Here is a 57671-nt window from a genome sequence, read left to right as displayed (position 1 = left end):
GCGTGAGGTCATGCGTCCCCTTTACGGGGCGCACAAATGAAACACCCCGCAGCGCAGGGCATGCGGGGTGACGTGTCGAGCGCGACGCGGCTTAGTCGAAGCGGCCGGTACGCGCCATCTCCATCAGACGCGCGATGCGCTCCTCGGTCGCCGGGTGCGTGGAGAACAGATTCTGCAGACCACCGCCGTGAAGCGGGTTCATGATCATCATCTGCGCGGTGGCCGGATGCGCTTCGGCCGCCTGGAACGGGATGCCGGCCGCATAGCGATGGATCTTGTCGAGCGCGGTGGCGAGCGACTGCGGATCGCCGGAGATCTGCGCGCCGCCGCGGTCGGCCTCGAACTCCCGCGCGCGCGAGATCGCCATCTGGATCAGCGCACCGGCGATCGGTGCGAGCAATGCGACCGCGATCCCCGCGATCGGGTTGGCCGGACGGCCGTTTTCGTCGCGACCGCCGAAGAACATCGCGAAGTTGGCCAGCGCCGAAATCGCGCCTGCCATCGTCGCGGTGATCGTCGAAATCAGGATGTCGCGATGCTTCACGTGCGCGAGCTCATGCGCCATCACGCCGCGCATCTCGCGCTCGGACAGCACACGCAGGATGCCCGTCGTCGCGGCGACCGCCGCGTGCTCGGGGTTGCGGCCCGTGGCGAACGCGTTCGGCGCGTCCTCGTTGATCAGGTAGACGCGCGGCATCGGCAGGTTCGCGCGCGTGGCGAGTTCGCGCACCATCCGGTAGAACTGCGGCGCCGTGTTCTCGTCGACTTCCTGCGCGTTGTACATGCGCAGCACCATCTTGTCGGAGAACCAGTACGAGAAGAAATTCATGCCGACCGCGAACAGCAGCGCGATCGTCATGCCGCGCGAGCCGCCGATCATGCCGCCGATCACGATGAACAGGGCCGTGATCGCGGCCATCAGCATCGCCGTTTTGACCCAATTGAACATACCCACTCCTTATCCGTCAGGGGACCCCGCCGCACATCACGATGCACGGCGGAAAATTGTAAGTGATTTGTTAGATAAGGTCTTGCCGGAAAAATTCAATTTCAGCGTTGCGTCGCCGCGAGCCGCAGCCCGAGGCCGACGAAGGCGCTGCCCACCGTGCGGTCAAGCCACTTCCTGACGCCCGGCTTGCCGGAAAAGCGCTGCGTGACGCTGCCCGCGACCCACGCGACGATGCAGGTCCAGACCGTGCTCATCGCGACGAACACCGAACCGAGCGCCAGGAACGCCAGCGCCTTGTGCGGGCTGTCGGCCGACACGAACTGCGGGAAGAACGACACGAAGAACAGCACGACCTTCGGGTTCAGCACGTTGGTCCAGAAACCCTGCATGAACAGCTGTCGCAGCGGCCGCGCCGCCGTGGCCCGCGCCGCCTCGGCGCCTGCCGGCGCGGCGGCCTGCTTCGCGAGGATCATGCGCACGCCGAGGTAAATCAGGTAAGCGGCACCGACCAGCTTGATCACCGTGAACGCGGCGGCCGACGCCGCGAGCAGCGCGGTCAGACCGAACGCACACGCAAGCGCATGCACGCAGCAGCCGGCGGAGATGCCGAGCGCGGACATCAGCCCCGCGCCACGGCCCTGCGCGACGCTGCGGCCGACGATGTACGCCGTATCGGGGCCGGGCGTGACGTTCAACAGAAAAACCGCGAACACGAAAAAGCCGAAATGGGTGATGCCAAGCATGAGAACCTCGAAACCGGAAAGCGCAGGGAAATTCTACGCGCGCCTGCCGCGCCGCGCGACTCGGCCATTCGGCCGATTGCGCATGATCGGCATGTCGGGTCGAATGACGCTCAGAGCCCGTCGGGCAACGCGAAGCGCTGGCCCGCGGCGAGCGGCGAGCCGGCCAGGAATTCGCGCGCGGGCAGCCGCTTGCCGCCCGGCTTCTGCAGTTGCGTGACGCGCAGCGCGCCGCCATCGCCGCATGCGACGACGACGCCTTCCGGCGCAGCCTCGACGATCGTGCCGGGCGCCGTGTCGACAAGCGCGCCGCGCGCCGCCACCGGCTCGGCCGCCCACAGCTTGATTGCCGCGCCGTCGAGCATCGCGACGCCGCCCGGGAACGGGTCGAACGCGCGCACCTGGCGCGCGAGCACGTCGGCCGGCTTGCGCCAGTCGAGCGCCGCTTCGTGCTTGCCGATCTTTTCCGCGTAGGTCACGCCGTCGGCCGGCTGCGGAGTGGCGGGCAGCGCGCCGTCGCGCTCGAGCCGCACCAGCGCGTCGACGATCAGGCGCGCACCGTCGGCGGCCAGCCGGTCGTGAAGCGTCGCGGTCGTATCGTCGGGCGCGATCGCGAGGCGCGCTTCCTCGATCATCGCGCCGGTGTCGAGGCCGACGTCCATCTGCATCAGCGTGACGCCCGTCTCGGCGTCACCGGCTTCGATCGCGCGATGGATCGGCGCGGCGCCGCGCCAGCGCGGCAGCAGCGACGCGTGGATGTTGATGCAGCCGGCGCGCGGAATGTCGAGCACTTCCTGCGGCAGCAGCAGGCCGTATGCGGCGACCACCATCACGTCGTGCGGTGTCGCGCGCAGCAGCTCGATCGCGTCGGCCGCTTCCTCCGGGTATTTGCCCGCGCGGCGCAGCGACGTCGGCTGCGCGACGGGCATCCCGTGCTCGACGGCATAGCGCTTCACGGCGCTCGCCTGCAGTTTCATCCCGCGCCCGGCGGGGCGGTCGGGCTGGGTGAGCACGAGCGGCACGGGGAAACCGGCCTCGTGGATCGCGGCGAGTGCGGCCGCGGCGAATTCCGGCGTGCCGGCAAAAATCACGCGCAACGTATGGGTCATGACAGCGTTCGGGATCGGGCTGGGCAAACGCGCGTCACATCGCGCGTTCGAGTTTCTTCATCTTCGTCTTGATACGGGTCTGCTTCAGCGGCGACAGGTATTCGACGAACACGCGACCCATCAGGTGATCCATCTCGTGCTGCACGCACACGGCGAGAAGGCCCTCGCAGTCGAGCTCGAAGATTTCGCCCTGCTCGTTGAGCGCACGCACACGCACGTGGTCGGGACGCTCGACTTCGTCGTAGATCCCGGGCACCGACAGGCAGCCCTCCTCGTAGATCTGTTTCACGTCGCTCGACCAGATGATCTCGGGGTTGATGAACGCGCGCAGCTCGTTCTTCTCCTCGGAGACGTCGATCACGATCACGCGCTCGTGCACGTCGACCTGCGTCGCCGCGAGGCCGATGCCCGGCGCGGCGTACATGGTTTCGGCCATGTCGGCGACGAGCTTGCGGATCCGGTCGTCGACCTTGTCGACGGGCTTGGCGACCTTGTGCAGCCGCTTGTCGGGGTAATGAAGAATGTTCAGCAAAGCCATGGTGTTCGGTATTCGGTGGAGCGGCGCGCCGCATCGGCCATCCGGCCGGCTGGCGCCGCCGCCGGGATGCAATGAAGATGAGGCGGACGCGCGGCATGTCAATGCCGCGGGTCTGCCTCCTGCAATTGGCCGGACGCTCGTGCGCGCGGCCCTGTCGAGTATTTCGGATGATGAAAATTTTATCATGGCGCCACGCTGTTCGCTGGCCGTCGCATTCGAGGGGAACCTCATGTCGCCGCAAGCGCTGACGACCTCCGCGTTGCGTGCGTGGCTGCAGCTCGCGCATGCACCGGGACTCCCGCCCGCCGTGCTGCGTGCGCTGCTCGATGCATTCGGCTCGCCGACGGCGCTGCTGCGCGCATCCGACCAGGCCATCGGTGCGGCGAGCAGCGCCGCCGCCGCGCGGGCGGTGCGCACCAGCCAGCGGAACGACCTCGACGCCCGCACCGACGCCGCACTGGCATGGCTCGACGCACCGGGCAACGCGCTCGTCACGCTCAACGATCCCGTCTATCCGCCGCGGCTGCGCGACCTGCACGATCCGCCACCGCTGCTATATGTAAAGGGCAGGCTCGACTTGCTGCATGCGCGCGGGCTCGCCGTGGTCGGCAGCCGACATGCGACGCCGCAGGGGCTCGCGGACGCCACACGCTTCTCGCATGCGCTGTCCGATGCGGGCCTCGTGATCGTCTCCGGTCTCGCGCTCGGCATCGACGGCGCCGCACATCGCGGCGGGCTCGACGGCCGCGCCGGCACGGTCGCGGTGATCGCGACGGGCGCCGATCTCGTCTATCCGGCTCGGCACCGCCCCCTTGCGCACGAAATTGCCGCACGCGGCGCGATCGTTTCCGAATGGCCGCTCGGCACACCCGCGCGGGCGGCGCATTTCCCGCAGCGCAACCGGCTGATCGCTGCGCTCGCGCTCGGCGCGCTCGTCGTCGAAGCCGCGCCGCGCTCCGGCTCGCTGATCACCGCGCGGCTCGCGAACGAGCTGGGCCGCGACGTGTTCGCGATGCCGGGCTCGATCCACGCGCCGCTCGCGCAGGGCTGCCACGCGCTGATCCGCGACGGCGCGAAGCTCACCACGACGCCGCTCGACGTGCTCGAGGAATACGGGTTGGGCGAACCGGCTGTTCACGCCGGCCGCGCGGAGAATTCGCGTTCGCGCCGCGATAACAGTGGAACAACTGACACTGCCGCGCGGTGCGCGGGCGAGCACGTCGAGAAAGCCGGTTCCGCCATTCCGGTCGCCACGCCCGCCGCGAACGACGGCACGCCAACCGACAACCCGGCCGAACAGTCCGTGCTCGCCGCACTGGGATACGGCCCCGTTACTTACGAGTGGCTTGCCGAGCACACCGGTCTGTCCGACGACGCGCTGCACCGCGCGCTACTCGGGCTCGAACTGGCCGGCCGCGTGGCGAGCATGCCCGGCGGACGCTTCGCGCGGCTTGACGCAACGCCCACCCCGCCCGCGTCCGGCGTGCTACAGTCCCCCGCATAGAGGCGGCCGTGCCGCCGACGCAACCCCGAGGAATTCCATGCCCGCGCTGAATCTCGACACCGATGCCGATCGGATCGCCGAGCGCCTCGCCGATCCCGACACGCTGCTGGTCGCCTGCCTGTGCGCCGAATGGTGCGGCACCTGCCGTGACTACCGAACGGCCTTCGACCAGCTCGCCGACGCCCATCCCGACGCCTGCTTCGCGTGGATCGACGTCGAAACCCATGCCGACCGGCTCGACGATCTCGACGTCGAGAATTTTCCGACGATCCTGATCGAGGACGCGAACACCGCGCGCTTTTTCGGCACGGTGCTGCCGCACGCGGCGATCGTCGAACGGATGCTGTCCGACCTGAGCGCCGTGCCCGGCGCGCCGCACGCACCGAAATTGCGCAACATCCTGAATGTCGAGGCGTAAGCCGCGCACTGGCCCGGCAGCTTTTCGCGCCGTTGCGCGTGCCGCCGCGCCGGGCGCTTGCCGCCGTTGCGGCCCCCCACTATGATGAGCCGCTTTTTGCACGCCGCGCCGCCGTCGCCGCGGCGTGTGCTATAAAGCCGTCGTAAAAGGGACCCACGCCGGCGAACCCGGTCTACCAACACACATCTGTCATGTCCAAAGCACTGATCATTGCGGAAAAGCCTTCTGTCGCGAACGACATCGCGCGCGCTTTGGGCGGCTTTACCAAGCATGACGAATACTTCGAGAGCGACGAATTCGTCCTGTCGTCCGCGGTCGGCCACCTGCTGGAAATCGCCGCCCCGGAAGAGTACGAGGTCAAGCGCGGGAAATGGAGCTTCGCTCATCTGCCCGTCATCCCCCCGCATTTCGACCTGAACCCGATCGCAAAAAGCGAGTCGCGCCTGAAAGTCCTGACCAAGCTCATGAAGCGCAAGGACGTCGACCGCCTGATCAACGCATGTGACGCGGGGCGCGAGGGCGAGCTGATTTTCCGCCTGATCGTGCAGCACGCGAAGGCGAAACAGCCGGTCCAGCGCCTCTGGCTGCAGTCGATGACGCCGCAGGCGATCCGCGACGGTTTCGCGCATCTGCGCAGCGACACGGACATGCAGCCGCTCGCCGACGCCGCACGCTGCCGCTCGGAAGCCGACTGGCTCGTCGGGATCAACGGCACGCGGGCGATGACCGCGTTCAACAGCAAGGGCGGCGGCTTCTTCCTGACGACCGTCGGCCGCGTTCAGACGCCAACGTTGTCGATCGTCGTCGAACGTGAAGAGAAAATCCGCCGTTTCATCCCGCGCGACTACTGGGAAGTGAAGGCCGAGTTCGCGTGCGCGGGCGGATTCTACGAAGGCAAGTGGTTCGACCCGAAATTCAAGCGCGACGAATTCGATCCTGAAAAGCGCGACTCCCGCCTGTGGAGCCTGCCGGCCGCCGAAACGATCGTCGCCGCGTGCCGCGACCAGGTCGGCACGGTGTCCGAGGAATCGAAGCCGTCGACCCAGCTGTCGCCGCTGCTGTTCGACCTGACGAGCCTGCAGCGCGAAGCGAACAGCCGCTTCGGCTTCTCCGCGAAGAACACGCTCGGTCTCGCGCAGGCGCTGTATGAAAAGCACAAGGTGCTGACCTACCCGCGTACCGACGCGCGCGCGCTGCCGGAAGACTACCTCTCGACGGTGCAGTCCACGCTCGAGATGCTCAAGGAGAGCCACAACTACCTGCCGCACGCGAAGCAGGTGCTCGACAAGGGCTGGGTGAAGCCGAACAAGCGGATCTTCGACAACTCGAAGATCAGCGACCACTTTGCAATCATCCCGACGCTGCAGGCGCCGAAGTCGCTGTCCGAGCCGGAGCAGAAGCTGTACGACATGGTCGTGAAGCGCTTCCTCGCGGTGTTCTTCCCGGCGGCCGAATTCCGCGTCACGACGCGGATCACCGAAGTCGCCGGTCATCACTTCAAGACCGAAGGCAAGGTGCTCGTCGAGCCGGGCTGGCTGCAGGTGTACGGCCGCGACGCCGAAGGCGCGGACGCGAACCTCGTGCCGGTGCAGAAGGACGAGAAGGTGAAGACGGACGAGATCGCCGCGGTCGCGCTCGTGACGAAGCCGCCCGCACGCTACTCGGAAGCGACGCTGCTGTCGGCGATGGAAGGCGCGGGCAAGCTCGTCGAGGACGACGAGCTGCGCGAGGCGATGGCCGCGAAGGGCCTCGGCACGCCGGCGACGCGCGCGGCGATCATCGAAGGCCTGCTCGGCGAGAAATATCTCGTGCGCGAAGGCCGCGAACTGATCCCGACCGCGAAGGCATTCCAGCTGATGACGCTGCTGCGCGGGCTCGGCGTGAAGGAGCTGACCGCGCCCGAGCTCACCGGCGAATGGGAATACAAGCTGTCGCAGATGGAGCGCGGCAACCTCGGGCGCGACGCGTTCATGCAGGAAATCGCCCGCATGACGCAGCAGATCGTCAAGCGCGCGAAGGAATACGATTCCGACACGATCCCCGGCGATTACGCGACGCTCGAGACGCCATGCCCGAACTGCGGCGGCCAGGTGAAGGAAAACTACCGCCGCTTCGCGTGCACGAAGTGCGAGTTCTCGATCTCGAAGATTCCGGGTAGCCGGCAGTTCGAGATCGCGGAAGTCGAGGAGCTGCTGCAGCAGAAGACGATCGGTCCGCTGTCCGGCTTCCGCAGCAAGATGGGCCGTCCGTTCTCGGCGATCCTGAAGCTCTCGTTCGACGACGAGACGAAGAACTACAAGCTCGAGTTCGACTTCGGCCAGGACCAGGGCGGTGAGGAAGGCGAGGCGCCCGACTTCTCCGCGCAGGAACCGGTCGGCGCGTGCCCGAAGTGCAAGGGCCGCGTGTTCGAGCACGGGATGAGCTATGTGTGCGAGCACTCGGTCGCGAATCCGAAAACCTGCGACTTCCGTTCGGGCAAGGTGATCCTGCAGCAGGAAATCACGCGCGAGCAGATGGCGAAGCTGCTGGCCGACGGCCGCACGGATCTGCTACCGAACTTCAAGTCGTCGCGCACGGGGCGCAACTTCAAGGCCTTCCTCGTGAAGCAGCCGGACGGCAAGATCGGTTTCGAGTTCGAGAAGAAGGAGCCGAAGGCTGCCGCCGCGAAGAAGACGGCAAAATCGGCGACGAAGGACGCCGAAACCGTCACGGAAGGCGCCGACGAGAAGCCGGCACCGGCTCGCAAGACCGCCGCCCGCAAGACGACGGCGCGCAAGACCGGCTCGTAATGCTCCGGCTGCCGGGGGCTCCCCCGGCGCGTCGCACGTCGGACGCACGGCCATGCAAGCAGCGATAAAAAAACGCGGATCGATCGCTCGATCCGCGTTTTTTCTTGATGCTGGCCGTGTCGGTGCGCGACCGCCGCGACGTTACAGCGGCGACGGCACCGCGACCCGCGCGCGCGGCGAACGCGCGAGGCGCGGCTGCAGGTTCGGGCCGGTCGATTCGGGCGGCTCGGCACGCGTCTCGACGCCGATCGGCGCAGGCGCAGCACCCTGTGCGGCCCACTGTTCGCCCATCGTCGCGTCGGTCGAGTGGCTGAAATACTCGACGAGGTGGTCGATGAACGTGCGCACCTTCGCAGGCAGATGGCGCCGGCTCGGATATGCGATGTTGATCTCGACCTGCGGCAGCCGGAAATCCGGCAGCAGCCGCACCAGCGCACCGCGCGCGATGTCGCTGCCGATCAGGTAGCTCGGCAGGATCGCGACACCCATCCCGAGCAGCGCGAACTGGCGCAGCATCGCGGTGTTGTTCGCGACGATCACGTTGGTCGGGCGCACGCGCACTTCGCCGTCCGGCCCCGTGAACACGCGCTCGTCGCCCCAGTATTCGGTCGGCAAGCTCAGCGCCGGGTGTTCGGCGAGATGTTCCGGGTGGGTCGGCACGCCGTGCTTTTCCAGGTAGCTCGGCGTCGCGCACACGGTCATGCAGCCCGTGGTCAGCCGACGCGTGACGATGCTCGCGCTGCGCATCTGACGCGTGACGACGATGCCGACGTCGAAACCTTCCTCGACGAGATCGACCTGGCGATCGACCAGCGTCAGATCCGGCACCACTTTCGGGAAATTCTCGGTGTACGACTGCAGGACGGGCGCAAGGTTGTGCAGGCCGAACACGACCGGCGCGACGATGCGCAGCGTGCCGACCGGCTCGTGATTGCGCGCGACGACCATCTGTTCGACATCCTCGAGCTCATCGAGAATCTGGCGCGCCCGCTCCAGGTAGACCTGGCCCGACTCCGTCAGCGAAAGGCTGCGCGTGGTGCGGTTCAGCAGACGCGTGCCGAGCCGGCCTTCCAGATCGGCGACGTGACGCGTCGCGACCGCGTTGGAGATATCCATTGCACTCGCGGCCCGCGCGAAACTGCCGAGATCCGCAACCTTGACGAACACGCGCATCGACTGCAAATGATCCATAAACGACTCCTGCCGCTGTTACAACTTCAAAAAGTTGAAGCATATGCGTAATTCTCCTACGACAGCGGAAATGATGCAGAGTTGCTCAACAAGGCCTGCGTTGACGATAAAAATAGTCAAAAATCCTCACTCATCGCGAATGGATGATCCAATTATTCTGATTGAAGCAACAATTGGGTGAACCTCGTCCGGTAAGCGGCCGAATCAGGAAGGACGTGTCTGATGCGACACAACATCGCACCCCGCCGCAGCCGACGGGAGCGGCGCCGGGTCTGGCCGGCGCCGATTGCGGCGGAGCGTAACAACCTGTTAAAAAGACACCACGACGTCCGCCGACGTAGCATCATGTCGGCCCCGGCCGGGCGGGACGGGTGCGCGACGTGCGCCGCCGCCACTGCCGCTTTCAACGCGCGACTCCCGCTGATCATGAAAATTGCCATCCTCGACGACTACCAGGACGCCGTCCGCAAGCTGAACTGCTTCGAGATGCTCGCCGAGCACGACGTGAAGGTCTTCAACAACACGGTACGCGGCCTGGGGCAACTCGCGAGCCGCCTGGCGGAAGTCGAGGCGCTCGTGCTGATTCGCGAGCGCACGCCGATTTCGTCGCAATTGCTCGCCAAGCTGCCGAACCTGCGCATGATCAGCCAGACCGGCCGTATCTCGAGCCACATCGACCTCGAAGCGTGTACCGATCGCGGCATCGCGGTGCTCGAAGGCACGGGTTCGCCGGTCGCGCCCGCCGAACTGACCTGGGCGCTCGTGATGGCTGCCCAGCGCCGCATTCCGCAATACGTCGCGAACCTGAAACAGGGTGCCTGGCAACAGTCGGGCCTGAAGACGTCGGCGCTGCCGCCGAACTTCGGTCTCGGCCAGGTGCTGCGCGGCCAGACGCTCGGCATCTGGGGCTACGGCAAGATCGGCCGGCTGGTCGCCGGCTACGGCAAGGCGTTCGGGATGAACGTGCTGATCTGGGGCCGCGAGCATTCGCTCGAGGCCGCACGCGCCGACGGCTACACCGCCGCCGAGAGCCGCGAAGCGCTGTTCGAGCAGAGCGACGTGCTGTCGCTGCACCTGCGCATGCACGACGACACGCGCGGGATCGTGAAGCAGGAAGACCTGATGCGGATGAAGCCGACGTCGCTGCTCGTCAACACGAGCCGCGCGGAACTGCTCGAGGAAAACGCGCTCGTCAACGCGCTGTCGCACAACCGTCCGGGGATGGTCGCGATCGACGTGTTCGAGAGCGAGCCGATCCTGCAGGGCTACAGCCTGCTGCGGATGGAAAACGTGATCTGCACGCCGCACATCGGCTACGTCGAGCGAGAAAGCTACGAGCTCTACTTCAGCGCGGCGTTCCGGAACATCCTCGCGTTCGACCAGGGCGACCTGTCGAGCGTCGTCAATCCGGAAGCGCTGACGCCGCGCCGCGTGCGCTGACCGGCGCGAGCCGCGTTCGCCGCGCGGCTCCGTTTCTCCGTTCCCGCCTTCAGGCGGCCACGCGGCCGCCCGTCATCGCGTCGACGCGCGTGAGGAAATGCTCGCCGTCGCGCCGTCCGAGGTCGTATGCATGCCGCATCTGCGACGGACTCGTGTAATCCCAGCTCGAAATCGGCACCTTGCTCGACGGCTGCACATAGAGCCGCCGCTGGTCGCCATGCGCGACCGTGAACATCTGCGGGCGCGGATACAGCCGCGTGACGAGCACCAGCACGTCGCCCGGCGATGCGTCGAGCGCGTCGACCGGCACGTTGTCGACCATGCCGCCGTCGAGCACCGGCCGGCCGCCGCGGCGCAGCACCGGCGTGAACGGCGGCGTGCACGACGACTGCAGGATCAGGTCGGCGAGTTCTTCGACGCTCGCGCATGCCTGCGCGCGCACGAACTCGGGCCGGAAGCCGAGCGTGCGCCCGAGCGTCGGGTGCAGCGTCTTGCGCACGTACTTTTCGATGTTGTATGCAACGAGGCCGGCCGCGACCGCGCTGCGCGCGCCGAGCCAGCGCGGCACGTGCGACACGCCGATGCGGATCTCCGGCGCGTCGGCAAGTTGCGGGAACGGCTCGCCGTAGATGTCGAGCAGCGCCTGACGGTAGATACGGTAATGCGGAAACACCGGCTCGCGCCCGAACAGGTTTCCCAAGTACGCGTTCTTGCGGTTGTGGCGCAGCGCCTCCTCGTAATAGCGCATCACCCACGCGGCGTCGCGCGTATACAGCATGCAGGCGGTCGCCGCGCCGGCCGAGATGCCGGCGATCACGCGCGGACGCAAGCCGAGCGCCGGCTGGGCAACGTCCCAGAAGCCGGCCTGCCACCAGCAGCGATTGCCGCCGCCCGCGAAAACGATCTGGTCGAACATCGCGCCGCTCAGCCGACGAGCGCGTAGGTCGACGTTGCGTGAACGGCCATCTTGCCGTCCTCGTCGAACAGCTCGACTTCGCCGAACACCAGGTTGCGGCCCATCCGCAGCACGCGCGCGGTGACGAGCACGTCGCCCTTGCGCACCGGACGCATGAAATTCGTGTTCAGCGACACGGTGGTCATCGGCCGGAACTCGCCGAGCGCGACCGAGATCGCGACCACCATCGCGGTGTCGGCGGCGGCCGTGAACACCTGCCCGCAGATGATGCCGCCCGAATGACGGAATTCGCCGGAAAACGGCAGGCGCATCGTGACGCTGTCGTCGCCGATCGATACGGGGACCAGACCGAGCGAGCGGACCCACGGGGCCAGCAGGCGGTCCAACAATTCGCGGACTGCGTTTTCGTCCATCTTCGAATGTCCAGAAAACGTTGCGCGACCGCCGCGCAACAGGTGTGGACGTCATCATACCGGGAGCGCGCCAACTGCGATCGCTCGTGACCGCGCGGGGAGCCGCCGGGGCCGTGACGAAGTATTTTCAGGAAATTTGCAGAAAGCGCTTGCCAAGACCGAAATACCCGTGCATAATCTCTCTTCTGTTGGGGGCGTTAGCTCAGTTGGTAGAGCAGCGGACTCTTAATCCGTAGGTCGAGTGTTCGAGTCACTCACGCCCCACCAGGAATTCAAAAGGCCGGTCAGCGCAAGCTGACCGGCCTTTTTCCGTTCCGGCGACCGATTCAGGCGCCCGCCTGACTCCCTCGCATCACGGCATGCAATTACATACATGCCTCGCCCCGCGCACTTTCCGCTAGAATCGTCCGACAAAATATCACACGACCGGGACGGCGATCGCCATATCGCCGCCGGCACTGAGAGAGCATGGGACGTCAGACATGGAATCATGTGAGCGAGACGCGACCATTCAGAGGGCATGGTCACGCCGACAGCGGCGCGCGCGTCGAGTCGCGCCATCCCCCCGATCGCATCCAGCCCCGTCGCGCGACGCGCACCGCGAATCCGGCCATGCCACGTAAGGACGCGCTCGTCGCACTCGCGCTCGGCGTTGCACTGCTCGTGGTCGCAGCGATGCTGGCCGTCATCGCGAGCCATGCGGTGGGTGATCTGGTCCGCACGCCGGGCACGGTCGTGCGCATCGTGCAGGACAGCGACGCGATGCGCGGATACCGCCCGATCGTCGCCTATCTCGCGAACGACGGCCATCGCCGTGAAGTCGCCGGCAATACCGCATCGGTGGTCCCGGCGTACGACATCGGCGAAAGCGTGGACGTCCTGGTCGATCCGGCCCATCCGAACCGTCCCGCGCTGATCGACGATTTCACGCAACGCTGGTTTCCCGTCGCGGTGCCGACTCTGCTCGCGGTCGCGTCGCTTGCGATCGGCAGCCTGCTGTACAGGAGCGAGCGCCGCAGCCGGCACGCCGACGTGCTTGCCGCACCGGCCGCCGGCAAGTCGGCCCGGCGCCGCTGGAACATCGCGATCGTGCTGATGCCGATCGCGATCGGCACCGGCTTCCTGGCCGGCGCCGGCGCCGCCGGGCTGAGACAATGGCAGATCGCCCGCCATTACGCGCACTCGACCGGCCACGTCGTCGAGATCACCGAATCCGCCCAATCGTCCCGCACACGCACGTCGCTCTATTCGGCGACCATTGCGTTCACGACGGACAGCGGCCGCCCGGTCACGTTCGCGCAAGGCTCGGCTTCATCGCGCCCCGGCCTGTACGAAGGCGAGCTGGTCAACGTGCTGTACGACCCCGTCATACCCGAGCGCGCGGTCATCGACCGGTTCTGGGACCGGTGGGGACTCACGGCGATCCTGTTCGCGATCGGCGCGCCGTTCCTCGTCGCCGGATTGTTCGTCATCGGTGCGCTATGGCCCGACCATCGGCCGCACGAACTCACTGAATGACGAACGCGGAGCAGCCGGGCCGCCGACACCACGGCCCTCGCCTCACCGCTCCCTGAACGCCTCCACCTTCGCGCGATTCCCGCACGTGCGCATGTCGCACCAGCGTCGCCCGACGCCGCGGCCGCGATCGACGAAGAACCACGTACAGCGGCCGCACTGCCGCACGCGCGCGAAGTCGTCGCCGCGCAGCAGATGCTCGAACCCGAGCGCGGCCGCGTCGACCCAGCGCGACGCCGCACGCGCATCGGGCCGCCATGCGAAGCGGCCATCGACCGCGTCGAACGTGCTGCGCCCGATCGCATCGCGAATCGCCTCCGCGAGCCGATGCGCCGCCCGCGCGCCGGCGCTGCCGCCGCCACCGCTCGTCAGGTGCGCGAGCGCCACGTATGCATCCTCGCGAAAACCGTGCAGCGCGGCGAGTTCGTCCGCGCCGTCCTGCCGGGGATAACGCAGAAACCGTGTCAGGTCGGCCCGAGCCAGCAAGCCCGACTTCCCCGCCCATGCGCGCACGGCCGCCCAGTCGACGAGTTTGTCCTCGTCGCGCGTCTTGCCCGTGTCGGCCACCGTGTTCAGGAAATCCAGCGCCGGATGGCCGCCGACGAAATCGGCCGCGGTCCATGCGTGCGCCTGTCGCGCAGGCTCGTGTCGAGTAACCATTTATTTCCACCTATCGGTTTCATATCCGGATGAACAGGCGTAACCTGTTATCAACCCAAACAGGTTAGCACGGAGGCACCGATGCTCGATCTCGCCAATCGCTTCGTTTTCGACGGTCACCGGATCGCATGGGGCACGCTCGGTGAAGGTCCGCCGCTCGTGCTCGTGCACGGCACGCCGTTTTCATCCCAGGTGTGGCGCCGGATCGCGCCATGGCTCGCGCGACGCCATCGCGTGTTCTTCTACGACCTGCTCGGCTACGGCCAGTCGGACATGCCCGACGCGGACGTCTCGCTCGGCCGGCAGAACGTGCTGTTCGGCGCCCTGCTCGACGAATGGAAAATTTCGCGCCCGCGCGTGCTTGCGCACGATTACGGCGGCGCGACCGTGCTGCGCGCGCACTTCCTCGACGGCATCGCGTATTCGGACCTGACGCTCGTGAACCCGGTCGCGATCGCGCCGCAAGGCTCGCCGTTCGTGCGGCATGTCGCGCAGCACGAAGCCGCGTTCACCGGGCTGCCGGCATATGCGCACCATGCGCTCGTGTCGGCCTACATCGGCCATGCCGTCGCGCGACCGTTGAGCGACGACGTGCTGTCGATCTATCGCTCGCCATGGCTCACGCCGACCGGCCAGCCGGCGTTCTATCGACAGATCGCGCAAATGCGCCAGCGTTACATCGAGGAAGCCGAGGCACGCTATGCGCCGCCGGACTTTCCGGTGCGCATCGTGTGGGGTGAGGACGACGCGTGGATTCCGCTCGAACAGGGGCAGGCCCTCGCCGATCGCATCGCGGGCGGCAAGCTGATCCGCGTGCCGTGTGCGGGACACCTGGTCCAGGAGGATGCGCCCGAGGCGATCGTCGCCGCGGTGCTCGACGCACACGGACAGGAATGATCGCCCACGCAATCGCGTGGCACAGCAAATCAGAAGGCCGGCACGCCCTGCGCGAGCGTCGCGACGAACTTCGCGGTGCGCGGATCGCGCGGCCGCCCGAACAGTTCGCGCGATGCGCCGGCCTCGACCACCCGGCCATCCGCGAGAAACACCGCATCGTGCGCGACCGACGCCGCCAGGCGCAGGTCGTGCGTGGCCATCAGCATCGTCGTGCCTTCCCGCGCGAGCTGGCGCAGCACTTCGACGACTTCGACGGACAATTCAGGATCGAGCGCGGACGTCGGCTCGTCGCACAGCAGCACCTGCGGCGACGGTGCGAGCGCGCGCGCGATGGCCACGCGCTGCTGCTGGCCGCCCGACAGCGTCGCGGGCCATGCGTCGGCCTTGTCGGCGATACCGACCTTGTCCAGCAACGCGAGCGCCCGTTCGCGCGCCTGCTCGCGCGGCCAGCGCTGCACGGTCACGAGCCCTTCCATCACGTTCTGCACGACGCTCAGATGCGGAAACAACTGGAAGTTCTGGAACACCATGCCGGTCTGACGGCGCACCGCGAACACGTGATCGCGCGACGGGCGACGCCCCGCCGCGAAGTCGATGCGGGCATCGCCGACCGTGAGCACGCCCGCCTCCGGCACTTCGAGCAGGTTCACGCAGCGCAGCAGCGTGCTCTTGCCGCTGCCGGACGGCCCGATCAACGCGGTCACGCTGCCGGGCTGCAACGCGAGGTCGATGCCGGTCAGCACGCGCTGCGCGCCGAACGATTTGTCGATGCGTTCGAGACGGATCATCGCAACTCCGCGTGGAACAACGCATGACGCCCGAAGCGGAGCTCGAGCCGACGTTGCAGCGACGAGAGCACCGAGCTGAACAGCAGATAGATCAGCGCGGCTTCCGTATAGAGGATCAGCGGCTCGTAGGTGACGGCCGCGATGCGCTGCGCAGCCTGGAAGATCTCGGGCACGGTCAGCACGGCCGCGAGCGACGTGTCCTTCACCAGCGAGATGAACGAGTTCGACAGCGCGGGCAGCGCGACGCGCGCGGCCTGCGGCAGGATCGCGCGGCGCAGCGCCTGCGCGCGCGTCATCGCCATCGAGTACGCGGCTTCCCACTGCCCCTTCGGGATCGACTCGATCACGCCGCGGATCACCTCGGCGTTGTACGCGCCGACGTTCAGCGAGAAGCCGATCACGGCGGCGGTCAGCGGATCGAGCACGATGCCGACGTTCGGCAATCCGTAGAAGATCACGAACAGCTGCACGAGCAGCGGCGAGCCGCGAAACAACCAGATGTAGAAACGCACGCCGGCCTGCGCCCAGCGCGGCCCGAACAGGCGCGCGAGCGCCGCGCCGAACGCGAGCAGCAGGCCGATCGCGAACGACGCGAGCGTGAGCGGAACCGTGAACACGAGCCCCGCCACCAGCAGGGGCCGCAGCGATTCCGCCATCAGGTGCAACCAGGGCGGCATCGGTCAGCCTCGCGTCACGGCTGCGACACGTCGCGGCCGAAGTATTTCTGCGAGATCTTCGCGTAGGTGCCGTCGGCCTTGATGTCCGCGAGCGCCTTGTCGATCGCCGCCACCAGCGCGGGACTGCCCTTGCGCAGCAGCACGCCCGATGCATCGCCGGCGCCGCTCGTGTCGGTCGCCGCGACCTTCAGTTTCGCGTCGGGCTTGTGCTTGCGGAAATCGAGGTACGACAGCGAATCGTTGATCGTCGCGTCGACGCGCCCCGCGCTCAGCAGGTCGATCGATTCGTTGAAGCCCTGCACGGGCACCACGTCCGCGCCGTGCGCGGCCGCGAGCTTGCCGAAATTGCTGGTCAGCGTGTTCGCGGATTTCTTGCCCTTCAGGTCGTCGAACGAGCGGATCGACGTGTTGTCCGCGCGCACGATCAGCACCGCGTGGGACGTGATGTACGGCGTCGAGAAATCGTATTTCGCCTTGCGCGCATCGGTGATCGACACTTCGTTGACGACCGCGTCGTATCGGTTCACGTCGAGGCCCGCGATCAGCCCGTCCCACTTGCCTTCGACGAACTCCGCCTTCACGCCGAGCCGTTGCGCGATCGCGGCCGCGATGTCGACGTCGAAGCCGGTCAGCTTGCCCGACGCATCGTGATACGTGAATGGTGCATAGGTGCCTTCGGTGCCGACCCGGAACACGCCGGCCGACTTGATCTGCGCGAGACCGTCGGCCGCTAGCGCGCTCGTGACGGCAGTGGCCTGCAGCAATGCGACGACCAGGATGGAGCGAAGGAATTTCATGGTGCGGACCCCGAACGATGGAAGGGAGTGGACCCGCCGGCCCGAACGGCCGCGCGAGAGGTCCGCGAATTCTACCGACGCGCCGATATCCGGCAAAAACGCAAATCCGCTAACGATATGAGCGCGTCGAATAACGAACGCGCCGGCCGGCCACGTCCATTCCGCAGACAAAATCCGTCGCGATACAGCGCGGCGATCGTACGACGATTCGTTACCGGCAGTTACAGAAGCGACGATGCGGTATCACCCATTCGGCAAGCGCTACGTACCATGAAGACATGGTGAACCGATTGCTCGCGGGCCTTGCCGCCCGCGAACGGAGTGAACGGAAAATGAAACGCATCCTGTTGTCCAGTGCTCTCGGCATCGCGGCCGCCTGCCTGTCGGCAAGTGCGTTCGCGCGTGCCGACATCGGCGTGTATTTCGGGGTGCCAGGCCCCGTTATCGAAGCGCCGCCGGTCTACTACGCGCCGCCGCCACCCGTGATTTACGAGCCGGCACCTGTCTATTACGGCCCGTACTACGGCGACTACCGTTACCGCTACTACCGGCACGACAACGGCTGGCATCGCGGCTGGCGTCGTCACCATCACGAAGACGAGGATTGACCGTCGCGTGGCGGCCGATGAGTCCGCATCATGCACCGCTTACCACGGTAGCGAATAGGTCTTCGTGTTCGTGAAGCTCTTCATCGCCTCCTGCACGCCTTCCTTGTAGCCGAGGCCCGAATCCTTCACGCCGCCGAACGGCGTCAGTTCGAGCCGGTAGCCCGGCACCTCGCGCACGTTCACGCTGCCGACCTCGAGCTCCGTGATGAAGCGCGTGATGCTGTCGAAGCGGTTCGTGCAGACCGACGACGACAACGCATAGTCGGTGCTGTTCGACATCCGGATCGCGTCGTCGATGTCGCGAAAGCGCATGATCGGCGACACCGGCCCGAACGTTTCGTACTTTACGAGCGGCATGTCGGGCGTCACGCGATCGACGACCGTCGGCGAATACAACGCGCCGTCGCGCACGTTGCCGACCAGGAGCCGCGCACCGCGCGCGATCGCGTCGTTCACCTGCTGCTCGCAGAACTTCGCGGCCGCTTCGTCGATCACGGTGCCCATGTCGACCGACGGATCCGCCGGATTCCCGTAAGCCCACGCGCGGGTTTTCTCAACGACCAGCTCGGTGAAGCGATCGGCCACCGCCTCATGCACGAGCATGCGCTTGATCGCGGTGCAGCGCTGCCCCGAGTTCTTGTACGAGCCCGACACGGCGAGCGTGCTCGCTTCGTCGAGATCGGCGTCTTCCATCACGATGATCGGATCGTTGCCGCCGAGTTCGAGCACCGCGCGCCGGTAGCCCATCCGCGACGCGATCGACTTGCCGATCGACACGCCGCCGGTGAACGTGATCAGATCGATCGCCGGGTTCGTGATCAGCTCGTCCGCGATTTCGTTCGGGTCGCCGGTGATCACCTGCAGCATTTGCGGCGGCAGGCCGGCTTCATACAGGATGTCCGCGAACAGGTAGCACGACAGCGGCACCTTCTCCGACGGCTTCACGACGATCCGGTTGTTGGTCGCGACCGACGGCACGACCTTGTGCGCGACCTGGTTCATCGGATGGTTGAACGGCGTGATCGCGGAGATCACGCCGAGCAGCGGTTCGCGCTGCGTGTACACGCGACGCTTCTTGCCGTGCGGCGTCAGATCGCACGAGAAGATCTGCCCGTCGTCCTTCAGCACTTCGCCCGCGCCGAACGTGAGCACGTCGGCCACGCGCCCCGCTTCGTACGTCGAATCCTTGATGCACAACCCGGCCTCGGCCGTGATCAGCGCCGCGATCTCGGCGGTGCGCGCACGCACGATGTCGGCCGCGCGGCGCAGGATCGCCGCACGCTCGTGGCGCGTAAGCAATGGCCGGTATGCACGCGCGACGGCGAATGCGCGTCGCACGTCGTCGAGCGTCGCCTTCGGCACGGTGCCGACCAGCGTTCCGTCGTACGGGTTGCGAACCTCGATCACCGCGTCTCGATGAATCCGCTCCCCATCGATTCGCAGTGCTTCACGATGAGGCGAGCGGGCCGCCGTCGAGGCTGCAATGGCGTTCATGATGTCTCCCTGGCGGATGCGTCCGCGTCACTGCAGATGATTGAGCGCGATGTCGATGATGTCGAAGTTGCGTAGTCGCGCGCGACCCGTGACGTCGGTCGCGACCGGCTTGCTGAAGATCAGCGGCACGATCTGTTCGGAGATCCCGCCGTGCGAGCGCAGCGGCACGTCGAGGCCCGACAGGTCGTGCTTGATGCGGCGCGTGCCGAGCACGACGTCCTGCTTCGAGATCACGATCAGGTCGCCCATCCGGTCGGGCGGCAGCTCGAAGCGCGCGCAACCTTCGGCGCCCGTCAGCACGATCTCGATGCCGTCCACCTCGGCGAGCCGCGCGCGCAGCGCGTCGGCGTCGGCGGAAGCCGGCACGTAGACGGTCGCGAACGAGCCGAGCGCACCGTGATGCACGACGTACGGATCGGTGATCGGCAGGATCACGCGCGCGGCGTCGTGGCCGAGCCACTCGTCGAACAGCTCCTGCAGATAAATCACGTTCGGCTCGCCGGTCTCGCCGTCGTGCTTCGCGTTCATCCCGTGGTCGGCCGTGATCGCGACGATCGCGCCGAGCGCGTCGAGCCGCTTCAGGTACGCGTCCATCATCTGGTAGAACGCGTTCGCGCCGTCGGTGCCGGGTGCGCACTTGTGCTGCACGTAGTCAGTCGTCGACAGGTACATCAGGTCGATCGGGCGCGTCTCGAGCAGGCGCACGCCGGCCGCGAACACGAACTCGGACAGGTCCGCGCTGTACACGCTCGGCACCGGCTTGCCGACCAGCTCGAGCACGTTGTCGATGCCGTTTTCCTCGAGGCTCGCCTCGTCGGCCTTCTCCGACGAGAAGCAGATGCCCTTGAGCCCCTTGCCGAGCAGGCGCCGCAGCTTGTCCTTCGCGGTGACGACCGCGACGCGCGCGCCCTGTTCGGCGAAGGTCGCGAGCACGGTAGGCGCAACGAGATACTTCGGATCGTTCATCAGCACCTCGGCGCCGGTGTCGCGATCGTAGAAGTAGTTGCCGCTTATCCCGTGGATCGCCGGCGGCACGCCGGTCACGATCGACAGGTTGTTCGGGTTCGTGAAGCTCGGCACCACGCACTCGCCCTTGAGCGCCGTGCCCGGCTTCAGCAGCGTGCGCAGGAACGGCGCGACGCCGGCCTCGGCCGCCATCTCGAGATATTCGTAGGCACAGCCGTCGACGCAGACCACCACCACGGGGCGGCTCATCCAGTTGTAGCGGCGGCCGTTCACTTCCACGGAGACAGGCGTTTCGGTCATGACGTTCAGTCCTTTCGGTTCGAAGGGGTCGAGCTGTCGGCGCCCGCGCCGCGCCGAGGAGGTCTTTTCCATGCTTGACATTAAAATTGATGATTTGTAGATTGTCAACAACATGCAGAGAACAGAAGGCAAAAGACCGGACGATCCGAACTACGATTTCAAGCGCCTTTATCAGGAGGTCAAAAAGCGCGGCTACATTCCGTATCCGGGCAAGTTGACGGAAGTCGACACGTTCCGCGTCGGCTGCATCGGCCACTTCGGCGAGCCGGTATTCCCGGCGCGGTCGCCGCGATCGCCGACACGCTGAAGGCGATGGGCGTGCGGCGCGTGTCCGCCGACGCGGCGACCTGACGCGATGCACTCGCCGCACGACGTCACGCATCGCCGCGCGGCGGCTTCGTTTTCGCTTTCGTTTTCCCGCCGTGTGCGGCACGGCAATCTTCGACCCTTACCGGCACGACATCCGATGCGACCTTTCTGGATCGAACAGGCACTGTTCAACGATGGCGATCTCGCCCCCGCGCTGCAGGGCGCGACGCAGGCCGACGTCTGTATCGTCGGCGGCGGCTTCACCGGGCTCTGGACCGCGATCCAGGCGAAGCAGCAGAACCCGGCGCTCGACATCGCGATACTCGAGGCCGACCTGTGCGGCGCCGGCGCGAGCGGGCGCAACGGCGGCTGCCTGCTGACATGGTCCGCGAAATTCCTGACGCTGCGGAGGCTGTTCGGCGAAGCGGAGGCGATCCGGCTCGTGAAGGCGTCGGAGGCGGCCGTCCAGCACATCGCCGACTTCTGCCGCGCGCATCGCGTCGATGCCGAGCTGCGGCTCGACGGCACGCTGTACACCGCGACGTCGCGCGCGCAGGTCGGCACGCTCGCGCCGGTGCTCGACGCGCTCGCCGCGTGCGGCATCCACAGCTACGAGCCGCTGCCGGCCGCCGACGTCGCGCGCCGCTCGGGCTCCGCACGCAATCTCGACGGCGTGTACTCGCCGATCGCCGCGACCGTGCATCCGGGCAAGCTCGTGCGCGGGCTGCGCCGCGTCGCGCTCGACATGGGGATCCGGATCTACGAACGCACACCGCTCGTCGACTTCACGCCGGGGCAGCCGGCCGTCGTGCGCACGCCGTCCGGCAGCGTGCGCGCGAGCAAGCTGGTGTTCGCGATCAACGCGTGGATGGCGAGCCGCTTCCCGCAGTTCGAACGCACGATCGCGGTCGTGTCGAGCGACATGGTCATCACCGAGAAATGCCCGGAACTGCTCGAGCGGACCGGGCTCGTGGACGGCGTGTCGGTGCTCGATTCGCGGATCTTCGTGTATTACTACCGCACGACCGCCGACGGCCGGCTGATGCTCGGCAAGGGCGGCAACACGTTCTCGTGGCGCAGCCGCATCGCGCCGGTGTTCGACCGGCGCTCGCCGTACGAGGCGCAGCTCACGCGGAGCCTGCGCGAATTCTTCCCGTCGCTCGCCGGCGTGCCGATCACCGCAAGCTGGAACGGCCCGTCGGACCGCTCGGTGACGGGCTTCCCGTTCTTCGGCCGCCTCGACGACGCGCCGAACGTGTTCTACGGCTTCGGCTATTCGGGCAACGGCGTCGGGCCGACCTACATGGGCGGGCAGATCCTGTCGTCGCTGGTGCTCGGCCTCGACAACGCATGGACGCGCAGTCCGATCGCGCGCGGCCCGCTCGGCCATTTCCCGCCGGAGCCGATCCGCTATGTCGGCGCGCACGTCGTGCGCAATGCGATCCGCCGCAAGGAGCGCGCGGAAGACGAGAGCCGACGGCCGGCGAGGATCGACACGTGGCTCGCGAAATTCGCGAGCGCGGCGGGCAAGGCCGACAAGGCGTGACGATGCGATGACGCGACGCGCAACGAAGCGCAACGAAAAAGGGACGCTGCGAAGCGTCCCTTTGCTTTTGGTACGACCGCCCGTGCGGCCGCGTCACACGCGCGCGGCTTTCTCGCGCGCCGCCTTGCCCGCCGCGGGCAGCCCCTGCTCGTGCGTGCGACGCATCCGCGCGAGGCCGTGCGCGAGGTGCTCGCGCACGAGCGCGACGGCCTTCTCCTCATCGCCGCTCGCGAGCGCCTGCACGATCTTGCCGTGCTCGGCCGCCGACACCGCGATCGCGTCCTCCTCGGCCTCGATCGCGGCCTGGCGCAGCAGCCCGAGCTGGCGCACGAGCCGGCGATAGGTGTCGGTGAGGTGCGTATTGCCGACCCCGACCACCATCGCGTCGTGGAACTGCACGTTCAGCTCGGTATAGCGCGTGACGTCGTGCGCCTTCGCCGCATCCTTCATCGACTGGATGATGCCCTTCAGCACCTTCAGCGTGTCGGGCGAAATGCGTTTCGCGAGCGCGCGCGCGACCGACTCGTCGAGCATCGCGCGCACTTCGTAGATTTCCTCTGCCTCGCGCAGCGGCACGACGCGCACCGTCACGCCGCGGTTCTTCTCGTTGCGCAGCAGCCCGGCCTGCTCGAGCGCACGGAATGCCTCGCGCACGGGCCCGCGCGACACGTTCAGCTTGGTCGCGATATCGACTTCGTTGAGTTTCTCGCCCGGCGCATATTCGCCGGACACGATCGCGCGCTCGAGCATGTCCTGGACAATCATCGCGAGCGACTGGCTTTGCAGGAGTTCGATGGCGTTGAGCGCGTTCGGGGCAGTCATGATCGGGCAGGCAGCGAAGCCGCGGATGAGAACGAGGGCGCCATGTCGGCGAATGATCGTTGTATACCCTCGGCCCGATATATTGTCAACAGTTTTCAGTTTCCAAAAACCGGTTCCTCGTGCCGGAATGCGGTCAGCGTGCGGCCGGCGCACGCACGCCGGACCGCACGATGCAGGCCTGCCGTCAGGCCGTCTGCTTCACCGGCCCCGGATCGCTCTGGCTCGGCCGGCCCGTCTCGACGTGGCCCGCGAAACGGCGCACGACCTTGTCGTCGCCGCCGCGCAGCGTCGTCGCGGTGATCGTCAGATCGTACCAACCGTGGCTCGACGACAACTCGAAGTGATCTTCGATCCGCTCGCCCGGCTCCAGCGTGTAGGTGCGCGCATGCGCGTGGCTGTACGCGTTGTCGACGACCACGCGGCATGCCGCACGACCGCTGTTGCGCAGTTGCAGGTACACGTGGCGATTGCGCACGTCGTAGCCGATCTTCGCTTCCGGGTTCGCGTGGCGGCCGTCCGCGGCCAGCCGCGTGTTGCCCTGGAATTCGCACAGATAGCCGTTCGGGCCATAGGCGGCGAGATGGTAGTCGCCGCGCGCGGCCGACGTGCTCCAGGTATCGGCGAAGCGGTCGTGCGAGGACACCGCGTAGCGGCGCGGCGGCGTCGCCGGATTGCGGCGGTCGTACACGTAGAACGCGGCGCCCGCGTCACCCGAGTTCGCGAAATCGAGCGACACGCTGTCGTCGTGCCCGTTCACGCGGGCATGCACGAACAGTTCGTACGGCAGCGCGCGCGCCGGACGCGTGCCGGGCTCCTGCGCCGGCATCGACTGCTGCGCGGGCACCTGGTACGCCTGGCCGGCGGTGGCGATGTGCTGCGGCACCGTGAAGCTCACCGTGCGCGTATCGGGCCGCGCGGAGAAGTCGAATGCCGACGTGAGGTCGCCGCAGACCGACCGGCGCCACGCGCTGATGTTCGGCTCCTGCACGCCGAAGCGCGCTTCGAGGAAACGCAGCACCGACGTGTGGTCGAACGTCTCCGAGCAGACCCAGCCGCCCTTCGTCCACGGCGAGATGATGATCAGCGGCACGCGCGGCCCGAGGCCGATCGGCTGGATGCCGCCCGGGTCCGCGCCCGGCACGAGCGGGCTCATCTCGCCCGGGTACTTGTTCAGGTCGAGCAGTTCGTCGCCGAGATTCGACAGCAGGTTCGACGACACGATGCCCTGGCCGCCCACGCCGCTCGTGACCGGTGGCACCGGCGGCACGACGTGGTCGAACAGCCCGTCGTTCTCGTCGTAGTTGAGGATGAACACCGTCTTCGCCCACACTTCGGGGTTCGACGTCAGCGCCTCGAGCACCATGTTGATGTAGAACGCGCCGTCGGTCGGCGACGCTTGCGGGTGCTCGCTGTACTTGTAAGGCGCGACGATCCACGACACCTGCGGCAGCCGGTTCGCCTGCACGTCGGCCTTCAGCTCGGCGAGCGTGTGGTCCGACGCGCCCTTGTCGACCAGCGGGCCGCTCGCGCCTTCCTTCACCTGGAACTTCTTGAAGAACATCAGCGAATTGTCGGTGTAGTTGTCGGTCGGGTCGCCCGGAATGCCCGTGCCGCCCTGGTACACCTTCCAGCTGATCTTCGCGTTCTCGAGACGTTCCGCGTAGGTCGTCCACGTGTAGCCGTTCGTGTCGTTGCGCTCGCCGATGCCGGGGCCGTTCGGCTGCGCGCCGTACACGTTGCGCGAGTCGATCGTGCCGGTCCACAGATAGATGCGGTTCGGTGCGGTGTCGGCGTGCGCGGAGCAGAAGTACGAGTCGCAGATCGTGAACGCGTCGGCCAATGCGTAGTGGTACGTGAGATCCTGGCGCTTCAGGTAGCCCATCGTCAGCACGTCCTGCTTCTGGTTCACCCACTGGTCCCACTGGCCGTTGTTCCAGGACAGGTGGCCGCTGCTCCAGCCGTGGTTGGTGCCCGGCTGGAATTCGGTCGTCTGCTTCGGGTCGAGGTAGAACGGCAGCACGTACGGCGCGGACGGGTCGAGCCCGCGCGAATGGTAGTTCTTCGTGAACACCGACGCCGGCGGCTGCTGCCACACCGGCGCACCGTTCGGCAGCAGGTGCGGGCGCGGGTCGTTGAAGCCGCGCACGCCGCGCAGCCCGCCGAAGTAATGGTCGAACGAGCGGTTTTCCTGCATGAAGATCACGACGTGTTCGACGTCGCGGATCGTGCCGGTGCGATAGGCGGCCGGTATGGCCAGTGCGTTGCGGACCGCGGGCGGGAAGCCGGCGTAGGCGGCCATCGCGCCGGCCGACTGGGCGGCGAGGCGCAGGAAATCGCGTCGATTGGTGGCGGACATGAAGAGGATCCTGTGGGTCGGTAAGGGTGGCGCCGGTCGAGCGGGGCCGGCGGTCGGTGCGTTGCCGCTATTACTCCGCACCGGCGTGTCCCGGCCGTGACCGGTTCCAGCAGGTTTCTTGCGGTCACCCCCAGCTTTTTTTCGAAGCGGCGCCCGGCGCGCCTTTCATCCGGCCGACACATGCCTGCGCTACGCTGACGCGCGATGAAGAGGGGGGAGAAGCCGAGTCGTGTTCGATCAGCTGAAGGCGTTCCACGCGACCGTCCGGCAGGGCAGCATCACGCGCGCCGCGCGCCACCTGGGCGTCAGCCAGCCGACGATCGCCGCGCAGATCCGGCAGGTCGAGCAGTTGTACGGCGTCGAGCTGTTCTATCGCAGCGGCCGCAAGCTCGAAGTCACCGAGACCGGGATCGAGCTGCTGCCGCTCGTCGAGAAGATGATCGCGCTCGAGGCGCAGGCCGACATCATGCTGCGCAACGTCGGCGGCCTGTTCGAAGGACATCTGCGGATCGGCGCGACCGGGCCGTACTACATCATGGACGCGGTCGGCCGCTTCTCGCATGCGCATCCGTCCATCGCGCTCACGTGCCGGATCGGCAATTCCGAGGAGATCCTGCAGGCGCTGCAGGAATTCCGCATCGACCTCGCGGTGTCGTCGCAGCGCAATGACGCGGACGGCCTCGAACGCAAGGTGATCTCCACCGATCCGCTCGTGCTCGTCGTGCATCGCGACCATCCGCTCGCGCGCTTCGACGCGATCGACGCCGCGCAGCTCGCCGACGTGCGGCTGCTGATGCGCGAGGAAGGATCGGTCACGCGGCGCTGCACGGAGACGATCCTCGCGGCGGCCGGCGTTGCGGCCACGTCGGTCGCCGAGATCGGCAGCCGCGAAGCGATCCGCGAGGCGATCCTGCATGGCGTGGGCGGCAGCCTGTTTCCGCGCGGCGAGGCCGAGCGTCATCCGGACTTGCGCGTCGTCGCGCTGCGCGGCGTCGACACGACGATCGACGAATACGTGTACTACCTGAAGGCGCGCCGCCAGAGCCCCGCGATCGATGCGTTCCTCGCGTGCATCCTGCCGGCGCAGGCCGCGACGCACGAGCCAACGCACGCGACGCGGCCGGTGAACGCGCGCTGAGCCGCCCCGCGTTCACCGGTTTCGCGCAGTTTCCGTCGCACTTCCCTGCACATTCCCCGTGCTTTTCCGGCGCTTTTCCCTCGCCTGCCCTCGTCGTTTTCCTCGTGCCTGCCTTCCTGCTTCCCGCCGTGCGCTACTTCGGCAGCGCCGGAATCATCCACGTGAACACGTGCTGCTGCAGGAACACGAGCACGCCGAGCAGCAGCGTGAGGATCACGCTGTGCCAGAACGTGCGCGCGAACACGACGCCTTCCTGCCCCTTCAGGTCGGTCGTCGACACGCCCGTGGCGATGTTCTGCGGCGAGATCATCTTGCCCATCACGCCGCCCGACGAGTTGGTCGCGGCCATCAGCACCGGATCGAAGCCGAGCTGTCTCGCGGCGACCACCTGCAGGTTGCCGAACAGCGCATTGCCGGACGTGTCGCTGCCGGACAGGAACACCGCGATCCAGCCGAGCGACGCCGACACGAGCGGGAACAGCGCGCCGGTCGACGCGACGCCGGTGCCGAGCGTGTAGCTGATGCCCGAATAGTTCAGCAGATACGCGAGCCCGACGATCATCATCACCGTGACGATGGCGATCCATGTCTGCCGCCACGTCTTGACCACGCATTCGAAGAACGCGCCGACGCCGGTGCGTGTCAGCACGGCCGTGATGATCGCCGACAGGAGGATCGCGGTGCCGGTGCCGAGCGGCTGGAAGTCCCAGATCGCCGCATACGGCTTGTGATACAGCGACACGAACACCGTATTGTGCAGGCCCGGCCACTTGATCTTCACGTCGCCGATCGCCGCGACGTTCGCGTGCACCCAGACGATCACGACCACCGACACGACGATCCACGGCAGCCAGCCGCCGAAGCCCGCGCGCGCGGCGCCGGCCGCGGCGGGCACGCTGCGCGCGAGCGCGTATTGCGGATCGGGTTGCGGCTTCCACACCTGCAGGAAGCCGATCGTGACGATCAGCGACGTGAGTGACGACAGCACGTCGGTGAGCTGGTAGCCGAGGAAATTCGACGTGACGAACTGCGCGATCGCGAAGCTGCCGCCGGACACGAGCAGCGCGGGCCACAGCTTCGCGATCGAGCGCAGGCCGCCGTACGCGCCGACCACGTAGAACGGCAGCAGCAGCGCGAAGAACGGCAGTTGCCGGCCGACCATCGCGCCGAGCGTCGCGGGCGGCAGCGACGTGACCGCGCCGAGCACGGTGATCGGCACGCCGAGCGCGCCGAACGCGACCGGCGCCGTGTTGAACAACAGCGTGTAGGTGAGCGCTTCGAGCGCGGGGAAGCCGAGCGCGATCAAGAGCGCGCTGGTGATCGCGACAGGCGTGCCGAACCCGGAGATCCCTTCGAGCAGACAGCCGAACGAGAACGCGACGACGAGCAGCACGAGGCGGCGGTCGTCGGGCAGGTTGTCGAGCATCCACTGCCGGAACTGGTCGAAGCGGCCCGACTTCACCGCGATGTTGTACAGCAGCAGCGCGTTGAAGACGATCCACATCACCGGCACGACCGCGAGCGCCATGCCGGCGCCGACCGCGTCGAACGCGAGGCTGGCCGGCATGCCCCACGCGCCGATCGCGACCGCGAGGCCGGCGACGAGGCCGGCGAGGGACGCCTGCCACGCGGGCCGGCGCAGCACGCCGAGCGCGATCAGCGCGACCGCGATCGGGATCACGGCGACGAGAAACGAGAGGAACAGCGAGTTGGCGACGGGCGTCAACGGCTGCGCGAACAGGATGCCGGGCGGCAGGGCTGCGGTGGGATTCATCGTGTCTCGTGTCTCCGTGTCGATCGGAGTTAGCGCTTTAGCGCTTACTCCGATCCCATGCTTCGCGGTCGACCCGAGTTAGCGCTTTAGCGCTTACTCGGGTCCCATGCTTCTCGGTCGACCGGGGCTCGCGCATCAACGCCTGCACACACCTCGATCCCGTTCAAACGTCCGTTCCACGGCCGCAACGATCATCCGACGCTTGCGCATGCAACCATGCCGCAACGCCGACCGATCGGTCGCTTAAAAGAGGTTAGGAGGCGCATCGCGCTTCTACAAGGAGGGCAACCCCGATGCGCGCGGTGCCGATACACGGCATCCGCCGCACGCTGAACGACCGCTGGCGACCCGCTGACGCGCGCGCCAGCAAGCCGCCGGCGCAATGTTGCTCAACCGGCAAAGGTGACTGACGGGACGCAGGGTGTTTCGTTTGGCATCCGAAGCCTAGACTCGCTGCATCGATTCCGTCCGTGCCGACGAAGGCGCGGCTCCAGAACCCATACGGAGCAAACACGATGAAGACCATGAAACGTGCGGCGTACGCGTTGGTGCTGATCGGCTCGGCCGTCGCCGCCCAGGCCCAGGCGCAAGCTGCATCGACGCTGACGCGCGCGCAAGTTCGCCAGGAACTCGCGGAACTGCAGGCCGCCGGCTATCGGCCGAGTCTCGCCAGCGGTCCCGACTTTCCGCAAAACATGCAGGCGATCATGCAGCGCGCCGCACAGGCGCGCGACGCGGCCGGCCGCGGCAGCGACGGCCATGCGAATGTGGAATCAGGAAAGCCGGCGCTGCCGCACGTGGTCGATCGCGACACGTACGCGCATCACTGAAGCGGCTGAAACCGGGCCGGGCGCATGACCGCGCGACCAGCCGGCCCGCAGCCGGCCTGCCCGCCGCGCGACGCGCAGCGGGCGACGGCCATCACACGCTGAAGCGATTCAGCGTATAGGCACGATAGGCCGCGACGAACGCGTCGAATGATCCGGCCTCCTTCGCTTCCAGCTCGGCCTGCTCGGCCAGCGACTTCGCCGCGAGCGCCTGCTCGGCGCGCATCGTCTCCGCCGACGGCGGGTTCGCGCGGAAATGCGCGGCATGCGCTTCGCTGTGTGCGATGGCGAACGCGAGGAACGACTGCCCGTTCTCGCGCATCGTGCGCAGCACGCGCGCCGACGGCGTGCGCTCCGGATCGGCGAGCTTCTCGCGCTGCGCGGCGATCGCACGCGCATGCTCGTCGCCGCCGCGAATCTCGTCGAGACGGCGCCCGACGGTCTCGATATCGGCCATCAAGTCGTCCGCCCACGCCTGCAGCGTGACCGGCTGGCCGTCGCGCACCAGCGTGAGCCCCGGCTTGCGCCCTTCCATCGTCACGCTGCCGAAGTTCGCATTCGCTTCCTTGTACGCGTCGCAGTCGAGCGCGGGGCTTTCGTCGAGCGCGCAGGCGAGCAGGAACGCGTCGATGAAGCGCGCGGTCTCCAGCGCGATGCCGGTCGGCTCGAACGGATCGATGTCGAGGCAGCGCACTTCGATGTACTGCACGCCGCGCGACGCGAGCGCATGCAGCGGACGCTCGCCCGAATACGTGACGCGCTTCGGCCGGATCGTCGAGTAGAACTCGTTCTCGATCTGCAGCACGTTCGTGTTGATCTGGATCCACTCGCCGTCGCGATGCGTGCCGATCGCCTCGTACGGCGGATACGGCTCGCTCACGGCCTTCGACAGCGCATCGAGATAGCCAGGCAGCGTGTTGTAGTCGACGTGCAGCGCGGCCTGCGCGGTCGTGTTCGAGTAACCGAGGTCGCTCATCCGCAGGCTCGTCGCGTACGGCCGGTACAGCGTATCGGCATCGAACGCGTCGAGCTTGTGCGGTTTGCCGCGCAGGAATTTCGCGTCGAGCGCCGGCGATGCGCCGAACAGGTACATCAGGAGCCAGCTGCGGCGACGGAAATTGCGGATCTGCGCGAGATAACGCTCCGACTGATAATCGACGAGCGTGGCCGTCGAGCCCTCTTCCGCATGCAGGCGCCGCCACACTTCCTCGTGCAGCGAATAGTTGTAGTGGATGCCGGCGATGCACTGCATCGTGCGGCCGTAGCGATACGCGAGGCCACGGCGGTACACCGTCTTCAGGCGGCCGATGTTCGACGTGCCGTAGTCGGCGATCGGAATTTCATCATCGGCCGGCAGCAGGCCCGGCATCGAGTCGTTCCACAGCATCTCGTCGCCGAGCGACGCATACACGTAGCGGTGCAGATCGTCGAGACGTTCGAGCGTGACCGACGCGTCGCCTTCCGCCGGCGTGATCAGTTCGATCAGCGCTTCGGAATAGTCGGTCGTCAATGACGGGTGCGTGAGCGCCGAACCGAGCGCGCGCGGATGCGGCGTGAACGCGATCATCCCGTCGCGCGTCACGCGCAGGCTTTCCTTTTCGATGCCGCGCAGGCCGTCGGGCAGATGCTGCCGCGTCGGGCCCGAGCTCAGCGCTTCGAGACGATTCAGCAGCAGTTCGGACTGGCGGTGAGTCATGGTGTTCGACATGGAGACGCAAGTGCGTGACGGCCGCGCGCGGAATGCCGCACGCGGCCGGCTGGATTATTGGTCGCTTCGTTGGTAGCGGGCACTTTAACATCTCGCCGTCACACGCGCTTGAGGTGGCGCCGGGCGGTGCGCGCCGGCCGCTGCGGGCCGTCTGGCGGGCCGATGGCCGCGAACGCCGCGCGCACAGCCGACCGTCGTCGGCGCCGACGGACGCGGCGATCACGCGACATTCGTCGGAAGGAACGTGAGCGACGAGCACGGCAGCGCCATCAGGTGCAACCCGTTCTGCCGAACCCGCGATGCATCGTCGTCGCGGCCGGGTCGATCGTCCGCGCCGGAGCGACGGACACCGGAGCGGGTTGATCGCCCATCGCCGTCAATCGTCGCAACCGTGAGGATCGCCGACCGATCACTGCCGGCGTGACGCCCCTTGCGGGTTGCGTCGCGGCCCTGCGCGGTCGCACCCGCCGGCCTGCGGCGGCGACCGTCATCCGCCGCGCGCGCCGCCGGCCCGGTCCGCCACGTCGTTCCACAAATGAAGCGCCGCATACGCGCGCCACGGCCGCCAGCCTTCGGTCCGGCTTTTCTGGCTCGCGAGCCGGTCGAGCGACGGATCGCGCGCGGCGATCGACTGCATCAGCACCAGATCGGACGCCGGCCACGCGTCCGGGTCGCGCCACGCGCGCATCGCGATGTATTCGACGGTCCACGGGCCGATGCCGGGCAGGTCGAGCCACGCGCGGCGCAGCGTCGCGAGATCGGCCTGCGCGGGATCGAGCGGCACGTGGCCGGCCGCCACCGCGCGCGCCATGCCCGTCAGCGCGGCGGCCCGCTTGCCGGGCATCCCGATCTTCTCCAGATCGCATGCGGCGAGCGCGTCCGGCGTCGGGAAACGCCACGCGGGGGCGCCGTCCGGCGCCGCTATGCCGTCGTCGTGCACGACGCGCTCGCCGGCCCGCTGGACGAGCCTGCCGACGATCGTCGTCGCCGCCTTCACGCTCACCTGCTGGCCGACGATCGCGCGCACCGCAAGCTCGAACCCCGACCAGGCGCCCGGCACGCGCAGTCCCGGCGCGGCCTCGACGAGCGGCGCGAACCACGGGTCGCGCGCGAGTCCGCCGCCGATCGCGGCCGGGTCGGCGCCGAGGTCGAACATCGATGCGACGCGGTGCGCGAATGCATCGTCGACATGCCGCGCGGCCGCCCCCTCGAGCGTCGCGATCAGGCAATGCCGGCGCGGATGCTTCGTGACGGTGAGCCTGCCCGCGTCGCCGTTCAGGTCGACGATCCGGCGATACATGCCGTCGACGACCTGTTCGACACCCGGAATCGCCCGTCCGCTGAAGAAGCGCAGCACGCGCGCCCAGTCGTACGGCGCCTTGAAGCGCAGCGCCATCTGCGCGGACGGCGGCACGTGGCCGCCGTCCGCGATCGACGTCATCGTGGTTTTATCGATGCTCAAACTGCGTTTCCCTCCGCAACGGCTTCGGTTTCATCGTCGCGCACATGACGCGCCTCGGACGCGAGCAGCGTCGCCTTGCGGCGCACGCCCCAGCGATATCCTGCGAGCGCGCCGCCCTTCTGCACGACACGGTGGCACGGGATCGCGAGCGCGACCGGGTTCGACGCGCAGGCCGATGCGACGGCCCGCACCGCGCGCGGCGCGCCCAGCGCCTCGGCGATCTCCGAATAGCTGCGCGTCTCGCCGTACGGGATATGCGTCAGCGCTTCCCACACGCGCTGCTGGAACGCGGTCGGCGCGATGTCGAGCGGCAGGTCGAACGCGTGCCGCGTGCCGTCCAGATACGCGCGGATCTGCGCGACGAACGGCGCGAGCCGCGACGGCGATTCGACCAGCTCGGCACGCGCGAACGCATCCTTCAGTTCGCCGACGAGCGACGCCGGTTCGTCGCCGAACGCGATCCGGCAGATGCCCTGTTCGGTCGCGGCAACGAGCACCGTGCCGAGCGGCGTCGACGCGGTCGCATAATCGATGCGCAGGCCGGCGCCCTGGCGACGGAACGCGGACGGCGCCATCCCCAGCTCGCGCGGCACCGATGCGTAGAGCCGCGACGGCGAATTGAACCCCGCGTCGACGGCCGCCTGCGTGACCGGCTGCCCGCTTTGCAGCGCCTCGCGCAATGCGGCACCGCGCTGCGCGGCCTGATACTGCCGCGGCGACACGCCGACCACGCGCTTGAACAACCGCTGCAGGTGGAACGGGCTCACGTGCACGGCGTCGCTCAGCTGCTGCAGCGTGAGCCGCTCCGGATGCGCGTCGAGCACCGCGCACGCGCGGTTGACGATCTCGAGCTCGCGCGGCAGCCCTTCCGGCTGGCAGCGCTTGCACGGGCGGAAGCCGGCCGCGCGGGCGGCGGCCGGATCGGCAAAGAAGGACACGTGCTCGCGCCGCGGCAGCCGCGACGCGCAGCTTGGGCGGCAGAACACGCCGGTCGTGCGCACGGCATAGAAGAACGCGCCGTCCGCATGCGGATCGCGGGCGGTCACGGCGCCCCAGCGGGCATCATCGGTCGAATAGGCGGTTTTCATCTGAACCTCGTACTCTCCAGTGTAGATGGTGCCTACTCTAGACATCGGCATGGGCCGTCGCGCCCTGAATCTTGCTCTGTGATTCGCGCCGGCGAAATCGGGGACGCAATCAAAGGCGCGTCGAAACCGTTCAATCGGACGAAAAGCCGCGCAAGCGCTGCGTGGACGCCGCTTTCGTCATCATCGCGTCACCATTTTGCTGCAGTGCGGATGCGACAAATCGCCGTCCTGACCATTTTTTACACTCGGAATATTGCAACGCACCATCGCCGTGTGTATAGTTGGAACTGTCTCCTCCATGTCTCCTCCTGATATGGATTAAGCCCGTTCCGCTCTGCGTGAACGGGCTTTTTTTCGTCCGTCGATCGTGCCGCGTTCCGGCATATGTCGCCGGCGCGGTCTACACTCGGTGCACGCCATCCGCGAAGGAGTGCCCGCTCATGAAACCGACCATCCGCGCGATCGATCACGTCGTGCTACGCGTGACCGACATGGCTGCGATGACGCACTTTTACTGCGATGCCGTCGGCTGCCACGTGGAGAAGGAACAACCCGACCTGGGGCTTGTACAGTTGCGCGCCGGCGACGCGCTGATCGACCTGCTGTCGGTTGGCGGCCCGATCGACCGTCCCGACAGCGGCCCGCCCGGCACCGGCCGCAATCTCGACCACCTCTGCCTGCGCGTCGAGCCATTCGACCCCGAAGCACTGATCGCGCATTTCGCCGCGCATGGCGCGCGCCCCGGCGCCCCCGCCGAACGTTACGGCGCCGGCGGCTACGGGCCATCGATCTATCTGTTCGATCCCGAAGGGAACATGCTGGAATTCAAGGGGCCGCCCGCCGCGCTCGGCTGAGCGCCGGCCGTCACGCGTCGGCGCGCGCCTTCAGGACCGTCCATTCGACCGCGACGGGATCGTGATCGGCGCTCGAGATCCAGGCGGCGCCGTCCTGGACCGTGCACTGCAGGCGCATCGTCCGCTCGGCGAGACGCCCGAGCGCGGCCGCGACACCGTCGGCCATCGACAGCACCTGGACGTTGCGCAGTCGCTCCACCTTGCTGCGCACGCCCTGCCACCAGATGTCCGAGGTCTTGCCGCCGTACGCAATCACCGTGACCTGGCCGGCGCGGCCGGCCGCCTTCGAGATGCGCCGTTCGTCGGGCTGGCCAGCCTCGATCCACACGTCGATCGCGCCCGTCAGGTCCTTCTGCCACAGATCGGGTTCGTCGACGTCCGACAGCCCCTTGCAGAATTCGAGACGCTCGTGCGCGAACAGCGCGAACGCGACGATGCGCACCATCATCCGGTCGTCGGTTTCCGACGGGTGACGGGCGACCGTCAACGCGTGATCGGCGTAGTAGTGCCGATCCATGTCGGCGATTTGCAGCTCGGCTTTGTAGATCGTGGATTTCAGCGCCATGCGGATACGGCCCGGGCGGGCATTCGGTTCGGTCGGGCCGTGATGATACCGAATGCGCGGCGCCCGGCGCGTGACGGACGCTCCACAGCACGACGGCCCGGCATCTGCCGGGCCGCGTTCGTGCCGCGCCGCCGGCGGTTCCGGCCGGCGTGCGCGTGCGAGAGATGCGCGTGCGGTTACTGCTTGACGAAGCGCGAATCGGTCCAGAGGCCTTGCTGGTCGCTGTTGTCGGCGCTGACGAACTGGACGTCGCCCTGATCGACCGACACCACGCGGAAGCGCTGGCCTTCCGGCACCGACAGGCAACGGTAGTCGTCGAAATACTGCTGCTTCGCCTGCGACTTGCCGTCACGCTCGTGACTCAGTACGGAGTCCAGATTGTCTTTCGACAGACAGCCCCACGCATTCTTCGTCAGCTGGATTTCCTGCTTCGGCTGGACAGCCGCATCGCCGCCCGCCTGGGCGATCGACACCACGGAAAATGCGCCGACAAGGGCAAAGAGGACACCGGTACGTTTCATCATGTTCTGTCTCCAGGCTTGCGGGCACCAGGCTCGGTTAGCTATGTGTTTAAAGGTGATCGTGAACCCGCGTTTTTCACTTTAGAAGACCGGCAAGCGATATCAAGCACATTTGTTGTGCGATCGCAATAGCGGCGAATTGTCGCACCCTGCGCGCACCCGATTTTTTGCTTGCCGCACGCACGCGGCGTTATCTGCCATCGGGTGAATTTGCCCGCGCCGCCGGGCGCAAAGTCCTGTCCAGCAAGACTGTCAGCGAATTTGCGATACGCCGATTGAACGGTTTGGATAATTCATTTCGATATCGGGATCGTTTTGATGCATTGCACATAAAGTCATCCAAAACGATATGAATTTACCGCAGTGCGGCACCGGAATTATCTGATACAAGAAAAATGCCAGGTATAAGCGCACTCGTATTTACCCGTATTTTCCCGAATGGGTCGAGCGCCCCGCAGCGCGTGGCCGCAGGGCGTCTTCGCCACTGTTTTTACCCGGCTTTATTCAGGCCGATTGCGGCCGCTCGAAATAATCGCGCTGGAAGATGCACATGCGATAAGCGTTGTGATACGCACCGTTTCCGAAAAATTCTTCCTTCAATTCCGCCTCGTGCTGGAATCCGCATTTCTCGTATACGTGGATTGCCGCCGCATTCGACGTGTCGACGATCAGGTACAGCTTGCGCATGTTCAGCACCTTGAACGCATATTCGATCGCGAGGCGCGTCGCCTGGCCCGCGTAGCCGCGCCCCTGGCATTGGGGCGCGATAATGATCTGGAACTCGCCGCGACGATGGATGTAGTCGAGCTCGATCAGCTCGACGAGGCCGACCAGTTCGTCTTGCGGATCGACCGCGACGAAGCGGCGCTCGCGCTGGTCGTGCACATGGCGGTCATACAGTTGCGACAGCTCGGAGAAGGTTTCGTACGGCTCCTCGAACCAGTAGCGCATGATCTTCGCGTCGTTGTTCAGTTCGTGAACGAAGCGCAGGTCCTGGCGCTCCAGCGGCCGCAGTGCAAGCGAGTGCTTGTCGTTCTGGAGTTGCATGTTCGTGTCCTTTTTGATGCCCGCGTGCGCGTGAAGCGTCCGGCCGCGGCATCGCGAGCGGGGCGCGTTCCGCGCTGCAAGAAGTTGTCCGCGGGCGAAGTTCAGAGCCTAGAATGGGAGCAAGGGTTCCTGCCACCGCAAGGAGGCTATCGTGATCGAGCAAGTCATACTCGGCATCTTTCTCGTATTGCCACTCGTGATCGTGGCTGCGCTGTTCTCCGACGAACTGTGGCAGGAACATCGGCGCCAGCATCCGCGCGACGAAAACGCACCGCATATCGACTGGAAGCATCCGTGGCGCCGCGTGCGGCGCGGGCACTGAGTCGATCGCCATCCCCGCAGGCACTCCGTCCGGGCCGGTCGCCCCGAACCGAACGGAGCCCCTTCCGCGAAGAACCGATTCCCGCTCAACCAGCGAGACGCCGACGTGAACGACAAATCCGCCCTCCCTCCGCACGATATCCCCGGCGAAGCGATCGATCTGCAGATCGCCGACGTGCTGGCCGCCGTCCGCTACCCGGCGAACAAGGATGCGATCGTCGACGCCGCGCGCGACGCCGGCGCGAGCAACGAAGTGCTGTCGATGCTCGACGGCCTGCCCGAACAGGACTACGCGGACGTCGATGCCGTCACACGCTGGGTCGCCGGCAACTTCGGCCCCGGCCTCGGGATTTGAGCGCGCGCGAATAACGCGATAGGATCGGGCGCACCGGTCGCATCGCGGCCGGATGCATGCTGCCCGGCGCCAAGACGGGGCATGACCGCACGAGCGCCCGGGGGGAATCCATGGAAGGCATTCTGATCCAGCACACGTCGCGTCGTCAGCTCTGGTTCGGCGCGCTGACGGCGCTCGTCATCGTGCTCGCGCTCGGAATCGCCGTGCCGCACGCGAACGTCGCGCTGCCGGTCGTCGAGCCGTTCATGCCGATGTGCGCGCTGACCGTGTTCACCACCGCGAGCATCGCCGCCTTCTTCCTCGGCGCGCAATTCACCGTCACCCGCCAGCCCGTGCTCGGTGCGCTCGGCGGCGCCTATGCATTCACCGCACTCGCCGTCGCGCTGCAGCTGCTCACCTTTCCCGGCGTGTTCGCGCCGCAGGGCTTGCTCGGCGCGCGTCCGCAAAGTGCCGCGTGGATGTGGGTCTTCTGGCATGCCGGCTTTCCCTGCTTCGTGATGGCCGCGCTGCTCGCGCGCGAGCGACTCACGCGTGCGCCGGTCGGCGCCGCGCAGACGCGCCTGTGGACGTTCGCGCTGGTTGGCGGCCCGGCCGTCGCGGCCGCGCTGCTGTGCATGCTCGCGTTGAACGTTGCACTGCCGCCCGCGTTCCATCCGCCGGCCGACGCGGCCGCGCTGCCCGTCAACGGGATCGCGCTGGTCGTATGGATCCTCAATGCGCTCGCGCTCGTCGCCGTGCTGGCCGCCGGCCGGCTGCGCACGACGCTCGACCTGTGGGTCGCGATCGCGGTGCTCGCCGGCCTCACCGACACGACGCTGAACCTGCTGACCACGAACCGCTTCACCGTCGGCTGGTATCTCGCGCGCGTGTTCAGCATGTTCACGCCCGGCGTGCTGGTGTGCGTGCTCGCGTGGGAAGTGACGAAGCTGTATCAGCAGCTGTTCGAAGCACATGCGACGCTGGTTCGTTCGTCCGCGCGCGACGGGCTGACCGGCGCGTTCAACCGCAGCCACTTCAACGATCATTTCCATACGCTGTTTCTGCAGGCGCGGCGGCAAAGCGAGCCGTTGTCGCTGCTGATGGTCGACGTCGATCACTTCAAGGCCTACAACGACGCGTTCGGTCACGTGAAGGGCGACGCATGCCTGATCGCCGTCGCGAATGCGCTGGCCGGTGCGGTGCGACGCCCCGCCGATATCGTCGCGCGCTATGGCGGCGAGGAGTTTGCGATCGTGCTGCCGAACACCGGCGCGCGCGGTGCGCGGGTCGTTGCCGAGGAAGCGCGCGAAGCGGTGCTGCGGCTCGATCTCCCGATGCCTTCGTCGCCGGCGGGGCGCGTGAGCGTCAGCGTCGGTTGCGCGACGGTGTCGGCCGAGGATCTGTCGACGCCCGATGCATTGATCGAAGCTGCCGATGCCGCGCTGTACCACGCGAAGGATGCGGGGCGAAACTGCGTCGTCGTGGCGTGAAAACGTCTGCGGATTGGCGACTTGTTACGGTCATTGTGACCGGAATAATCCGCCGTTACGGATTGCGGCACGGGGAAACGATCGCTTACAGCCGCTGTTGACGGCGCTCGCTATGCTGGATTCATGTCGAATCCGAGCAGGTGAACGCGATGAAGAAAACCCTTTTGCTGATTGCCGGCGTGGCCGTGTTGTTGAGCGGCTGCATCGTGGTGCCTGATGGTGGCGGGTATTACGGTGATGGTGGGTATTACCATCATCATCGCCATTGGGATTGATGCATTCCGCTTCGGCTGCCGCGATGACGCCGTCCGGATCGGATCAGCCGATTGATCCGGACTGCCGGTGACGACCCTGGACCACCTTGGGCGGCCGGCCGTTTATTTCCCGATACAGAACCTGCTGAAAATCACCCCCAGCAGATCATCCGAAGTGAACTCGCCGGTAATCGCATTGAGCTGCTCCTGCGCCAACCGCAGCTCCTCCGCAAACAGATCGAGCGATTGCGCCCGCTGCTCCGCATGATCGGCCGCCTGCGCGAGATGCTCCTGCGCAGCCCGCAACGCAATCAAATGCCGTTCGCGCGCCAGATAAACGCCTTCGGCCCCGGCCTGCCACCCCGCGATTCGCAGCAACTCCGCGCGCAGCATGTCGATCCCGTCGCCGCGCTTCGCCGACAGATGCACCTCGGTCAGGTCGCCTTCGGCCGCCGGATGCTCGACGCACGCCGACACGCCGGTCAGATCCGTCTTGTTCAGCACCCGCACCACCGGCACGCCATCCGGGAACCGCGCCGCGATCGACTCGTCGTCCGCCGTCATCCCCGTGCGCGAATCGAGCAGGTGCAGCACGACGTCCGCGCGCTCGATCTCGCTCCATGTGCGCGCGATCCCGATCCGCTCGACTTCGTCCTCCGTCTCGCGCAACCCGGCCGTATCGATGATGTGCAGCGGAATCCCTTCGACCTGGATCGTTTGTGCGACCTTGTCGCGCGTCGTGCCCGCGATCGGCGTGACGATCGCCAGCTCCGCGCCGGCCAGCGCGTTCAGCAACGACGACTTGCCGACGTTCGGCTGCCCCGCGAGCACGACCGACAACCCCTCGCGCAGCAGCGCGCCCTGCCGCGCGTCGCCGAGCACGTGCGCCAGTTGCTCGCGGATCTTCGCGAGCTTGCCGCGCGCATCGGCCGCTTCCAGGAAGTCGATTTCCTCTTCCGGGAAATCGAGCGTCGCCTCGACCAGCATCCGCAGCGTGATCACATCCTCGACGAGCGCGTGGATCTGTCGCGAGAACGCGCCGTCGAGCGAGCGCCCGGCCGAGCGCGCCGCCGCTTCGGTGCTCGCCTCGATCAGGTCGGCGACGGCCTCGGCCTGCGCGAGGTCCAGCTTGTCGTTCAGAAACGCGCGCCGCGTGAACTCGCCCGGTTCCGCGAGCCGCAGCCCGAAGCCGCGCCCCGCATCCAGGCAGCGCTGCAGCAGCAGCTGCATCACGATCGGCCCGCCATGCCCCTGCAGCTCCAGCACGTGCTCACCCGTGTACGAATGCGGCGCGGGGAAATACAGCGCGATCCCGCGGTCGAGCGGCGCGCCGTGCTCGTCGAGGAACGGCACGTAGCTCGCATGGCGCGGCGCGAGCCGCTGCCCGCACAACGCGTCGATCAGCGGCAACGCGGCCGCCTCGCCGCCGCGCCCGAACGACACGCGGACGACGCCGATGCCACCCCGGCCGGCAGCGGTGGCAATGGCGACGATCGGATCGGAATCGGTAGCAAGCATGGGAATCGGATGAATCGGGTGAACGGATGGTCAATGATGCAATGATGCGCCCGCGCAACGGTGCGGGCATCGGGACGCCGGCATTGTAGCGTGCCGGCCGGCGCGCCACCGGACGCCGCGTCGGTTTCGGAATCGCCCGAATTTATCCCGACGGAGCTAAGGCGAGTCTCAATTCCACGCCCGCACATACTGTCCAATTCGGACGAACAGGCCTGCCGGATTGGCCCGACGCTGCGCCCCCAATTCCTCGACACGGCCCGCGGCAGGTTGGGATTCATCCAAACGAGCTATGTTTAGCCTATATGGTTGTCTGAAAGGCGTCGGTGGAATTGCACAATCACCCCCATGCCGACACCCGAAGAAAAATCAGCGTTTTCGGAACGCCTGAAATTCGCCTTGAGGCGCAGCCCGGAGAAGATCACCGGCGCGACCGAACTCGCGAACCGGTTCAATCTGCGTCACCATGGCGCGCAGCCGGTTTCACCGCAGACCGCGCACAAATGGCTGACCGGCCGGACGATTCCGACGCCGGACAAACTCGAAACGCTCGCCGACTGGTTGCGCGTCGAGCTGCATTGGCTGCATTACGGCCCGTCGCCGAGCGTGACCGAACATCCGACGCCGCAACCGCTGCCGCGCGACGAGCGCTATCCGCCGACGCCCGAGACGATCGAACTCGCGTCGAAGATCGAGGCGCTGCCGCCGCATCAACGTTACCTCGTTCAGGAACTGATCGAGCAGTTCTACGGCAGCGACGCGAAAATCGACGCGAAGAAGGCCTGAACGGCAGCGGTCGACCTCCTCACACGCCGCCGCGTCTCCATCCTCCGGAAACGAAAAAGCCGCATGGAATAAACCATGCGGCTTTTTTACGTGCATCGCGGGCAGCTGGCCGCCCGCGTGTGCGACGGGCGTCAGGCCTTCTTGCCGCCGCCGAGCTTGCGCGTGATGTAGTACTGCTGCGCGATCGACAGCACGTTGTTCACGACGTAGTACAGCACCAGACCGGCCGGGAAGAAGAAGAACATCACCGAGAACGCGATCGGCATGAACTTCATCATCTTCGCCTGGACCGGGTCCGGCGGCGTCGGGTTCAGGCTCGTCTGCACGAACATCGAGACGGCCATCAGCACCGGCAGGATGAAGAACGGATCGCGCTGCGACAGGTCGTGAATCCACAGAATCCACGGCGCACCGCGCATTTCGACCGAGGCGAGCAGCACCCAGTACAGCGAGATGAACACCGGAATCTGGATCACGACCGGCAGGCAGCCGCCGAACGGATTGACCTTCTCGGTCTTGTACAGCTCCATCAGCGCGGCGTTCATCTTCTGCGGATCGCTCTTGAAGCGTTCGCGCAGCGCCTGCATGCGCGGCGTGATTTCCTTCATGCGCGCCATCGACTTGTAGCTCGCGGCCGACAGCGGGAAGAACACGGCCTTGATCAGGACCGTCAGCAGCACGATCGCCCAGCCCCAGTTGCCGACGAAGCCGTGGATCTTCTCGAGCAGCCAGAACAGCGGCTTCGCGATGATCGTCACCCAGCCGTAGTCCTTCACGAGTTCCAGGCCCGGCGCGATGCCTTCGAGCATGCGCTCTTCTTCCGGACCGGCGAACAGGCGTGCCTGCACGTCGGCCGACTGGCCCGGCGCGATCGCCGCGACCGGCTGCTTCACGCCGACGCGGTACAGCGTCGGGTCGATCTTTTCAGCGTAGATGTCGCGCTTCACGCCCTGCTGCGGAATCCAGGCCGACGCGAAGTAGTGCTGCACCATCGCGACCCAGCCGTTGTCGGCGGAATTCACGAAGTCGGCCTTGTTCTTGTCGAGGTCGCTGAAGTTGATCTTCTGGAAATGCTTCGCGTCCGTGTAGACCGCCGGCCCGAGGAACGTATGCGAGAACATCGGCGTTTCGACGGCCGTGTTGTCGCGCACCAGTTCCATGTAGACCGTCGGCGTGACCGGTGCCGTGCCGACGTTGTCGATCTTGGTGTCGACGCCGATCACGTAGCTGCCGCGCGTGAACGTGTAGGTCTTCACGACCTTCACGCCGCCCTTCACCGGCGATTCGAACGACAGCTTCAGCGTGTTCTGGTCGCCCGTCAGCGACGTCGAGCCGGGGTTCAGCTGCGTGTAGACGTCGTTGTGGTTCGGGAAGTCGCCGCCGAGCAGGCCCGAGCGCGCGAGATACGTGTGGCCGGCCGTGTGGTCGAACAGCGTGATGTACAGGTCCGGTTGCTTGCCGTCGCCCTGCTTCTTCAGCGTCAGCTTCGCGAGCGTGCCGCCGCGCGTGTCGATTTCGCCGTCGTACACGTCGGTCGAGAACTTCACGAGCTGCGCCTGCGCGGCCGGTGCCGTCGTCGACGGTGCGGCGCCTGCGGCGGCGGCAGGCACTTCACCTGCGGTCGTCGTCGCGCCCGTGCCCGATGCACCGCCGGCAGCCGCGGGGGCCGTCTGCGTGGCGCTCGGGAAGAACATCGACGGGCGTCCATGGTCGCGCTGCCAGTTGTCGTACAGCATGACAGCTGACATGAAGAAGATCACCCATAGGACGGTGCGTTTGATATCCATGCGTTGTCTCAGAGTCGATGGGACCGCGCGTCGGCTTCGCCGCGAGCGCGAGTGTCGGAGTTGGGCGGCGGGACGAGGTCGATGCCGCCCGCGGAAAACGGATGGCATCGGCACACGCGCCTGACGGCGAGATACGTGCCGCGCGCGGCGCCATGATACTGGATTGCCTCGCGCGCGTAATCCGAACAGGAAGGATAAAAACGGCAACGGTTGCCGAGCATCGGGCTCACGGCAACCTTGTAGAAGCGCAGCAAGGCGATCAATACCGTTTCCATACCTTGGGCGGCGCCGTTCGACGCCGCGTCAAAACCGGCCGGGCGGGCGCGAACGCCGCACCACGGACGGATGCGTCACTCGGACGCGGGCTTCGACGCCCGGCGCGCGATCTCCCGGACTGCCCTGTCGAGCAACTCGCGGATTTCGGCCGCGCACATCGCCGCGAGCGGGGCGGAAGCCGCACTCGGCAGCGCTTTCTTGTCGAAGCGCGTGTGCTGCCGCAGCAGCAGGTCGTAACCGGCGAATTCGGCCCGGCGCAGGCGAAACGCGTCGCGCGCCAGCCGCTTCACGAGGTTGCGCGTGACTGCACGCGGCGCATACTTCTTGCCGATGACGAGCCCCAGACGGGCGGGCTGGCCTGTCGGCTTGCCGTAGATCACGAAGTGCGCGGAACGCCGCCAGGGGCGCAAACGAAAAACGGATGAAAATTCATCCGTTTTCAGAAGTCGCGCAGCTTTCGGGAAGGCGGCTTTCGTCTGCGACGGATTCGCACCCGGCTCGACGGCACCTTCCGCAGGACTGCGGACGGCGGACACAGCGCGCAACCTGCCTTAGATGGCGAGGCGCTTGCGGCCCTTCGCGCGGCGAGCGTTGATGACCTTGCGGCCACCGGCCGTCTTCATGCGGACACGGAAGCCATGGGTGCGCTTGCGGCGCGTCACGGACGGTTGGTAAGTACGTTTCATGATGTTCTCACTTGTTCGAGAATGTCGAAATTCAGGGGACCGCGTGCCCTTAACCGGAGGCATTCGGGCGAACGCAATCGCCGGGAATACAGGATTGGTTTTCGCGGAACCCGCTATTTAAACCGTTTTTCTCTTGACGGTCAATACTTTAGGAGTCGTCCGCCTGTGCCGGCCCACGCCGATCCGGCCCCGCGACCCACAATCCCGGCCTGTGGATAACTCGCGCTGTGGCCGCGTTTGGCGGTAGAATCTCGCCTTATCTCCAAGAATCCCGCACGCCGCTTCGGCACGCGCCTGCCCCGCCAACACTGTGTGAGCAGGCGTCCGAGGCACGCTCGCACGACCGCTTCGGGCCTTGTTGCGCAACCGCGACAAGGGCGCCGGCGAGCCGCGCTGTGCATGCAAAAAACGACAGTTACTTGATGAACGATTTCTGGCAACACTGTTCCGCACTGCTGGAGCGCGAGCTGACGCCCCAGCAGTACGTGACGTGGATCAAACCCTTGGCCCCGGTGGCCTTCGATGCGTCGGCGAACACGCTGTCCATCGCCGCGCCGAACCGCTTCAAGCTGGACTGGGTCAAGAGCCAGTTTTCGGGTCGGATCTCCGATCTGGCCCGCGAATTCTGGAATACGCCGATCGAAATCCAGTTCGTCCTCGATCCGAAGGCCGGCATGCGCAGCGCCCCCGCAGGCGCCGCAGCGGCCCCGCGCGCGCCGCTGGCGCCGAGCGGGCCTGCGGCGACGGTCGCCGCGATCGCCGCCAACCTGACCGCGAATGCCGCCGCCACGCCCAGCGCGCCAGCCGACGTGCCGATGACGCCGTCGGCGGCCGCCGCGCACCACCTGAACGCCGACGACGCCGACATCGACCTGCCGAGCCTGCCCGCGCACGAAGCAGCCGCCGGCCGCCGCACGTGGCGCCCGGGCCCCGGCGCCGCACCCGCGAACGGCGGCGAAGCCGATTCGATGTACGAACGTTCGAAGCTGAACCCCGTGCTCACGTTCGACAACTTCGTGACGGGTAAGGCGAACCAGCTCGCGCGCGCCGCCGCGATCCAGGTCGCGGACAACCCCGGCATCTCGTACAACCCGCTGTTCCTGTACGGCGGCGTTGGCCTCGGCAAGACCCACCTGATCCACGCGATCGGCAACCAGCTGCTGCTCGACAAGGCCGGCGCGCGGATCCGCTACATCCACGCCGAGCAATACGTGTCCGACGTGGTGAAGGCATATCAGCGCAAGGCGTTCGACGACTTCAAGCGCTATTACCACTCGCTCGACCTGCTGCTGATCGACGATATCCAGTTCTTCTCCGGCAAATCGCGCACGCAAGAGGAATTCTTCTACGCGTTCGAGGCGCTCGTCGCGAACAAGGCGCAGGTGATCATCACCAGCGACACGTATCCGAAGGAGATCTCGGGCATCGACGATCGCCTGATCTCGCGCTTCGACTCCGGCCTCACCGTCGCGATCGAGCCGCCCGAGCTGGAAATGCGCGTCGCGATCCTGATGCGCAAGGCGCAGTCGGAAGGCGTGAACCTGTCGGAGGACGTCGCGTTCTTCGTCGCGAAGCACCTGCGCTCGAACGTGCGCGAGCTCGAAGGCGCGCTGCGCAAGATCCTCGCGTATTCGAAGTTCCACGGCCGCGAGATCTCGATCGAGCTGACCAAGGAAGCGCTGAAGGACCTGCTGACCGTGCAGAACCGGCAAATTTCGGTCGAGAACATCCAGAAGACCGTCGCCGACTTCTACAACATCAAGGTCGCCGACATGTATTCGAAGAAGCGTCCGGCGAACATCGCGCGGCCGCGGCAGATTGCGATGTACCTGGCGAAGGAGCTCACGCAGAAGAGCCTGCCGGAAATCGGCGAGCTGTTCGGCGGGCGCGATCACACCACTGTGCTGCACGCGGTGCGCAAGATCGCGGACGAGCGCAGCAAGGACGCGCAGCTCAACCACGAGCTGCACGTGCTGGAGCAGACGCTGAAGGGCTGAGCGCGCGCACCGCGCTTGATAATTCGGCCTCCGCCCCAATTTAAGGGGGGCGGTTCGGTTTTGAGGCACAATACTGGTTTGACCGCCCCGGTGGTGGCGGGCCAAGAGCCCGGCCGGCGGGGCGCTGCGAGGCTGCTGCGCTGCAGGCCGTTACTCAACGAAGGAACTCTATGCAACTGGTCAAGACCGAACGAGACACACTCCTCAGGCCGCTGCAAACGGTCAGCGGCATCGTCGAACGCCGCCATACGTTGCCGATCCTCGCCAACCTGCTGATCACCAAGAACGGCCCGGACGTTTCATTCCTGTCGACCGACCTGGAGCTGCAGATCACCACGCGCGCCGATTTCGGCGTCGGCGGCGACCAGGTGGCCACCACCGTCGCGGCCCGCAAGCTGCTCGACATCCTGCGCGCGATGCCTGACGGCCAGGTCACGCTGTCGCTCGCCGACAAGCGCCTCACCGTTCAGTCCGGCAAGAGCCGCTTCGCACTGCAGACGCTCGCGGCCGACGAGTTCCCGACCGTCGCGCAGGCGAAGGATTTCGGCGCCACGCTCACCGTCCCGCAGAAGTCGTTCCGCCAGCTGCTCGGCATGGTCCACTTCGCGATGGCGCAGCAGGACATCCGCTACTACCTGAACGGCATGCTGCTCGTCGTCGACGGCGACCAGCTGATGGCCGTGGCCACCGACGGCCACCGCCTCGCGTTCTCGTCGATGAAGCTCGAAGGCGGCACGTTCGGCCGCCAGGAAGTCATCGTGCCGCGCAAGACGATTCTCGAGCTGCAGCGCCTGCTCGAGGACATCGACGACACCGTCACCATCGACATCGCGCAGACCCAGGCCAAGTTCACGTTCGGCCAGGTCGAGCTCGTGTCGAAACTCGTCGAGGGCAAGTTCCCCGACTTCCAGCGCGTGATCCCGAAGGCGCACAAGAACACGTTCGAGATCGGCCGTGAAGAGCTGCAGCGTTCGCTGCAGCGCGCGGCGATCCTGACTTCGGACAAGTTCAAGGGCGTGCGCTGCATCATCGCGCCGGGCCAGCTGAAGATCATGTCGACCAACGCCGATCAGGAAGAGGCGCAGGAAGAACTGGAAATCGCCTACCAGGGCGATACCGTCGACATCGGCTTCAACGTCACGTATCTGCTCGACGTGCTCGCGAACCTGAAGGTCGACACCGTGCAGGTGAGCCTCGGCGACGCCAGCTCGAGCGCGCTGATTACCGTGCCCGAGAACGACGAGTTCAAGTATGTCGTGATGCCGATGCGCATCTGACGCGCTCGACATCACGATACACACCAGGGGGCGGCAAGCCCCTTTGGCGTTTTTATGGCGAACCGACAACCCGTCCCTTTGGCGCCTTTTCGGCGCTTCGGACGGGCCAGGAAACTGGAGCGGCCCGGCGATTTCTCTCGCTGAAACGCACCGCGCCGCCACGAGAGTGGCCTCGCAGAACCGGAAGATATCCATGAGTGAACAGCACAATTCGCAACCCGATAACAGCAGCTACGGCGCCTCGTCGATCCAGATCCTCGAGGGTCTGGAAGCGGTGCGCAAGCGCCCCGGGATGTACATCGGCGACACGTCTGACGGCACCGGTCTGCACCACCTCGTATTCGAGGTGCTCGACAACTCGATCGACGAAGCGTTGGCCGGGTACTGCAATGACATCCACGTGACGATTCACGCCGACAACTCGATTTCCGTGACCGACAACGGCCGCGGGATTCCGACCGACGTGAAGATGAACGACAAGCACGAACCGAAGCGTAGCGCGGCTGAAATCGTGATGACCGAGCTGCATGCCGGCGGGAAGTTCGACCAGAACAGCTACAAGGTGTCCGGCGGCCTGCACGGCGTGGGCGTGTCGTGCGTGAACGCGCTGTCGAGCTGGCTGCGCCTCACCGTGCGCCGCGACGGCAAGAAGCGTTTCATGGAGTTCCATCGCGGCATCGCGCAGGATCGCGTGCTCGAGACCGTGGACGGCGTGGAAGTGTCGCCGATGCATGTGGTTGGCGATACCGAGAACCGCGGCACCGAAGTGCACTTCATGGCCGATCCGACCATTTTCGGCACGGTCGAGTATCACTACGACATCCTCGCGAAGCGGATGCGCGAGCTTTCGTTCTTGAACAACGGCGTGCGGATTCGTCTCACGGACCTGCGCTCGGGCAAGGAAGACGATTTCGCGTTCGCCGGCGGGGTGAAGGGCTTCGTCGAGTACATCAACAAGACGAAGACCAACCTGCACCCGACGGTTTTCTTTGCCAACGGCGAGAAGGACGGCGTGGGCGTCGAAGTCGCGATGCAGTGGAACGACAGCTACAACGAAAACGTGCTGTGCTTCACGAACAACATTCCGCAGCGCGACGGCGGCACGCACCTGACCGGCCTGCGGGCCGCGATGACGCGCGTCATCAACAAGTACATCACCGACAACGAAATCGCGAAGAAGGCGAAGGTCGAGACGACCGGCGACGACATGCGCGAAGGGCTGTCGTGCGTGCTGTCCGTGAAGGTGCCGGAGCCGAAGTTCAGCTCGCAGACGAAGGACAAGCTGGTTTCTTCCGAGGTTCGTGCGCCGGTTGAAGAGGTTGTGGCGAAGGCGCTGGAAGAATTCCTTTTGGAAACGCCGATCGACGCGAAGATCATCTGCGGAAAGATCGTTGAGGCTGCTCGGGCGCGGGATGCTGCGCGGAAGGCGCGTGAGATGACGCGACGCAAGGGCGTGCTCGATGGCGTCGGGCTGCCGGGCAAGCTCGCGGATTGTCAGGAGAAGGATCCGGCCAAGTGCGAAATCTACATCGTCGAGGGCGACTCGGCAGGTGGGTCGGCAAAGCAAGGGCGTGATCGCAAGTTCCAGGCGATCCTGCCGCTGCGCGGCAAGGTGCTGAACGTCGAGAAGGCGCGCTACGACAAGCTGCTGTCGTCGGAGCAGATCGTCACGCTCGTGACCGCGCTTGGCTGCGGCATCGGCAAGGATGATTACAACCTCGAGAAGCTGCGCTATCACCGCATCATCATCATGACCGACGCGGACGTCGACGGTGCGCACATCCGGACGCTGCTGCTCACGTTCCTGTATCGCCAGATGCCGGACATGATCGAGCGCGGGTATGTGTATATCGCGCAGCCGCCGCTTTACAAGATCAAGGCGGGCAAGGACGAGCGGTATCTGAAGGATGACGTGGAGTTGAACGCGCATATGCTGCGGTTGGCGCTGCAAGGGTCGGAGCTGGTGCCTGGGGAGAATGCGGCGGCGATTTCGGGCGATGCGCTTGGGGAGTTGGCGCGGTCGTATCTGCTGTCGCAGAGCGTGATCGAGCGCTTGAGCCGGTTGTATGACCCGGCCGCGCTGGAAGCGGTCATGGATGGGGTGGTGATCGATCTCTCCAACGAGGAGTCGACCGAGGCTTCGGCGAAGGCTCTGCATGCGGCGTTGCATGATGAGGCTTTGAAGAACGAAGTACGGGTTGTGCCCTCGTATGACCCGGTTCGCGAACAGCGGGCGCTGCATGTCGAGCGGACGCATCACGGCAACGTTCGGGTTTCGGTCATCGACCAGGAATTCCAGCACACGGCGGACTATCAGCAGCTCGTAACCACCGCGAATACGTTCAAGGGGCTCATCGGGGAAGGTGCGGTCATCAAGCGCGGTGAGCGCAGCATGGCTGTCGCGGACTTCAAGAGCGCGATGAAGTGGCTGCTGGCGGATGCTGAACGCAACGTCTCCAAACAACGCTATAAGGGCCTCGGCGAGATGAACCCCGAGCAGCTGTGGGAAACGACGATGGATCCGGCAGTGCGGCGTCTGCTCCGTGTGCAGATCGAGGATGCTATTGCTGCGGATGGGATCTTTACTACGCTCATGGGCGATGATGTCGAGCCGCGGCGGGCGTTTATCGAGTCGAATGCGTTGCGGGCGGGGAATATTGACGTTTGAGGTTGACGAATGCCCGGCCCTCGAGAGCTTGATCCGTAGGTCAAGTGTCGCATCACTTCCGTCGGACCGAAATCCCATTTCAAATCAATATAATGCGCCGCTTCTTCAAGCGGCGCATTTTCTTTCCGGTCCGGGCTTGACCAAAACTTGGACTTGCTCGCATGGGTCGCCACATCGCTAAGCGCTAGGCATGCGTTGATTTACATCACATCCGCTCGTTTCCCCTGCCAGCTCGTCGAGCATCAACAATGGCGTGCCGCGCAGCACGTGGCAGCCACAACTCGCCCCAGCAAAAGTGCGATAGCCCTAGCCCAATCGTCCCGCACATGACGCTGCTCTGCTGGGCTGTTGTGTCAAATATCAAAAGGTGTCAATTTCGCGTCGAAGGCGACACGAAAGGGCGATCGTCGATAGAGCCCCTCACGGAACCGGGGGCACCACTCGCAGGCCCCAAAGCAACCCCGCCGTCCCAATTGAGTGCCGCCGGTTCGATCGTAATTGGCTCAACATTCTTGTATGTATCTGCATCGCACAGCACATGCCTAAGACACGAAAACTGGTCCCATCCATCGAGCCCTTACCTTTATGTCAGTAAGCCCGGCGAAGAAAGGTGCCCATAACCGTTCCTGAGCACGTCCAATAATATTTCTATATTCCGGCAGAGCTCTTAGTCGCCTCCATACAGCACCGTCGTGCTGCCCAATAGAAAAATCTATCGCTAGAATCGGACAGTGCGGGGCAAACGGGACGCGGGGGCCAGGCGTCTGAAGCAACCCTTTCCAATCTGTTGTAACTACGTTATCTAGATCACTCCCCGGCACGAACCCTGCCTGCGCCGCGAACGCATCTTGAGCATGACCACCCCGCTGAAAATGGAAATATGGATGAGGTTCATGCGGAGGCGGATCAGTAGGAAACGTATGACTATCGACTCGCCAATGGTCCTCAAGATCGATAACACAGTTGTTTAGCTCCAATTTCCCCAAAACTTTCACCTGGAAATCAGCACGATGGGGGAGGTGGTCCACGTCCCAATTACGCCCGAGCTCAAACGCAAATCTGATTTCTGCATCCACCACATCACTATTGTGAGGATGCAATCCCTTCTTTCTCGGACAAGGCAATGGGATACCGTGGCTAACCGTCATTTCACGTCTAGCGCTCCAAGTCTGCGTAAGATGACCGAGAACAGTAAACAATCCATTAGCCGTAGGCTGCGTGGTCACCTCCTGAGATAGTTGCGTGGCAAATTCGCAAAAATCATCGGAAAATTGGTCCCAGGACATGATTATTATTTATATTTTCTCAAAAGACGCAAAATGTCATTCCGACTCAACCTCAAATCATCCTTTTCTTGGCAGGCGAACTTAAGAGACGCATAGGGCTGATCAACCCATGAGGGTATGTCTGATCTCAGGGTAACTCGGACTGCGTCCGTCGCATCAATCGGGAAATCTATAGGAGGGTCCTGCTCACGGCAAAGTTGGCAGAAGCGCCATGGGCGGGAGCCTGGACTACCCTCGGGCAATTGCAGCGCAACAAGTCCCTCGATCTTAAGTTTCTCCTGAAGTGTATCAATTCGCTGTTCAGCTGTTAGACTGACCAATGGAACATCCGCGCTGATCCTTTCAAACCACCAAGCGTCAAGACCGCGAGCCCACCAACGGATGAAATACGCCCCCCCAACACCGCGAAACTGAAAAGGCAAAGTCGCTACGAATTCCTTCCATGCCTTATCCGATCGTTGTGCATCCACTCCCAGTCTAACTGCCAATAGACCTTCATCAATCAAAAGACCGGGCGGCGTCAAAAAACTACGCACATACACGCCTGCAGCGACATGCGCCGCGGTCTGTAGACTGGAGAGCAAACGATCCCTAAATCCATCATGACCTAAAATTTCTATATCAGATTGAGAACATCCCACTATATTGGCAAAAAATGATTCATCGATCTTTTCCACACTCGTCAGTGCATCGTAAACTTGCCGAATCCCTCTCAATCCAGCAATAACCGCATCGATATCTCTTTGCACAGCTTCTTTTTGTACTTTCAGATCGAACAAATCGTCACTGGTTGGATCTCCGCGCACATTCTTCTGCACCGGCGCAAGCGCAGCGAAACGAACAATCGGGTATTCTGGAATCGTCCCAGCTCGTTGTTTTACACGAATATCTTGAGCAATTCCCGGCCCCGTTCCCGTTTCGCCCTGAATCGAAGATAAGTCGATATCTACCAAAACACCCGCAGGATGACGTTCGCCCGACAAGAGAGCAGAACGTGCCATATCCGGTGTCATCACCTCGACGCCAAAACCACCTTTAGCAGATAGAGCATCGGCGAACGCCTGTGCTTCGCTCGCGGCGTCATCAACAAAAATCCAGATATCATCATTGGCCATCATCGTCCTCAGCAGGAAGCTGAATTTCGAAGCACGTCACGAATCCCGCGGGGGGAGTTTCCAATGAAACTTCCCCGCCGGCATTTGAGACAATTTGATGAACAATCCATAGTCCCAACCCAGTTCCACGAGCATGGTCGCCATCTGGCGCACCACCTGATGGTGCTACGCCTGTGGTGAAGAATGGATCAAATATTCGCTCCTGATACTCATCAGGGATACCATCACCCGAATCACAAAATCGCAATCTGACACGGGATTTTGGCCCATTAATTCGATCACCGACGATTAATATTCGACGAACATTTCCCGATCGCTTTAGCGCTTTAACGGCGTTTGTGTATAAATTGAGAAGCACCGACGCGAGTTCCGCTTCGTGCATGGGTGTTGCGAACAATGGATCATACGACGGCAACGCGATCGCGAGTGACACCGATTGCGACTCGGCCTGCTGACGAATCCCGGCATGGAAACGTTCGATCGTCTTACTTAAGCTAATGGCGCGCATCCCACGAGCCGACCTCGCGCTGGCCAAATCATTTAGATAAGAAGTTAGGGTATCGAGCCGCGATAGCATCGAGCGCGCCCTTGTCGCCTGAGCTGCGAATAGAGGATTCCCTCCCTCCGCTTCCAAGGCAATCTCCAATACTCGATCAAAATCAAGTCTGAATGCGTCAAACGTCATTCCTGTTTCGTGACTAAATTCGGCCGTAGTCATGCCAAGCGTTGCCAGAAAACGAAGCATAGACGTTTCGTCCGCGAGTTCAGCTTGCGCCGCTTCGATACCCTTTTGCGTTTCGACGACTATTTCAGCAGCAGCAGCAGCGTTCTGGATAACCTCCAATACGTTTTCGGTAGGTGCTGACGGTAGCTGAGAGAGATTTCCGACTTTCTCCGCTGCAGATTTAGTGGCAAGAACTGCGGCTTTCAATCGTTCGAGATTATCACTAGAACCCGTGGAATGCCTCGGCTTCGCCCCTGCTTTCGTTTTTCTTCCACGACTTGCGGCAATTCGAGTCGCAGCCGTAATAAGAACCGTCGACACAAGGTCTTTAAGTTCAAGAAAAGCTGGCGTTTCAATTAGGCCTTCTCTCGACGTGTGCTCTTCAAAGAGTATTCCGTCGACGTCCTGCACCTCCACGACACCAAAAAAATTTCGGTTAGCCGTAGGAACCAAAATACTTCGCTTGGCATAAGTTTCATCCAGCCGCAACCAATCGTTGTCTGGATCACCGTAGGGCACGACTCGAAAGCCATTACGGTATAACCTAATACCGCCCCTGCTTGCAAGTTCGTCTCTAACGCGCGCAAAGACAAGAGCCGGAAGCAGCGATGGATCCAGAATGACGTAATAGGCCTTCATCCATATGTTCTTAAGATGAACACACGATGAAACGCGAGCATCCGGTCCGTCGGCATAAACTGGTTGCCAGTCGAAGGGTTCATCAAATCTATTCCGCGAAATTTTCCATGCAGAAGCTCCGGCAGAATCAACTTTCAGTTCAACGATCGCGTGTAGATGGTCGAGAATCTCCGTCTGCAGATCAGCAACGACGGTTTCGTCATGAAACAACTGGTCCTCTCGAAGAAACTTAACGGTAAAACCAGGATCTGCGTCCGGTTTCGATTCGATTGGAGCGACAGGGAATGGTTGCTGTAGTGACAGAACACCGCGCCAGCATCGCCTAATTTGGGCGTCAGACCATTCGTCGAGCAATGACTCCATCCGTAAGGTTGTGCCTGGTTCCAAGTCCGACATGTCCTCGAGGATTACCGGCACTTCGCTTAGTGCCCGTCCTGAAGTGAAGCCGGCCCAGTCGACGGTCAGCTTGAGCCCTGTAACATCCTCTCGGCGACGTGTTGTCAATACAAGTCGATCACCCAAACGATGGGTAGCAAAACGGCCAATACCTTTTCGCCCTGCCCGCTGCCGCTTAAACTTTGGCGAATACGGAGAGCGTATTTTCAAGTCACTCGCTAATCTCAAAAATCCGCACAGGACGTCATCTCGCGACATACCCGATCCATTGTCGCGAATTTCCAGATAAGGGCTTCCAAAATTTTCTGAAAAAACAACTGACACCTCGGTAGCATCCGCGTCGAAACTGTTCTTAATTAGCTCAATTAATGCAGTTTCCTGCTTCGAGACCAACTCTCGCCCCAATCTCGTGACAATTGCTGCATCAGCTTCGAAATAGAATTTTTCGCTCAATTAAGTCTCCTGGCCTGTCACAGCGATTCGCCTTTTTTTTCGCGCGTCTGCAAGCTCGGACTGTAGTTCCGCTCTGATCCGCTCCCATTTTCTCCCGAACAACTTTGGCATATACGCACTATCAACCAAGTCCCGGGCCAAGCATCGATTATTTTCGCGCAGGGCGAGATTAACATCAGCCAACAAATTATCAGTAAAAACCGAGGGGATGTTTAACACTGGAATTCTACGCGCCTCGCCAATCTCGAACTTCAGAAGGCCACCACCATACGCCCGTCCGATCTTTTCAGCTGCAAGTTGGCCGTAGGTCGAGAGAACGGTGAGTGCCGCTGCAGCTTTTTGTTCACGATGTAGCATCTCATTAAATGCAATTCGGTGTAGCGTGTTCGTGCAGACGATGCCCTGTCCGAGTAACACTACGCGCGGCCCCCCGTCGTTCATATACGTGAATACCGCGTCGTACCGGTCTTCAATCTGCACCAACCACCAAGGATTGCGCTTCTTGAACCAAACGACTGACTCCAGATCGGCGGCGGGAATCGCTTCGAGGTAGTCTCTAATTCTCTTGCTAAAGCGAGTGGGACGAAGTAGTAGGGTTTTATGCCCTTCCTTAGCCAACTCCGTTAGCTCTGCGCTGTCTAAACATACGCCTCGTAGTTGAGCAGTTCGCGAAACCACGGGCACTACATTATTTAGATTTATTCCAGCACTTCTACGGTCTGCTTCGGATAGAAGGAAAACTTTATTACGTCCTGTAACTGCCCCAATTGATATCGATGCAATCTCTCCCAATCTAACAACAGCTTGTTCGATTGCTTCAAAAGACGGGCTTGGGGCGTCTACATGATCAATAGCCAATCCTTCCGCTGTAATATAGCCACGCATATAGGTCTCGGCACGACCTTCTTTGTAACCGTCAGCGAGAATTACCGCACCGGCCTCCTCAGCGGGCGCACTCCACATCGGCCGACTGGGAAGCTCATAGATGCCCACAGAGCGGAATTGGTCTGAAATCCGTCTTAACAACGCATCTCCATGCTTCGTAAAAATAGCCGAACGAGGTACGATAAATGCCAATCTCCCGCCTACCCTGAGAAATTCGGTCGCATGCACAAGAAAGTGTACCCAAAGACCAGACGCACCATGGGTAGCAAAGCGCTGCCTGAGGTACTTTCTTGCCTCCTCTGGAATTGAATGATTACGATTGAAAGGCGGATTAGCCAATACCGCGTCAAAAGGTCTGAATTCGGAGGCGGTTTGATGCAAGAAATTTGCCTCAACAATAGTAGTTCGAGGAAAATCTTTGCTACGAAGTTCGCTGATCGCCGTAGGATCGATGTCAAAGGCGACAATATCGCAAGCCGGAACTGGGGTTAGCTCCTGGACTCGCGCGAGCGCCGCTTTTACAAGGGCGCCGTTCCCAGCACTGGGCTCAAGAATACGATCGCCACCCGTGCGGATCACCCATCGCGCCAACGTCGCAGCAGTGACCTCGGGTGTATAAAAGGAGCCCAACAGCTTGGCGCGCGCGGGGCCTGCAGTCATGCTCAACAAAGCATCCCGCTCGATTTTCATAGAGACATAGCCATTTGGGTTTTTATCGAAACAACACTAGCATCGACCACGTTGCCGAACCCCGTTGCTTGCTCGGGGAACTGTTCTAGCGGGCACCCCGGGGGCTGCCGTAGGCGGAAGGTCCGAAAGTATACCGCTGTGAAGTGTACGACCGGTGATGGCAGCGTAACATCGTCGCGCAGTGCTGTTGACTCGGACGAATCCCCGATGCGCCGGTGTCACCGGATCCCAAGAGCTTTGAGCTTGGCCCAACTCGCGCCGCTGCGCAAATGTTGCTTCAATGCACAAAATCGCGACGTCAAAGTTGCTCGAGATCACTAAATCATCCTGGTTAGACCCTTTATAAGACCGCAGCACTATAAGTGCCTTAAGGAGTCTTCGGACTTCCTGCAACGGCCCGATCGAAGCCACGGCGCAAGGGCTGCATCCGCTTGGTGACTCGCCACTGGCACCGACTCGGATCGCCGTGCCGCGAGCTTCCCCGCAAAGATCCCGCGCATGTACCAAGGCGCCATCAAAAAGCCGCTCGATTGCGTGCCTTCGCTGCTTGAACAGATCTCGCAACGCACGCCGACGCTGGCGCACCACAAAATCGTCGAACGCTTTCTTCAAGATCGACGCACGCCCTCCATTTACCAACGATCTCCCTCTCTATCGAGTCTCGATCCCAGCCCCGAAGATTACCTTCAAGCGCCCTGTATGTACCCATGGATCTGGCCACCGCGCAGGAGAATGGCGATCGACGTACCGTGGTGCCCAAAGACGTCCATCCCTCATGGTTGACTCCACCGTTTGGCTACCTGGCAACTAAATCGATTTATGAGATGAGCCACGAACTAAACTATCCGTAGCGTGCGAGATAGAGAAGATAGCTTCGCTAGATATCGCGAATTAGAAGGAAGGCTGAAGAGAGAGCACACCGGAAACTGAACACGACGTATTACCCGTGGATCAAATTGGCGGGCGTATGGCTTGAGGACGCGGGATTCGAGGCTGGAGAACACGTCCGGATTACTGTCGAGCACCAGCGACTCATCATCACGCCGATGTGATCGGCGCATTGCCCATGGTGGGCGTCGCAAGTCACCATCCGCCTAGGTAGCTCGGTGCCCGATACTCCGCACCGTTAGTAACGGTGACAAGCGACGATCGTGCTGCAATTGCAGCGGGCCGGTCAACTCAGGCCCGCTGCCGTGTAGCCTTTCGGCACGAGCTGGGACCCATGCTAGGCGCACCACAAATTTCCGCCGCCCCAATGCAAAAACCCCCGCCTTTCGGGCGGGGGTTTCTGGCTTAGGGAGCCTGACGATTACCTACTTTCACACGGGAATCCGCACTATCATCGGCGTAGAGTCGTTTCACGGTC

General features: G+C 64.6%; 50 protein-coding genes, 1 tRNA gene and 1 pseudogene. 22 read left to right on the top strand and 30 right to left on the bottom strand.

Translation table 11 applies throughout. The features are described 5' to 3' along the window. Positions 1-91: 91 nt before the first annotated feature. From htpX to def, 4 genes are all read right to left on the bottom strand, one after another. Positions 92-949 (bottom strand): zinc metalloprotease HtpX, encoded by an 858-nt coding sequence (gene htpX / locus WS46_RS23390; protein WP_059691976.1) that lies wholly within the window; start codon positions 947-949, stop codon positions 92-94. Between the two features lie 101 nt (positions 950-1050). Then, positions 1051-1692 carry a LysE family translocator gene (locus WS46_RS23385; RefSeq protein ID WP_059691919.1) on the bottom strand — a complete coding sequence of 214 codons (642 nt, stop codon included), beginning with the start codon at positions 1690-1692 and terminating at the stop codon, positions 1051-1053. Positions 1693-1802: 110 nt separating this feature from the next. Next, positions 1803-2798 carry a methionyl-tRNA formyltransferase gene (fmt, locus tag WS46_RS23380; protein ID WP_059691918.1) on the bottom strand — a complete coding sequence of 332 codons (996 nt, stop codon included), beginning with the start codon at positions 2796-2798 and terminating at the stop codon, positions 1803-1805. A 34-nt stretch (positions 2799-2832) separates the two neighbouring features. After that, positions 2833-3336, bottom strand: a complete 504-nt coding sequence (gene def, locus WS46_RS23375) for a peptide deformylase (protein WP_059691917.1) — start codon at positions 3334-3336, stop codon at positions 2833-2835. A 184-nt stretch (positions 3337-3520) separates the two neighbouring features. Here def and dprA point away from each other — a divergent pair, with 184 nt between their 5' ends. From dprA to WS46_RS23360, 3 genes are all read left to right on the top strand, one after another. Beyond that, positions 3521-4840, top strand: a complete 1320-nt coding sequence (dprA, locus tag WS46_RS23370) for a DNA-processing protein DprA (RefSeq protein WP_059691916.1) — start codon at positions 3521-3523, stop codon at positions 4838-4840. 37 nt (positions 4841-4877) lie between these two features. Further along, positions 4878-5258 carry a thioredoxin family protein gene (locus WS46_RS23365; RefSeq protein ID WP_059534911.1) on the top strand — a complete coding sequence of 127 codons (381 nt, stop codon included), beginning with the start codon at positions 4878-4880 and terminating at the stop codon, positions 5256-5258. A 191-nt stretch (positions 5259-5449) separates the two neighbouring features. Further along, positions 5450-8047 carry a DNA topoisomerase III gene (locus WS46_RS23360; RefSeq protein WP_059691915.1) on the top strand — a complete coding sequence of 866 codons (2598 nt, stop codon included), beginning with the start codon at positions 5450-5452 and terminating at the stop codon, positions 8045-8047. Between the two features lie 141 nt (positions 8048-8188). On the opposite strand, the gene WS46_RS23355 is transcribed toward WS46_RS23360, so the two are convergent. Then, positions 8189-9238: a LysR family transcriptional regulator gene (locus tag WS46_RS23355; protein WP_059534907.1), complete on the bottom strand. Its 1050-nt coding sequence runs from the start codon at positions 9236-9238 to the stop codon at positions 8189-8191. A gap of 426 nt (positions 9239-9664) precedes the next feature. Here WS46_RS23355 and WS46_RS23350 point away from each other — a divergent pair, with 426 nt between their 5' ends. Beyond that, entirely contained in the window at positions 9665-10678 is a 1014-nt protein-coding gene (locus WS46_RS23350) for a D-2-hydroxyacid dehydrogenase family protein (RefSeq protein ID WP_057924643.1), read from the top strand. 49 nt (positions 10679-10727) lie between these two features. On the opposite strand, the gene WS46_RS23345 is transcribed toward WS46_RS23350, so the two are convergent. Both WS46_RS23345 and WS46_RS23340 read right to left on the bottom strand, forming a co-directional pair. Further along, positions 10728-11594 (bottom strand): patatin-like phospholipase family protein, encoded by an 867-nt coding sequence (locus WS46_RS23345; protein ID WP_059691914.1) that lies wholly within the window; start codon positions 11592-11594, stop codon positions 10728-10730. Positions 11595-11602: 8 nt separating this feature from the next. Beyond that, positions 11603-12007: a PaaI family thioesterase gene (locus tag WS46_RS23340; protein ID WP_059534903.1), complete on the bottom strand. Its 405-nt coding sequence runs from the start codon at positions 12005-12007 to the stop codon at positions 11603-11605. Between the two features lie 191 nt (positions 12008-12198). On the opposite strand from WS46_RS23340, the gene WS46_RS23335 reads away from it, so the two are divergent. After that, positions 12199-12274, top strand: a tRNA-Lys gene (locus WS46_RS23335). A 201-nt stretch (positions 12275-12475) separates the two neighbouring features. Beyond that, the gene (locus WS46_RS23330; RefSeq protein WP_059691913.1) at positions 12476-13525 is read left to right on the top strand and encodes a DUF3592 domain-containing protein; all 1050 of its coding nucleotides are present in this window, start codon (positions 12476-12478) and stop codon (positions 13523-13525) included. A 42-nt stretch (positions 13526-13567) separates the two neighbouring features. Here the strand turns inward: WS46_RS23330 and WS46_RS23325 are convergent, their stop codons facing one another. Continuing rightward, on the bottom strand, positions 13568-14182 hold the full coding sequence (locus tag WS46_RS23325; RefSeq protein WP_059691912.1) for a CGNR zinc finger domain-containing protein: 615 nt from the start codon (positions 14180-14182) through the stop codon (positions 13568-13570). A gap of 81 nt (positions 14183-14263) precedes the next feature. Between WS46_RS23325 and WS46_RS23320 the strand changes: the two genes are divergently transcribed. Then, positions 14264-15079 (top strand): alpha/beta fold hydrolase, encoded by an 816-nt coding sequence (locus tag WS46_RS23320; protein ID WP_059691911.1) that lies wholly within the window; start codon positions 14264-14266, stop codon positions 15077-15079. Between the two features lie 29 nt (positions 15080-15108). Here WS46_RS23320 and WS46_RS23315 read toward each other — a convergent pair whose 3' ends face one another. The 3 genes from WS46_RS23315 to WS46_RS23305 are packed head-to-tail and all read right to left on the bottom strand — an operon-like array spanning position 15109 to position 17341. Further along, a complete protein-coding gene (locus tag WS46_RS23315; protein ID WP_059534895.1) occupies positions 15109-15867 on the bottom strand; it encodes an amino acid ABC transporter ATP-binding protein in 759 nt (252 codons plus the stop codon). Then, positions 15864-16544 carry an amino acid ABC transporter permease gene (locus WS46_RS23310; protein ID WP_059534893.1) on the bottom strand — a complete coding sequence of 227 codons (681 nt, stop codon included), beginning with the start codon at positions 16542-16544 and terminating at the stop codon, positions 15864-15866. Before WS46_RS23310 ends, WS46_RS23315 begins: the two co-directional genes overlap by 4 nt. A gap of 14 nt (positions 16545-16558) precedes the next feature. Next, positions 16559-17341: an amino acid ABC transporter substrate-binding protein gene (locus tag WS46_RS23305; protein ID WP_059691910.1), complete on the bottom strand. Its 783-nt coding sequence runs from the start codon at positions 17339-17341 to the stop codon at positions 16559-16561. Between the two features lie 332 nt (positions 17342-17673). On the opposite strand from WS46_RS23305, the gene WS46_RS23300 reads away from it, so the two are divergent. After that, complete coding sequence (locus WS46_RS23300) at positions 17674-17949, top strand: hypothetical protein (protein ID WP_059535130.1); 276 nt, start codon at positions 17674-17676, stop codon at positions 17947-17949. Positions 17950-17988: 39 nt separating this feature from the next. On the opposite strand, the gene phnY is transcribed toward WS46_RS23300, so the two are convergent. Both phnY and phnA read right to left on the bottom strand, forming a co-directional pair. Then, positions 17989-19443: a phosphonoacetaldehyde dehydrogenase gene (phnY, locus tag WS46_RS23295; protein ID WP_059691909.1), complete on the bottom strand. Its 1455-nt coding sequence runs from the start codon at positions 19441-19443 to the stop codon at positions 17989-17991. Positions 19444-19470: 27 nt separating this feature from the next. Beyond that, entirely contained in the window at positions 19471-20709 is a 1239-nt protein-coding gene (phnA, locus tag WS46_RS23290; RefSeq protein WP_059691975.1) for a phosphonoacetate hydrolase, read from the bottom strand. Between the two features lie 136 nt (positions 20710-20845). On the opposite strand from phnA, the pseudogene WS46_RS23285 reads away from it, so the two are divergent. Together WS46_RS23285 and WS46_RS23280 are read left to right on the top strand one after the other, a co-directional pair. Beyond that, positions 20846-21060: pseudogene (locus WS46_RS23285) on the top strand (2-aminoethylphosphonate--pyruvate transaminase); the annotation flags it as partial. Between the two features lie 115 nt (positions 21061-21175). Continuing rightward, positions 21176-22564, top strand: a complete 1389-nt coding sequence (locus tag WS46_RS23280; RefSeq protein WP_059691907.1) for an FAD-dependent oxidoreductase — start codon at positions 21176-21178, stop codon at positions 22562-22564. A gap of 93 nt (positions 22565-22657) precedes the next feature. Here WS46_RS23280 and WS46_RS23275 read toward each other — a convergent pair whose 3' ends face one another. Then, entirely contained in the window at positions 22658-23386 is a 729-nt protein-coding gene (locus tag WS46_RS23275; RefSeq protein ID WP_059534880.1) for a phosphonate utilization associated transcriptional regulator, read from the bottom strand. A gap of 184 nt (positions 23387-23570) precedes the next feature. After that, complete coding sequence (locus tag WS46_RS23270) at positions 23571-25742, bottom strand: phosphocholine-specific phospholipase C (protein ID WP_059691906.1); 2172 nt, start codon at positions 25740-25742, stop codon at positions 23571-23573. Positions 25743-25971: 229 nt separating this feature from the next. On the opposite strand from WS46_RS23270, the gene WS46_RS23265 reads away from it, so the two are divergent. Then, positions 25972-26880 (top strand): LysR family transcriptional regulator, encoded by a 909-nt coding sequence (locus WS46_RS23265; protein ID WP_059691905.1) that lies wholly within the window; start codon positions 25972-25974, stop codon positions 26878-26880. A 133-nt stretch (positions 26881-27013) separates the two neighbouring features. Here the strand turns inward: WS46_RS23265 and WS46_RS23260 are convergent, their stop codons facing one another. Further along, positions 27014-28654 (bottom strand): L-lactate permease, encoded by a 1641-nt coding sequence (locus WS46_RS23260; protein WP_059534874.1) that lies wholly within the window; start codon positions 28652-28654, stop codon positions 27014-27016. Between the two features lie 515 nt (positions 28655-29169). Between WS46_RS23260 and WS46_RS23255 the strand changes: the two genes are divergently transcribed. Then, positions 29170-29484: a DUF4148 domain-containing protein gene (locus WS46_RS23255; protein ID WP_059691974.1), complete on the top strand. Its 315-nt coding sequence runs from the start codon at positions 29170-29172 to the stop codon at positions 29482-29484. Positions 29485-29575: 91 nt separating this feature from the next. On the opposite strand, the gene gshA is transcribed toward WS46_RS23255, so the two are convergent. From gshA to ada, 3 genes are all read right to left on the bottom strand, one after another. After that, entirely contained in the window at positions 29576-31189 is a 1614-nt protein-coding gene (gshA, locus tag WS46_RS23250) for a glutamate--cysteine ligase (RefSeq protein WP_059691904.1), read from the bottom strand. 487 nt (positions 31190-31676) lie between these two features. Further along, positions 31677-32630 carry a DNA-3-methyladenine glycosylase gene (locus WS46_RS23245; protein ID WP_257130048.1) on the bottom strand — a complete coding sequence of 318 codons (954 nt, stop codon included), beginning with the start codon at positions 32628-32630 and terminating at the stop codon, positions 31677-31679. Between the two features lie 17 nt (positions 32631-32647). Beyond that, on the bottom strand, positions 32648-33739 hold the full coding sequence (ada, locus tag WS46_RS23240; protein ID WP_059691902.1) for a bifunctional DNA-binding transcriptional regulator/O6-methylguanine-DNA methyltransferase Ada: 1092 nt from the start codon (positions 33737-33739) through the stop codon (positions 32648-32650). A gap of 440 nt (positions 33740-34179) precedes the next feature. Here ada and WS46_RS23235 point away from each other — a divergent pair, with 440 nt between their 5' ends. Continuing rightward, positions 34180-34593: a VOC family protein gene (locus tag WS46_RS23235; RefSeq protein WP_059534865.1), complete on the top strand. Its 414-nt coding sequence runs from the start codon at positions 34180-34182 to the stop codon at positions 34591-34593. A gap of 10 nt (positions 34594-34603) precedes the next feature. Here WS46_RS23235 and WS46_RS23230 read toward each other — a convergent pair whose 3' ends face one another. From WS46_RS23230 to speG, 3 genes are all read right to left on the bottom strand, one after another. After that, positions 34604-35158: a YaeQ family protein gene (locus tag WS46_RS23230; protein WP_059691901.1), complete on the bottom strand. Its 555-nt coding sequence runs from the start codon at positions 35156-35158 to the stop codon at positions 34604-34606. Between the two features lie 176 nt (positions 35159-35334). Continuing rightward, entirely contained in the window at positions 35335-35682 is a 348-nt protein-coding gene (gene sap1, locus WS46_RS23225; protein ID WP_044848669.1) for a surface attachment protein Sap1, read from the bottom strand. Positions 35683-36183: 501 nt separating this feature from the next. Further along, entirely contained in the window at positions 36184-36726 is a 543-nt protein-coding gene (speG, locus tag WS46_RS23220; protein ID WP_059691900.1) for a spermidine N1-acetyltransferase, read from the bottom strand. A 151-nt stretch (positions 36727-36877) separates the two neighbouring features. On the opposite strand from speG, the gene WS46_RS36135 reads away from it, so the two are divergent. The 4 genes from WS46_RS36135 to WS46_RS36570 all read left to right on the top strand — a co-directional run bounded on the left by WS46_RS36135 (position 36878) and on the right by WS46_RS36570 (position 39146). After that, positions 36878-37048 carry a hypothetical protein gene (locus WS46_RS36135; protein ID WP_006489933.1) on the top strand — a complete coding sequence of 57 codons (171 nt, stop codon included), beginning with the start codon at positions 36878-36880 and terminating at the stop codon, positions 37046-37048. A 105-nt stretch (positions 37049-37153) separates the two neighbouring features. Next, entirely contained in the window at positions 37154-37402 is a 249-nt protein-coding gene (locus WS46_RS23215; protein WP_059534862.1) for a DUF2795 domain-containing protein, read from the top strand. Positions 37403-37512: 110 nt separating this feature from the next. Next, positions 37513-38871, top strand: a complete 1359-nt coding sequence (locus tag WS46_RS23210; protein ID WP_059691899.1) for a sensor domain-containing diguanylate cyclase — start codon at positions 37513-37515, stop codon at positions 38869-38871. A gap of 149 nt (positions 38872-39020) precedes the next feature. Continuing rightward, positions 39021-39146, top strand: coding sequence for a hypothetical protein (locus WS46_RS36570; RefSeq protein WP_256980637.1), 126 nt, complete (start codon positions 39021-39023; stop codon positions 39144-39146). Between the two features lie 102 nt (positions 39147-39248). Here WS46_RS36570 and mnmE read toward each other — a convergent pair whose 3' ends face one another. After that, complete coding sequence (mnmE, locus tag WS46_RS23205) at positions 39249-40643, bottom strand: tRNA uridine-5-carboxymethylaminomethyl(34) synthesis GTPase MnmE (protein WP_059691898.1); 1395 nt, start codon at positions 40641-40643, stop codon at positions 39249-39251. 345 nt (positions 40644-40988) lie between these two features. On the opposite strand from mnmE, the gene WS46_RS23200 reads away from it, so the two are divergent. Beyond that, the gene (locus tag WS46_RS23200; RefSeq protein ID WP_059534856.1) at positions 40989-41426 is read left to right on the top strand and encodes a helix-turn-helix domain-containing protein; all 438 of its coding nucleotides are present in this window, start codon (positions 40989-40991) and stop codon (positions 41424-41426) included. A 131-nt stretch (positions 41427-41557) separates the two neighbouring features. Here the strand turns inward: WS46_RS23200 and yidC are convergent, their stop codons facing one another. From yidC to rpmH, 4 genes are all read right to left on the bottom strand, one after another. After that, complete coding sequence (gene yidC / locus WS46_RS23195; RefSeq protein ID WP_059534854.1) at positions 41558-43213, bottom strand: membrane protein insertase YidC; 1656 nt, start codon at positions 43211-43213, stop codon at positions 41558-41560. An 8-nt stretch (positions 43214-43221) separates the two neighbouring features. Further along, the gene (gene yidD / locus WS46_RS23190) at positions 43222-43488 is read right to left on the bottom strand and encodes a membrane protein insertion efficiency factor YidD (RefSeq protein WP_006750110.1); all 267 of its coding nucleotides are present in this window, start codon (positions 43486-43488) and stop codon (positions 43222-43224) included. Between the two features lie 75 nt (positions 43489-43563). After that, complete coding sequence (rnpA, locus tag WS46_RS23185; RefSeq protein ID WP_031401531.1) at positions 43564-44025, bottom strand: ribonuclease P protein component; 462 nt, start codon at positions 44023-44025, stop codon at positions 43564-43566. Between the two features lie 15 nt (positions 44026-44040). Then, complete coding sequence (gene rpmH / locus WS46_RS23180) at positions 44041-44175, bottom strand: 50S ribosomal protein L34 (protein ID WP_004198824.1); 135 nt, start codon at positions 44173-44175, stop codon at positions 44041-44043. A 422-nt stretch (positions 44176-44597) separates the two neighbouring features. On the opposite strand from rpmH, the gene dnaA reads away from it, so the two are divergent. The 3 genes from dnaA to gyrB all read left to right on the top strand — a co-directional run bounded on the left by dnaA (position 44598) and on the right by gyrB (position 50117). Beyond that, positions 44598-46172 carry a chromosomal replication initiator protein DnaA gene (gene dnaA / locus WS46_RS23175; protein WP_059691897.1) on the top strand — a complete coding sequence of 525 codons (1575 nt, stop codon included), beginning with the start codon at positions 44598-44600 and terminating at the stop codon, positions 46170-46172. Between the two features lie 170 nt (positions 46173-46342). Beyond that, complete coding sequence (gene dnaN / locus WS46_RS23170; RefSeq protein WP_006756934.1) at positions 46343-47449, top strand: DNA polymerase III subunit beta; 1107 nt, start codon at positions 46343-46345, stop codon at positions 47447-47449. A gap of 193 nt (positions 47450-47642) precedes the next feature. Continuing rightward, positions 47643-50117, top strand: coding sequence for a DNA topoisomerase (ATP-hydrolyzing) subunit B (gene gyrB / locus WS46_RS23165; protein ID WP_059691896.1), 2475 nt, complete (start codon positions 47643-47645; stop codon positions 50115-50117). Between the two features lie 1291 nt (positions 50118-51408). Here the strand turns inward: gyrB and WS46_RS35600 are convergent. The 3 genes from WS46_RS35600 to WS46_RS34395 are packed head-to-tail and all read right to left on the bottom strand — an operon-like array spanning position 51409 to position 56305. Next, on the bottom strand, positions 51409-52521 hold the full coding sequence (locus WS46_RS35600; RefSeq protein WP_156443175.1) for a hypothetical protein: 1113 nt from the start codon (positions 52519-52521) through the stop codon (positions 51409-51411). Further along, positions 52508-54730, bottom strand: a complete 2223-nt coding sequence (locus WS46_RS34400; RefSeq protein ID WP_082725385.1) for a sensor histidine kinase — start codon at positions 54728-54730, stop codon at positions 52508-52510. The genes WS46_RS35600 and WS46_RS34400 overlap by 14 nt, the downstream gene beginning before the upstream one ends. Next, positions 54731-56305: a class I SAM-dependent DNA methyltransferase gene (locus WS46_RS34395; protein WP_082725384.1), complete on the bottom strand. Its 1575-nt coding sequence runs from the start codon at positions 56303-56305 to the stop codon at positions 54731-54733. An 881-nt stretch (positions 56306-57186) separates the two neighbouring features. Between WS46_RS34395 and WS46_RS34390 the strand changes: the two genes are divergently transcribed. Further along, positions 57187-57357, top strand: coding sequence for a SymE family type I addiction module toxin (locus WS46_RS34390; protein ID WP_082725383.1), 171 nt, complete (start codon positions 57187-57189; stop codon positions 57355-57357). Positions 57358-57671 lie beyond the last annotated feature (314 nt).

The sequence above is a fragment of the Burkholderia sp. RF4-BP95 genome, assembly GCF_001521985.1.
GTDB lineage: Bacteria > Pseudomonadota > Gammaproteobacteria > Burkholderiales > Burkholderiaceae > Burkholderia > Burkholderia diffusa.
Note: the sequence above shows the minus strand (reverse complement) of the source record. Positions and strands in the feature narration are given on the sequence as shown.

Bases quoted from the DNA above. Each gene is read 5' to 3' on its own strand.
- WS46_RS23320 (WP_059691911.1), top strand. From the start codon at position 14,264: ATGCTCGATCTCGCCAATCGCTTCGTTTTCGACGGTCACCGGATCGCA.
- dnaN (WP_006756934.1), top strand. From the start codon at position 46,343: ATGCAACTGGTCAAGACCGAACGAGACACACTCCTCAGGCCGCTGCAA.
- WS46_RS23200 (WP_059534856.1), top strand. From the start codon at position 40,989: ATGCCGACACCCGAAGAAAAATCAGCGTTTTCGGAACGCCTGAAATTC.
- WS46_RS23270 (WP_059691906.1), bottom strand. From the start codon at position 25,742: ATGTCCGCCACCAATCGACGCGATTTCCTGCGCCTCGCCGCCCAGTCG.
- WS46_RS23210 (WP_059691899.1), top strand. From the start codon at position 37,513: ATGGAAGGCATTCTGATCCAGCACACGTCGCGTCGTCAGCTCTGGTTC.
- mnmE (WP_059691898.1), bottom strand. From the start codon at position 40,643: ATGCTTGCTACCGATTCCGATCCGATCGTCGCCATTGCCACCGCTGCC.
- phnA (WP_059691975.1), bottom strand. From the start codon at position 20,709: ATGACCGAAACGCCTGTCTCCGTGGAAGTGAACGGCCGCCGCTACAAC.
- dnaA (WP_059691897.1), top strand. From the start codon at position 44,598: ATGAACGATTTCTGGCAACACTGTTCCGCACTGCTGGAGCGCGAGCTG.
- yidC (WP_059534854.1), bottom strand. From the start codon at position 43,213: ATGGATATCAAACGCACCGTCCTATGGGTGATCTTCTTCATGTCAGCT.
- rpmH (WP_004198824.1), bottom strand. From the start codon at position 44,175: ATGAAACGTACTTACCAACCGTCCGTGACGCGCCGCAAGCGCACCCAT.
- dprA (WP_059691916.1), top strand. From the start codon at position 3,521: ATGGCGCCACGCTGTTCGCTGGCCGTCGCATTCGAGGGGAACCTCATG.
- WS46_RS23315 (WP_059534895.1), bottom strand. From the start codon at position 15,867: ATGATCCGTCTCGAACGCATCGACAAATCGTTCGGCGCGCAGCGCGTG.
- WS46_RS23280 (WP_059691907.1), top strand. From the start codon at position 21,176: ATGCGACCTTTCTGGATCGAACAGGCACTGTTCAACGATGGCGATCTC.
- WS46_RS23275 (WP_059534880.1), bottom strand. From the start codon at position 23,386: ATGACTGCCCCGAACGCGCTCAACGCCATCGAACTCCTGCAAAGCCAG.
- WS46_RS23260 (WP_059534874.1), bottom strand. From the start codon at position 28,654: ATGAATCCCACCGCAGCCCTGCCGCCCGGCATCCTGTTCGCGCAGCCG.
- ada (WP_059691902.1), bottom strand. From the start codon at position 33,739: ATGAAAACCGCCTATTCGACCGATGATGCCCGCTGGGGCGCCGTGACC.
- WS46_RS23325 (WP_059691912.1), bottom strand. From the start codon at position 14,182: ATGGTTACTCGACACGAGCCTGCGCGACAGGCGCACGCATGGACCGCG.
- WS46_RS35600 (WP_156443175.1), bottom strand. From the start codon at position 52,521: ATGATGGCCAATGATGATATCTGGATTTTTGTTGATGACGCCGCGAGC.
- fmt (WP_059691918.1), bottom strand. From the start codon at position 2,798: ATGACCCATACGTTGCGCGTGATTTTTGCCGGCACGCCGGAATTCGCC.
- WS46_RS23350 (WP_057924643.1), top strand. From the start codon at position 9,665: ATGAAAATTGCCATCCTCGACGACTACCAGGACGCCGTCCGCAAGCTG.
- WS46_RS23365 (WP_059534911.1), top strand. From the start codon at position 4,878: ATGCCCGCGCTGAATCTCGACACCGATGCCGATCGGATCGCCGAGCGC.
- sap1 (WP_044848669.1), bottom strand. From the start codon at position 35,682: ATGATGAAACGTACCGGTGTCCTCTTTGCCCTTGTCGGCGCATTTTCC.
- def (WP_059691917.1), bottom strand. From the start codon at position 3,336: ATGGCTTTGCTGAACATTCTTCATTACCCCGACAAGCGGCTGCACAAG.
- WS46_RS23255 (WP_059691974.1), top strand. From the start codon at position 29,170: ATGAAGACCATGAAACGTGCGGCGTACGCGTTGGTGCTGATCGGCTCG.
- WS46_RS23305 (WP_059691910.1), bottom strand. From the start codon at position 17,341: ATGAAATTCCTTCGCTCCATCCTGGTCGTCGCATTGCTGCAGGCCACT.
- gshA (WP_059691904.1), bottom strand. From the start codon at position 31,189: ATGTCGAACACCATGACTCACCGCCAGTCCGAACTGCTGCTGAATCGT.
- WS46_RS23310 (WP_059534893.1), bottom strand. From the start codon at position 16,544: ATGCCGCCCTGGTTGCACCTGATGGCGGAATCGCTGCGGCCCCTGCTG.
- WS46_RS23360 (WP_059691915.1), top strand. From the start codon at position 5,450: ATGTCCAAAGCACTGATCATTGCGGAAAAGCCTTCTGTCGCGAACGAC.
- WS46_RS23385 (WP_059691919.1), bottom strand. From the start codon at position 1,692: ATGCTTGGCATCACCCATTTCGGCTTTTTCGTGTTCGCGGTTTTTCTG.
- WS46_RS23235 (WP_059534865.1), top strand. From the start codon at position 34,180: ATGAAACCGACCATCCGCGCGATCGATCACGTCGTGCTACGCGTGACC.
- phnY (WP_059691909.1), bottom strand. From the start codon at position 19,443: ATGAACGCCATTGCAGCCTCGACGGCGGCCCGCTCGCCTCATCGTGAA.
- WS46_RS23340 (WP_059534903.1), bottom strand. From the start codon at position 12,007: ATGGACGAAAACGCAGTCCGCGAATTGTTGGACCGCCTGCTGGCCCCG.
- htpX (WP_059691976.1), bottom strand. From the start codon at position 949: ATGTTCAATTGGGTCAAAACGGCGATGCTGATGGCCGCGATCACGGCC.
- yidD (WP_006750110.1), bottom strand. From the start codon at position 43,488: ATGGAAACGGTATTGATCGCCTTGCTGCGCTTCTACAAGGTTGCCGTG.
- speG (WP_059691900.1), bottom strand. From the start codon at position 36,726: ATGCAACTCCAGAACGACAAGCACTCGCTTGCACTGCGGCCGCTGGAG.
- WS46_RS23330 (WP_059691913.1), top strand. From the start codon at position 12,476: ATGGGACGTCAGACATGGAATCATGTGAGCGAGACGCGACCATTCAGA.
- WS46_RS23230 (WP_059691901.1), bottom strand. From the start codon at position 35,158: ATGGCGCTGAAATCCACGATCTACAAAGCCGAGCTGCAAATCGCCGAC.
- WS46_RS36570 (WP_256980637.1), top strand. From the start codon at position 39,021: ATGAAGAAAACCCTTTTGCTGATTGCCGGCGTGGCCGTGTTGTTGAGC.
- gyrB (WP_059691896.1), top strand. From the start codon at position 47,643: ATGAGTGAACAGCACAATTCGCAACCCGATAACAGCAGCTACGGCGCC.
- WS46_RS23355 (WP_059534907.1), bottom strand. From the start codon at position 9,238: ATGGATCATTTGCAGTCGATGCGCGTGTTCGTCAAGGTTGCGGATCTC.
- WS46_RS23245 (WP_257130048.1), bottom strand. From the start codon at position 32,630: ATGACGTCGATCGCGGACGGCGGCCACGTGCCGCCGTCCGCGCAGATG.
- WS46_RS23300 (WP_059535130.1), top strand. From the start codon at position 17,674: ATGAAACGCATCCTGTTGTCCAGTGCTCTCGGCATCGCGGCCGCCTGC.
- WS46_RS23345 (WP_059691914.1), bottom strand. From the start codon at position 11,594: ATGTTCGACCAGATCGTTTTCGCGGGCGGCGGCAATCGCTGCTGGTGG.
- WS46_RS34395 (WP_082725384.1), bottom strand. From the start codon at position 56,305: ATGAAAATCGAGCGGGATGCTTTGTTGAGCATGACTGCAGGCCCCGCG.